Source organism: Mesorhizobium sp. CC13 (assembly GCF_039907765.1).
GTDB lineage: Bacteria > Pseudomonadota > Alphaproteobacteria > Rhizobiales > Rhizobiaceae > Aminobacter.
Genome location: NZ_JARDJI010000009.1, coordinates 57,672 through 115,342 on the forward strand (window position 1 = coordinate 57,672; position 57,671 = coordinate 115,342).

General features: G+C 63.9%; 50 protein-coding genes (2 of these 50 cut by a window edge). 27 read left to right on the forward strand and 23 right to left on the reverse strand.

Annotated elements, in window-relative coordinates; translation table 11 throughout:
* The 3 genes in view from PV773_RS14080 to PV773_RS14090 are tightly spaced (at most 5 nt apart) and all read right to left on the reverse strand, a layout consistent with a single transcriptional unit that may run on beyond the window.
* Positions 1–949 carry the 5' portion of an ABC transporter ATP-binding protein gene (locus PV773_RS14080; protein WP_347966944.1) on the reverse strand. 650 nt of this gene lie to the left of the window's left edge, so the window shows 949 of its 1,599 coding nt (coding positions 1–949); its start codon is at positions 947–949; its stop codon lies beyond the left edge, outside the window.
* 5 nt (positions 950–954) lie between these two features.
* Complete coding sequence (locus PV773_RS14085) at positions 955–1,836, reverse strand: ABC transporter permease (protein ID WP_347966945.1); 882 nt, start codon at positions 1,834–1,836, stop codon at positions 955–957.
* On the reverse strand, positions 1,836–2,777 hold the full coding sequence (locus tag PV773_RS14090) for an ABC transporter permease (protein ID WP_347966946.1): 942 nt from the start codon (positions 2,775–2,777) through the stop codon (positions 1,836–1,838). Before PV773_RS14090 ends, PV773_RS14085 begins: the two co-directional genes overlap by 1 nt.
* A 217-nt stretch (positions 2,778–2,994) precedes the next feature.
* Here PV773_RS14090 and PV773_RS14095 point away from each other — a divergent pair, with 217 nt between their 5' ends.
* The gene (locus PV773_RS14095) at positions 2,995–3,702 is read left to right on the forward strand and encodes a GntR family transcriptional regulator (protein ID WP_347966947.1); all 708 of its coding nucleotides are present in this window, start codon (positions 2,995–2,997) and stop codon (positions 3,700–3,702) included.
* Positions 3,703–3,808: 106 nt separating this feature from the next.
* On the opposite strand, the gene PV773_RS14100 is transcribed toward PV773_RS14095, so the two are convergent.
* Genes PV773_RS14100 through PV773_RS14110 form a run of 3 tightly spaced genes read right to left on the reverse strand, consistent with a single transcriptional unit; the run spans position 3,809 to position 6,685 of the window.
* The gene (locus tag PV773_RS14100) at positions 3,809–5,038 is read right to left on the reverse strand and encodes a cyanate transporter (protein ID WP_347966948.1); all 1,230 of its coding nucleotides are present in this window, start codon (positions 5,036–5,038) and stop codon (positions 3,809–3,811) included.
* On the reverse strand, positions 5,035–5,181 hold the full coding sequence (locus PV773_RS14105; RefSeq protein ID WP_347966949.1) for a hypothetical protein: 147 nt from the start codon (positions 5,179–5,181) through the stop codon (positions 5,035–5,037). The genes PV773_RS14100 and PV773_RS14105 overlap by 4 nt, the downstream gene beginning before the upstream one ends.
* Before the next feature lie 10 nt (positions 5,182–5,191).
* Positions 5,192–6,685, reverse strand: coding sequence for an MFS transporter (locus tag PV773_RS14110; protein WP_347966950.1), 1,494 nt, complete (start codon positions 6,683–6,685; stop codon positions 5,192–5,194).
* Positions 6,686–6,842: 157 nt separating this feature from the next.
* Between PV773_RS14110 and PV773_RS14115 the strand changes: the two genes are divergently transcribed.
* The 3 genes from PV773_RS14115 (at position 6,843) to PV773_RS14125 (ending at position 10,080) form a co-directional block, all read left to right on the forward strand.
* Positions 6,843–7,691, forward strand: a complete 849-nt coding sequence (locus PV773_RS14115; protein ID WP_347966951.1) for a LysR family transcriptional regulator — start codon at positions 6,843–6,845, stop codon at positions 7,689–7,691.
* 394 nt (positions 7,692–8,085) lie between these two features.
* Entirely contained in the window at positions 8,086–8,649 is a 564-nt protein-coding gene (locus tag PV773_RS14120; protein ID WP_347966952.1) for an outer membrane beta-barrel protein, read from the forward strand.
* A 60-nt stretch (positions 8,650–8,709) separates the two neighbouring features.
* Positions 8,710–10,080, forward strand: a complete 1,371-nt coding sequence (locus PV773_RS14125) for a pyridoxal phosphate-dependent aminotransferase family protein (protein ID WP_347966953.1) — start codon at positions 8,710–8,712, stop codon at positions 10,078–10,080.
* A gap of 121 nt (positions 10,081–10,201) precedes the next feature.
* Here PV773_RS14125 and PV773_RS14130 read toward each other — a convergent pair whose 3' ends face one another.
* From PV773_RS14130 to PV773_RS14175, 10 genes are all read right to left on the reverse strand, one after another.
* Positions 10,202–11,089, reverse strand: a complete 888-nt coding sequence (locus tag PV773_RS14130) for a UTP--glucose-1-phosphate uridylyltransferase (protein WP_347966954.1) — start codon at positions 11,087–11,089, stop codon at positions 10,202–10,204.
* A gap of 58 nt (positions 11,090–11,147) precedes the next feature.
* Positions 11,148–12,470 carry a glycosyltransferase family 4 protein gene (locus PV773_RS14135; RefSeq protein ID WP_347966955.1) on the reverse strand — a complete coding sequence of 441 codons (1,323 nt, stop codon included), beginning with the start codon at positions 12,468–12,470 and terminating at the stop codon, positions 11,148–11,150.
* Positions 12,467–14,539: a hypothetical protein gene (locus PV773_RS14140; protein ID WP_347966956.1), complete on the reverse strand. Its 2,073-nt coding sequence runs from the start codon at positions 14,537–14,539 to the stop codon at positions 12,467–12,469. The genes PV773_RS14135 and PV773_RS14140 overlap by 4 nt, the downstream gene beginning before the upstream one ends.
* Positions 14,540–14,677: 138 nt before the next feature.
* A complete protein-coding gene (locus tag PV773_RS14145) occupies positions 14,678–15,382 on the reverse strand; it encodes a hypothetical protein (protein ID WP_347966957.1) in 705 nt (234 codons plus the stop codon).
* A 19-nt stretch (positions 15,383–15,401) separates the two neighbouring features.
* Positions 15,402–16,682 carry a glycosyltransferase family 4 protein gene (locus PV773_RS14150; protein WP_347966958.1) on the reverse strand — a complete coding sequence of 427 codons (1,281 nt, stop codon included), beginning with the start codon at positions 16,680–16,682 and terminating at the stop codon, positions 15,402–15,404.
* A gap of 2 nt (positions 16,683–16,684) precedes the next feature.
* The gene (locus PV773_RS14155; protein ID WP_347966959.1) at positions 16,685–17,527 is read right to left on the reverse strand and encodes a class I SAM-dependent methyltransferase; all 843 of its coding nucleotides are present in this window, start codon (positions 17,525–17,527) and stop codon (positions 16,685–16,687) included.
* Positions 17,524–19,782, reverse strand: coding sequence for a glycosyltransferase (locus PV773_RS14160; protein WP_347966960.1), 2,259 nt, complete (start codon positions 19,780–19,782; stop codon positions 17,524–17,526). Before PV773_RS14160 ends, PV773_RS14155 begins: the two co-directional genes overlap by 4 nt.
* A gap of 76 nt (positions 19,783–19,858) precedes the next feature.
* Positions 19,859–20,518, reverse strand: coding sequence for a calcium-binding protein (locus tag PV773_RS14165; RefSeq protein ID WP_340036975.1), 660 nt, complete (start codon positions 20,516–20,518; stop codon positions 19,859–19,861).
* A 342-nt stretch (positions 20,519–20,860) separates the two neighbouring features.
* Positions 20,861–22,171, reverse strand: coding sequence for an HlyD family type I secretion periplasmic adaptor subunit (locus PV773_RS14170; RefSeq protein ID WP_347967051.1), 1,311 nt, complete (start codon positions 22,169–22,171; stop codon positions 20,861–20,863).
* A 113-nt stretch (positions 22,172–22,284) separates the two neighbouring features.
* Complete coding sequence (locus tag PV773_RS14175) at positions 22,285–24,054, reverse strand: type I secretion system permease/ATPase (protein WP_347966961.1); 1,770 nt, start codon at positions 24,052–24,054, stop codon at positions 22,285–22,287.
* A 193-nt stretch (positions 24,055–24,247) separates the two neighbouring features.
* On the opposite strand from PV773_RS14175, the gene PV773_RS14180 reads away from it, so the two are divergent.
* From PV773_RS14180 to PV773_RS14215, 8 genes are all read left to right on the forward strand, one after another.
* The gene (locus tag PV773_RS14180; protein ID WP_347966962.1) at positions 24,248–24,817 is read left to right on the forward strand and encodes a MarR family transcriptional regulator; all 570 of its coding nucleotides are present in this window, start codon (positions 24,248–24,250) and stop codon (positions 24,815–24,817) included.
* Between the two features lie 45 nt (positions 24,818–24,862).
* Positions 24,863–26,113 carry a glycosyltransferase family 4 protein gene (locus PV773_RS14185; protein WP_347967052.1) on the forward strand — a complete coding sequence of 417 codons (1,251 nt, stop codon included), beginning with the start codon at positions 24,863–24,865 and terminating at the stop codon, positions 26,111–26,113.
* A 181-nt stretch (positions 26,114–26,294) separates the two neighbouring features.
* Positions 26,295–27,767, forward strand: a complete 1,473-nt coding sequence (locus PV773_RS14190) for a DUF6212 domain-containing protein (protein ID WP_347967053.1) — start codon at positions 26,295–26,297, stop codon at positions 27,765–27,767.
* The gene (locus tag PV773_RS14195; RefSeq protein ID WP_347966963.1) at positions 27,754–30,429 is read left to right on the forward strand and encodes a glycosyltransferase; all 2,676 of its coding nucleotides are present in this window, start codon (positions 27,754–27,756) and stop codon (positions 30,427–30,429) included. Before PV773_RS14190 ends, PV773_RS14195 begins: the two co-directional genes overlap by 14 nt.
* 40 nt (positions 30,430–30,469) lie before the next feature.
* Positions 30,470–31,648: a polysaccharide pyruvyl transferase family protein gene (locus PV773_RS14200; RefSeq protein ID WP_347966964.1), complete on the forward strand. Its 1,179-nt coding sequence runs from the start codon at positions 30,470–30,472 to the stop codon at positions 31,646–31,648.
* Positions 31,649–31,693: 45 nt separating this feature from the next.
* The gene (locus PV773_RS14205; RefSeq protein WP_347966965.1) at positions 31,694–32,866 is read left to right on the forward strand and encodes a polysaccharide pyruvyl transferase family protein; all 1,173 of its coding nucleotides are present in this window, start codon (positions 31,694–31,696) and stop codon (positions 32,864–32,866) included.
* 151 nt (positions 32,867–33,017) lie between these two features.
* A complete protein-coding gene (locus PV773_RS14210; protein ID WP_347966966.1) occupies positions 33,018–34,160 on the forward strand; it encodes a glycoside hydrolase in 1,143 nt (380 codons plus the stop codon).
* A gap of 84 nt (positions 34,161–34,244) precedes the next feature.
* Positions 34,245–35,183, forward strand: a complete 939-nt coding sequence (locus PV773_RS14215; RefSeq protein WP_347967054.1) for a hypothetical protein — start codon at positions 34,245–34,247, stop codon at positions 35,181–35,183.
* A gap of 71 nt (positions 35,184–35,254) precedes the next feature.
* On the opposite strand, the gene PV773_RS14220 is transcribed toward PV773_RS14215, so the two are convergent.
* A complete protein-coding gene (locus PV773_RS14220) occupies positions 35,255–35,890 on the reverse strand; it encodes an ankyrin repeat domain-containing protein (protein ID WP_347966967.1) in 636 nt (211 codons plus the stop codon).
* Between the two features lie 383 nt (positions 35,891–36,273).
* Here PV773_RS14220 and PV773_RS14225 point away from each other — a divergent pair, with 383 nt between their 5' ends.
* The 7 genes from PV773_RS14225 (at position 36,274) to PV773_RS14255 (ending at position 43,499) form a co-directional block, all read left to right on the forward strand.
* Positions 36,274–37,287, forward strand: coding sequence for an ABC transporter substrate-binding protein (locus tag PV773_RS14225; protein ID WP_347966968.1), 1,014 nt, complete (start codon positions 36,274–36,276; stop codon positions 37,285–37,287).
* Positions 37,288–37,379: 92 nt separating this feature from the next.
* The gene (locus tag PV773_RS14230; protein WP_347966969.1) at positions 37,380–38,216 is read left to right on the forward strand and encodes an ABC transporter permease; all 837 of its coding nucleotides are present in this window, start codon (positions 37,380–37,382) and stop codon (positions 38,214–38,216) included.
* Positions 38,217–38,233: 17 nt separating this feature from the next.
* The gene (locus PV773_RS14235) at positions 38,234–39,115 is read left to right on the forward strand and encodes an ABC transporter ATP-binding protein (RefSeq protein ID WP_347966970.1); all 882 of its coding nucleotides are present in this window, start codon (positions 38,234–38,236) and stop codon (positions 39,113–39,115) included.
* A 387-nt stretch (positions 39,116–39,502) separates the two neighbouring features.
* Positions 39,503–40,429, forward strand: a complete 927-nt coding sequence (locus PV773_RS14240) for an amidohydrolase family protein (protein WP_347966971.1) — start codon at positions 39,503–39,505, stop codon at positions 40,427–40,429.
* 40 nt (positions 40,430–40,469) lie between these two features.
* Positions 40,470–41,411: an amidohydrolase family protein gene (locus tag PV773_RS14245; protein WP_347966972.1), complete on the forward strand. Its 942-nt coding sequence runs from the start codon at positions 40,470–40,472 to the stop codon at positions 41,409–41,411.
* 86 nt (positions 41,412–41,497) lie between these two features.
* Positions 41,498–42,868, forward strand: a complete 1,371-nt coding sequence (locus tag PV773_RS14250; RefSeq protein ID WP_347966973.1) for a UbiD family decarboxylase — start codon at positions 41,498–41,500, stop codon at positions 42,866–42,868.
* Positions 42,869–42,878: 10 nt separating this feature from the next.
* Positions 42,879–43,499 (forward strand): UbiX family flavin prenyltransferase, encoded by a 621-nt coding sequence (locus PV773_RS14255; protein WP_347966974.1) that lies wholly within the window; start codon positions 42,879–42,881, stop codon positions 43,497–43,499.
* A 69-nt stretch (positions 43,500–43,568) separates the two neighbouring features.
* Here the strand turns inward: PV773_RS14255 and PV773_RS14260 are convergent, their stop codons facing one another.
* From PV773_RS14260 to PV773_RS14280, 5 genes are read right to left on the reverse strand one after another with little or no spacing between them, the layout of a single operon-like run.
* Positions 43,569–44,585 carry a GTP-binding protein gene (locus PV773_RS14260; RefSeq protein ID WP_347966975.1) on the reverse strand — a complete coding sequence of 339 codons (1,017 nt, stop codon included), beginning with the start codon at positions 44,583–44,585 and terminating at the stop codon, positions 43,569–43,571.
* Complete coding sequence (locus PV773_RS14265) at positions 44,585–46,903, reverse strand: xanthine dehydrogenase family protein molybdopterin-binding subunit (RefSeq protein ID WP_347966976.1); 2,319 nt, start codon at positions 46,901–46,903, stop codon at positions 44,585–44,587. Before PV773_RS14265 ends, PV773_RS14260 begins: the two co-directional genes overlap by 1 nt.
* Entirely contained in the window at positions 46,900–47,385 is a 486-nt protein-coding gene (locus PV773_RS14270; protein ID WP_347966977.1) for a (2Fe-2S)-binding protein, read from the reverse strand. Before PV773_RS14270 ends, PV773_RS14265 begins: the two co-directional genes overlap by 4 nt.
* A complete protein-coding gene (locus tag PV773_RS14275; protein WP_347966978.1) occupies positions 47,382–48,245 on the reverse strand; it encodes a xanthine dehydrogenase family protein subunit M in 864 nt (287 codons plus the stop codon). Before PV773_RS14275 ends, PV773_RS14270 begins: the two co-directional genes overlap by 4 nt.
* 52 nt (positions 48,246–48,297) lie before the next feature.
* Positions 48,298–49,077 carry a GntR family transcriptional regulator gene (locus PV773_RS14280; RefSeq protein ID WP_347966979.1) on the reverse strand — a complete coding sequence of 260 codons (780 nt, stop codon included), beginning with the start codon at positions 49,075–49,077 and terminating at the stop codon, positions 48,298–48,300.
* A 68-nt stretch (positions 49,078–49,145) separates the two neighbouring features.
* Between PV773_RS14280 and PV773_RS14285 the strand changes: the two genes are divergently transcribed.
* From PV773_RS14285 to PV773_RS14320, 8 genes are all read left to right on the forward strand, one after another.
* Entirely contained in the window at positions 49,146–49,472 is a 327-nt protein-coding gene (locus PV773_RS14285; protein ID WP_347966980.1) for a hypothetical protein, read from the forward strand.
* A gap of 41 nt (positions 49,473–49,513) precedes the next feature.
* Complete coding sequence (locus PV773_RS14290) at positions 49,514–50,812, forward strand: amidohydrolase family protein (RefSeq protein ID WP_347966981.1); 1,299 nt, start codon at positions 49,514–49,516, stop codon at positions 50,810–50,812.
* 50 nt (positions 50,813–50,862) lie between these two features.
* Positions 50,863–51,843: a BMP family protein gene (locus PV773_RS14295; RefSeq protein ID WP_347966982.1), complete on the forward strand. Its 981-nt coding sequence runs from the start codon at positions 50,863–50,865 to the stop codon at positions 51,841–51,843.
* 50 nt (positions 51,844–51,893) lie between these two features.
* Positions 51,894–52,877, forward strand: a complete 984-nt coding sequence (locus PV773_RS14300) for a BMP family protein (protein WP_347966983.1) — start codon at positions 51,894–51,896, stop codon at positions 52,875–52,877.
* Positions 52,878–52,945: 68 nt separating this feature from the next.
* Positions 52,946–54,043, forward strand: a complete 1,098-nt coding sequence (locus PV773_RS14305) for an ABC transporter permease (protein ID WP_347966984.1) — start codon at positions 52,946–52,948, stop codon at positions 54,041–54,043.
* 8 nt (positions 54,044–54,051) lie between these two features.
* Entirely contained in the window at positions 54,052–54,984 is a 933-nt protein-coding gene (locus PV773_RS14310) for an ABC transporter permease (protein ID WP_347966985.1), read from the forward strand.
* Between the two features lie 10 nt (positions 54,985–54,994).
* On the forward strand, positions 54,995–56,554 hold the full coding sequence (locus PV773_RS14315; RefSeq protein WP_347966986.1) for an ABC transporter ATP-binding protein: 1,560 nt from the start codon (positions 54,995–54,997) through the stop codon (positions 56,552–56,554).
* A gap of 107 nt (positions 56,555–56,661) precedes the next feature.
* Complete coding sequence (locus PV773_RS14320) at positions 56,662–57,573, forward strand: LysR substrate-binding domain-containing protein (RefSeq protein WP_347966987.1); 912 nt, start codon at positions 56,662–56,664, stop codon at positions 57,571–57,573.
* 62 nt (positions 57,574–57,635) lie between these two features.
* Here PV773_RS14320 and PV773_RS14325 read toward each other — a convergent pair whose 3' ends face one another.
* A protein-coding gene (locus PV773_RS14325) for an intradiol ring-cleavage dioxygenase (RefSeq protein ID WP_347966988.1) crosses the window boundary here: on the reverse strand, positions 57,636–57,671 show its 3' portion. 846 nt of this gene lie beyond the right edge of the window; the window shows 36 of its 882 coding nt (coding positions 847–882); the start codon falls outside the window, past its right edge — the gene reads right to left on this strand; the stop codon is at positions 57,636–57,638.

The window sequence follows — 57,671 nt, forward strand, 5'->3', positions numbered from 1 at the left end:
TTTCGCCGCGGCGCAAGGTGAGAGAGGTCGGCTTGAGCGCCACAACCTCGCGCGTGCCGCCGATACCAGAGCGGACATTGTAGGTCTTGGCGATGTCCTTGACGGTGAGGGCGAGCGGGCCAAGCGCCGGTTCCGGCGGCCGGGCGGCCTCGAGGGTGGGCACGGCAGCGATCAGCATGCGCGTGTAGTCAGCCTCGGGAGCCGTGAGAATGCTGCTCGCAATGCCGCTTTCGACGACCTTGCCGGACTTCATCACGACCACACGGTCGGCGATCTCGGCAACCACCCCGATGTCATGGGTGATGAACAGCACGCCCATGCCGCGACTGCGCTGGAGATCACGGATCTGTTTGAGGATCTGCGCCTGCGTGGTGACGTCCAGCGCGGTCGTCGGCTCGTCGGCAATGAGCAGGCGGGGCTGCAGGATCAGGGCGGCCGCGATCAGCACGCGCTGGCGCTGACCGCCCGAAAGCTGGTGGGGATAGGTATGATAGAGCCGCTGCGGATCGGGCAGGCCGACCTCTTCCATGGCCTTGACGACACGGGCGAACCGTTCGGCGGGGGACAGCGAAAGATGCGTGCGGAGGACCTCGTCGATCTGGGCGCCTATGGTATGGACGGGATTGAGCGCGGTCATGGGCTCCTGGAAGATCATGCCGATCTCGGCCCCGCGAAGCGCGCGCATCCGCCGCAGCGACGCCTGAAGCAGGTCCTCGCCGTTGAACATGATCGCGCCCTGCGGCCTGACGAAGGTTTTGGGCATAAGCCCCATGATCGTCTGCGCCGTGACCGACTTGCCTGAACCGGATTCGCCCACGACGCAGACGATCTCGCCTTGGGAGACGGAGAAGGAGACATCCTCGACCGCGTTGCGGCGGTCGCCACCGAGCGGCAGCGGCACGGTGAGGTTTCGGATGTCGATGACTGGAGGAAGTGCGTTCATGTACATCTCGCTCACATCCGTTTGGCAAGGCGTGGGTCGAGCGTGTCGCGCAGGCCATCACCGAGCAGGTTGATGCCCAGCACCGTCAGCGCCAGAAACAGGCTTGGGAGGAAGACGAGCCGCGGCGCCACCTGAAAAAAGGTGCGCCCTTCCGAGATCATGTTGCCCCAACTCGGGATCTCGGGCGGCAGCCCAGTGCCGAGGAAGCTCAGCGCCGCCTCGACCAATATGGCCGACGCGCAGATATAGGTTCCAAGCACCAGCAGCGGAGCGATGGTCGAGGGCAAGATGTGGCGCACCAGGATGAGAGGCGTTGGCGTGCCGATGGAGATCGCCGCCTCCACATAAGGCTCTTCGCGCACGGTGAGCACCACGCTTCGAACAAGCCGCACCACCCGCGGAATTTCCGGGATCGTCAGGGCAACGATGACGGTTCCGACGCTTGCGCGGGTGAGTGAGACCAGCGCGATTGCCAGAAGGAAGGTCGGGATCGCCATCAGCCCGTCCATGACGCGCATGACGATGATGTCCACGGAACGGAAATAGCCCGCAACAAGCCCTATCAGGACACCAAAGGTGATGGCCGTGACTGCAACGGTGAGCCCTACGATCAGCGAACTGCGCGCGCCGTAGACAACGCGGCTGTAGACGTCGCGGCCAAACAGGTCGGTGCCGAACCAGGCGAGGTCCGACGGCGGCTTCAGGCGCATCCCTGGATCGATCCGAACGGGGTCGACCGTTCCGAGCAAAGGTGCCGCAAGCGCCATGATCACAATGGCTGCAACGATTGCGCCGCCGATCATGACGGAGGGATTGCGTGCCGCCTGAGCGATCAGGTCGAAAATCGGGTTGCGCGGCGCGTCGCCGGCAAGTTGTGGTGAAAGCAGTGTCATCAGTAGCGCACCCTTGGGTCGAGCAGCGCGTAGCCAATATCGATGGCCAGGTTGATCAGGACGTAGACCGCAGAAAACAGCAGGATCACGCCCTGGATGACCGGATAGTCGCGCTTCAGGATGGCATCGACGACCAGGCGGCCGATGCCGGGGATGTTGAATACCGTTTCGATGACCACGACGCCGCTGATCAGCAGTGCCACGCCTATGCCAATGACCGTGAGGATCGGTATTGCGGCGTTGCGCAAGGCGTGATGGGTGATCACCAGTCGCTCGGCGACGCCTTTGGCGCGGGCCGTGCGAATGAAATCCTCGCCCATCATTTCAAGCACGCTGGCGCGCGTGATGCGGGCGATCAGCACCATGTAGGCAAGGCCGAGTGTCACCGTCGGCAGCGTGATGCTGCGCAGGAAGGGCAGCACGCCTTCGGAAATGCTGGTGAAGCCCTGGACGGGAAGCCAGCCAAATTTCAAGGAGAACAGGTAGATCATGCAGTAGCCGAGCACAAAGGCGGGCACCGAAAAGCCGACCACCGAGACGGCCATGAGCGTCCGGTCGAGCCAACTTCCCGCGGTCGCACCCGCCACGGTGCCGAGCGGAACGGCAACGCTGATGGCAAACAACATGGTCGTCAGAGCGAGCGACAATGTCGGCTCGACACGCTGCAGTATCAGTTCGGTGACCGGCAGGTTCGTGAAGATCGAGGTCCCGAGATCGCCGGACAGCGTGTTGCCCATCCAGATGATGAATTGCGTCGCCAGCGGTTGGTCGAGGCCGAGGGCCGTGCGGATACGCTGAAGTGTCTCGGCATCAGCGTTGTCACCGGCAATGACCAGGGCAGGGTCGCCCGGGCTGAGCCGCAGCAGCAGGAACACCACCACGGAGACGACGACCATCACCGGGATCACGGCGAGCGTTCGCTTGGCCACAAAAGCAAGCATCAATCCGCCTCCTCCAGCGTGAATACAAGCTCGTATGCGATTGGATACAATTAGAGCATACATATATGCCGACGACAAGCGAAAATGTCGGCAGCCATGGCTTTTCGATGCGGCCACTTACCGTCAATGCGGCATTGCGTTACCTATCTGAGGACAGATATTGTGTGATTGTGTAGACTGTTTCGTATGCAATCCGAAGATTGGGAGGCCTCGCAGGATGCGAAGCGAGAAAATCAAGTCGAACGGTGGGCGCGCCCAGGCAGTGCATCGCGCCATCAAGAGGGCAATCCTGGACAAAGCACTGGGGCCCGGCGTGAAGCTGCCGGAGGACTCGATTGGCGAACAGCTGGGCGTCAGCAGGACCCTCGTGCGCGAAGCTCTGGTACGCTTGAGCGAGGAGGGATTAGTAGAACTGCGGCCGCATCGCGGCGCGGCCGTAGCTACGCCGAGCCTCGAGGAGGGACACCATCTGTTCATCACCCGTTTTGCGCTCGAGCGCTTGGTCGCCGAGACCTTGTCGGGGCGGCTGAGCAAAGAGCAGGCGCATGAACTGGCAGAACACATCGCCGCGGAAGAAGCGGCGAGGCATGGCCAGGATGCCGCCTCAATCCGCCTGGCAGGCGAGTTCCATACGCTGCTGGCCTCGATGACCGGCAACGCGACCCTGATCCGCTACGTCAATGAATTGGTCTCGCGCAGCTCGCTTATCCTGGCGCTGTATGGTCGACCACATTCATCGGAGTGCGCGGTGTCTGAACATCGTGAGATTCTCGATGCACTGGTTGCGGGGGAAACGTCACGCGCAGCCCATCTGATGGTGCAGCACCTGGAGTCCATCACCACCAGGGCGGTTCTGCCCCGGGATGGTCAAAACGACATCCGCAACGTGTTGGCCCGCTACGCGACTGCCGAAGGATTGGGGTAGAATGTTCCATTCGATCTGCATTCAACTGCCCCCATGGCGTCTATGGACATCGTCACAGTCATGCTGCCGCCAGCTTCCTCGACACTCGGATCCTGTGTGCGCTGCTTCAGCTGGGACAGCCTGAGAGGCCGCTTCTGTCCGCTCCACCGGACCTCATGGCTTGGTGGTACCGGGTGGGATCGAGGCGCAGATAAATCAAGGACGTCATCCCCACGCATACCGCATGCATGAGCCACCCGGCCGAGAAATTGCCGGTCCAAACCTGCATGACGGTCATTGCATATGGACCCAGCGCTGCGATCAGAAACCCGCCTCCTTGCATGAGCGCTGCCAAAGCTCCGGCCTGTTCTGGCCGCGGCAGATGATCGAGAGCTGTTACGATCGAAAGCGAAAAACTTCCGCCGAGCCCGGCGCCACAGAGCCCGGCCCACCACCAGGCGCCCTGGGTGGGAAAAAGGGCGAGGCCGGAAAAGCCGACAACCTGCATAGCTGCAGCAAGCACGAGCCAGGGACGTCGATCGCTGCTGCCACGTGCCAGGAGCGGAAGGCCGAGGGCCGAGACTGCCTGGCACAATGCCATGATGGCCACGAGGTTGCTGCTTTCAGCGCCGGTCCAGCCCTGAGCCTGGTAGTAGGGCGCAAGCCACGCCACCAGTGAAGAATAGCCGCTATTGATCAGACCGAACGCGGCCACGAGGGCCCATGAGCGCGGGCGCCGCAGCAGCGATCCCGTTACGGTCTTGTCCGGCCTGACTGCCTTCGCGTCCGGTAGAACCCGGCAGGCGGCTATCAGTGCAACCAAGACGGGGGCCGCGAGCCATGCGAGAGCGGCTCTCCAACCATAGCCGGCGCTTGCCAGAGCCGGCATCAGGCGTGCTCCGAGCGCACCGCCGCCCATGATCATAGCCGAATAGAGGCCGGTTATGGCCGGCACCCTGGTTGGAAACCGGGTCTTGATGATCCCCGGAAAAGCTGCCTGTATGAAAGCAACCCCTGCGCCGCACATCATGGCCGTCAAGATCAGAACAAGCCCGTCCGTCGCGAATAGCCGCAACAGCGAACCCGACATCAGCAAGGCCAGTGCGGCAATCAAGCCGCGTCGCACCCCGACCGCCGTCTCGATGGTCGGCGCGACGAAGGCTCCAACACCCATAAGAAGCATGGGCAGCAAGGTAAGCATTGCGACGCCAGCGTATCTTAGGCCCGTGTCTGCCACGATGCTCGCAAGCATCGGCCCGGGCGCCGTCAGAAATGGCCGCAGGTTGATGCCAATCAGGACCACCAGCCCGACCATGGCCCATTGGCGGCTCGCGCCCGCGTTCCTCGCTTGCGTCATGGGGCGAGCACCCTGCGCACGCGCAAGGCGCGTCGACCATCAGCATGCTCGATGGCTGCGATTTCGCCGTCGGTGGCGGCCAAACGAAGAACAATCCAAAGGCGGGTGAGTATCGAAACGTGGGCGCAGCGGCTGGCGTTCATGAACTGCTTCTCATTCGGTTGCCTCAAGTTCCCGATCGTCAGCCTGGCGCTGCCGGGCACCTTCGCCCGCAGCAACGGCGCCCGGTCGAGTATCCGTGGGGGTTGGCCTTTGCTCGGTTGGGCTGCTTGTCATCACCCCCAGCCGCGACAGACTCGCCATGCTGCCCAGAAGCGCAGCGGCCGCAGCAACCCACATCGCGACCGCGGCGCCGGGGGAGCCAAGGGACGTGAACAGAGCGGCCACCAGGCCGGCGCCGAAGGACTGACCCATGACGCCGCAGACGCTGGACATGCCGCCCGCGCTGCCGCTTCGCTCGCGTGGCGCAGCGGTCATGATCGCCCGCATGTTGGGCGACTGGAAAAGCCCATAGCCAAAGCCGCAGAACGCCATGCGCCAGGCAATATCGAGAGCGGTCGGCGCGCTCGGCAGCGTGGCGAGCAAGACCAGCCCGAGGCTCAGCACAACCAGCCCGACGCCGCCCAGCGCACCGGCCGGCACCCGGTCGGACAGGCGGCCCGCCAGGGGTGCCGCCAATGCGACGGCCGCAGGCCAGGGCGTGATCAGAAAGCCCGTCTCCACCTGCGAATAGCCGTAGAGAGCCTGGAGCATGAAGGGCATCGACACGAAGGCCACCGTCTGCGCGAGGAAGGCCAGGAAGGACGTCAGCACCGACAGCCCGAACATCGGCCGGCGCAGCAGGTCGACCGCCAGGATCGGCGCCGGGCTACCGGCCTGGCGCCTCATCAGCAGGGCCAGGCTGCTTGCGGCGGCAAGTGCCGCCAGCGCCGGTGTCGTCCATGGGGCGCCCTGGGTCGCCGTTCCCAGGGCAAAGACGGTCGAGGCAAGGAACGTTGCGCAGAGCCCCGCGGCCAGGCCGTCGAACCGGCGGGTGCTGCGTGGTGTGGCAGGAAGGGCGTAGAGCCCCATTGCGATGCCGACGATGCCGATGGGTACGTTGATCAGGAACAGCCAGTGCCAGCTCGTCATGCTGAGGATGGCAGAAGCGGCCGACGGTCCTGCCGCGAAGGAGATCGCGACGACGAAGGCGTTCAGCCCCATGCCGCGTCCGAGCATGGACTGCGGGAAGATGAACCGGGTCATCGCCAGGCCGATGCCCAGGATTCCGGATGCGCTCATGCCTTGAAGGATGCGCCCCGCAACCAGCCACTCCAGCGACGGCGCAAGCCCGCACATCAGCGAGGCAAGCGTGAACAGGATGAGACCGCACATCGAGATGCGGCGCAGGCCGATGATTTCACCGAGGGCTGCCGCCGGCAGCAGCGAGGCGGCCATCGCCAGCTGATAGGCACTGACGACCCAGATCGACTGGGCATCGGTGGCGCCGATGTCCCGCGCGATCGTCGGGAGGGCGGTGTTTGCGATGGCCACGTCGAGATTGGCCATGCACACGTTCATCATCACGGCCACGGCTGCGATCGTCCGGTCCGGCAGGGGCAGGCCCTCGCCGGGGGTCGGAACATGCTTGAGCCGGAATGCGAACACGTGTCTGCCCTCGGGCGACGCCAATCTGGCGCCACATCATCTCGATGGAGGAATCCTGGAGGCCGCCATGGCGGTCACAGACGGTTAGTTCTTGCGTTCTGCATGCGCAAATTAGATGTTTTGATAAAGTTCATGCAGAAACCAGATGGAGAGCGGCATGTTCGATCCGCGGCTGCTGCGAGCCTTCGTGATGATCGTCGATTGCGGCAGCTTCACCACGGCTGCCGAACGTCTTCACATGACCCAGTCGACGATCAGCCAGCAACTGGGACGGCTGGAGGACGCCGTCGGGCGGGAGCTGATCGACAGGGCGGCCAGACCGGTTCGCGTGACCGCGACGGGTGAGCGGCTGCTCGGCCATGCGCGCCGTATCCTTGCCTTGCAGACCGAGGCGCTGAGCCTGTTGGCGGACACGTCCGGCACGACTTCGATGCGGGTCGCAATGCCCGACGATATCGCCACGCCCGAGATGGTGCGGGTCTTTGCGGCCTTCGCAAACCGCCACAGGCAGGTGCGCATAGACGTCACGACCGGGCTGAGCCTCGACCTGACCAGGCGCTATCGCGGCGGCGAGTTCGACATCGTCGTGGTCAAGGAAGCAGCGGCCAGCTCCGACCACTTCGCCACGTTTCCCGAGCCCATCGCCTGGTTTGCATCCGCCGATCCCGGCATCCTGTTTTCGGATCCGTTGCCGCTGGTGGCATTTCCGCCGGGAGGGCTTTACCGCGACGCGATGTTCGAGCGCATCGAGCGCGAACGCAGGCGCTGGTACGTAGCCTTCACGAGCAGCAGCCTTCAAAGCGTGCTTTCAGCCGTCGAGGCGGGGCTCGGCCTTTCGCTGCTCCCCGTCGGAACCACGAAGGGCCGAAAGGTCAGGCAATCGCCAGACTTCGGCATGGAACCTCCGATGGTGGTCTCGATCTACTCCTGGGAGCGAGGCGGACTGGTCGGCGAACTCACCAACGAGATGAGCGGGATTTTGAGTGCACGATTCTTGGACCCCTGACGCCGGGCAGACTGGCCCGTCATCCCGCTGAAACGAGGCCAACGCGCTCATCGCCGGTGCGCTCGGAACGGTTTTCGCAAGGTGTCGGGACCGTGCGGAATTTGGTGAACAAGTCTCGAAAGAAACGCGATACCGCCCATCTTTCATTGTGCGTAAATCCAATCACGATATATAGTATTATGCCTGGTGGATTTATTGTTGGTTAATTGTTGGCGTATGCAAAGTATTCTAGCATATACTTGCAACAACATCGATGTAAATCTTTACCTTCATTGGAAGGTTGTGCCCGGAAATACTTAAACGAAAATTAATGATCCTTTCAATTGACGCTTGAATGGGGTCTGGCAAGCTGCTTACTGCGTTCTCATCTTAGTTGATTCGACCAAGGAAGCTGATGAGCGCGCGAATTCCTGCCATTTTGATTCTGGTACTCTCAAGCGGCGCCGGCGAGGCTGCCGACTTTGGTCCGCGAGGGGAGGTCGATTGGAGCGCTCCCTATATCGGCATTTCGGCGGGCTATGGCTGGCTGCGGGACATCGACCGCTCGTTCACGCCGCCACTCCGTTCATCGGGCGATGACGTCGTCTTCGGCGCCCACGCAGGCTACCTCCACCAATTCGGTTCCTTCGTCCTTGGGGGCGAAGCCGAGTACATGCGGCTCGGCATCAATTTCGAAGGCTTCCCGATCGACGTCGAGGACGCCTATGCCGCGAAGGCGCGCATCGGCTTCGCCTTCGATCGCCTGCTGCTTTCCGGCCATGCCGGCGCCACCTACATCACCACCAACATCGGGCTGGAGGACTGGGGCTGGGTGGCAGGAGCCGGTGCCGACTACCTGCTCAGCGACAACCTTACCGCCGGCGTGAGCTGGGATCACATGCAGTTCGATCGGTTCGACGGAACGCAGATCGACGGCCAGATCGATCTCGTGAAGGCGCGGGTGGACTTCAGATTCTAAGGGCTTGGCCAAGACGCTCGACCCGTGAGCTTCGTACCGAACGAGAAAGACGCTTTTCCAATGAAAGCAATACCCAAGGCTGCACTGTCCGGCAGTCTGAAGGACTATCGCGCCTTGAAGAACAGCGGTCTCATGTCGCGCGCCGAAAGCTTCTTCGATTGGCAGGATCTTCGGCGTCGGCATGGCCTGTGGCCCTATGCACGATCGACGTCTTCCGCACCCCGGCCGCGATCGGAGATCAGGACCGACGCCGGAGAAGCCAGCTCCGGCGTCAATTTCGCCTCGCAGGACTATCTCAGCCTGTCCTCCCACCCGAGGATCAAGGCCGCTGCAACGGAGGCGATCGACAAATATGGCGTCCATAGCGCCGGATCGGCCGCCCTGCTCGGCAACACCGCCTATTCGCTGCAATTGTCAGCAGCCCTTTCGGACTTCCTTGGCGGTCGCGAGGTCGTGCTTTATCCGACCGGCTGGGCTGCCGGATATGGCGCTATCCAGGGCTTTGTCCGATCGGACGACCATGTCGTGATCGACATGCTGGCGCATTCCTGCCTCCAGGCGGGAGCCGCCGCCGCGACGCAAAAGGTGCATTACTTCCGGCATCTCGACCTCGATGCAGTGGCCCGCAGGCTGGCCAACATTCGGGCAGTGGACGCGAAGAACGGCATCCTGGTGGTGACGGAAAGCCTCTTTTCAATGCACTCCGATGCTCCCGATCTCAGGGCGCTTCGAAGCGTCTGTGACGCCTACGGAGCCAGTCTGCTGGTCGACTGCGCCCACGATTTCGGCTGTATGGGCGAGGACGGCCTAGGCCGCATCGGCCAGCAGGAAATGCTCGGCGACATCGACATCGTCATCGGGAGCTTCTCGAAGAGCTTTGCCTCCAACGGCGGCTTCGTGGCAGTCAAGACGCGGGCGGCCGGCGAATATCTGAGATATTACAGCGCGCCGCACACATTCTCGAACGCCCTGTCGCCGGTTCAGGCGGCGACGGTCCTGGAGGCACTTTCGATCATCCGCTCGGGCGAAGGCAAAGAGCTGCGGCACAGGCTGCGCGACAATGTGAATTATCTACGCGAGGCCATGGCGCACTTCGGCCGCGAAGTGCTGGGCGAGCCTTCCCCCATCGTGCCGGTTCGCGTCGGCGGCGAAGCCCTGGGGCGGCTTGCCTCGAAATATCTCTCCATCTTCGCTGGCATAGCCAATCTGGTGGAATTTCCGGCCGTCCCATTGGGACAATCCCGGTTCCGCTTCCAGGTCATGGCTGCTCACACGGTCGAGGACGTCGATGCCATGGTTGCCGCCTTCAACGGTGCGATGGACTGCGCCGAGGCGGAACTGGAGCAGATACAAGGTGGAGCCGGCGCTCACGTGCCGGCCGCGCTTGATACCGACCAAGTGTCGCTGGACGGCACCTTGGCCGGGACTTGACAACCGGTCGGCGTTTCGCACGCTCGATCAGCCTAGGCCGGGTCATCTGGCTGCTCGACTTCGATGTCGCGAACTCGTCCCGTAGCCCATGGACGGAAGTCCATGGGCCAAGGGCGTCATTTCACGCAACGGCACGCTGCGCCAGGGAGAGGGCTTCGATCTCGATCCCAACATAAGGCGCGAGGTCGGCACGCGCTGCCGCCATGTGCAGGTTGGCAGCCACGAAGCCGGCCGGCATGCCGCAATCGAAGGTGCGGCCGCAGAACTCGAAAGACCGGATCGCCTGCTTCTCCATGAGGGTGAGCATGGCGTCGGTGAGTTGGATTTCGCCGCCCGCTCCCGGTGCCTGCCGCTCGAGGACGTCGAAGATTTCCGGCTGCAGGACGTATCGCCCGGAGATGAAGAGATTGCTGGGGGCCGTGCCGGGTGCAGGTTTTTCCACGAGGCCGGTCACGACCGGGCCTTCCGCCGTCGGCTTGAGCGAGACGATGCCGAACTTGTGGGCGTCCTCGGGGGCACATCTCTCCACAGCGATCACGTTGCCGCCATGGCGCTCATGGAGCTCGACCATGGATTTCAGGCATGGCCTGTCGGCGACCATCAGCATGTCGGGCAGGAGCACGGCGAAGGGCTCGTTGCCGACGATGTGCCGGGCCGTCCATACCGCGTGGCCGAGGCCTCGCGCCTGTTGCTGGCGTACGAAGGAGATCGTTCCGGCACCTGGAGTGTTCTGCGCGATCCGATCGGCGAGGGGATGCTTGCCGGCGTTGCGCAGGCAGGTATCGAGTTCGAAGGCGTGATCGAAATGGTCCTCGATAGCGCCCTTCATGCGCCCGGTGACGATGATCACGTGCTCGATGCCCGAGGCGAAGGCCTCCGCCACGATGTAGTCCAAGACGGGCCTGTCGACGATGGTCAGCAGTTCCTTGGGGATGCTCTTGGTTGCCGGAAGCATGCGCGTTCCGAAACCGGCGGCGGGGATGATTGCCTTGCGAATCTTCGGTTGCATGGTGGTTGCCCTCCTGGTCATGCGACTATTGCGGTGTTCTGGGATTTGCCGGCGTCAATCATCTCTCAACCGCCTGAGCGGGGGATGCCCGGGAGGCTACGGCGTCGCCATGCTTCTGGCGCAGCAGCCGGCGGTAGAGATCGACATGCTCGCGGGCGCAGCCGACGTGGCTCGTTGGCTGTCGCATCGACGCCTGCAGCCGATCCCAGGCATCGGGATCGCCCAGCGCCTCGGCGATGCGGTCGGCGAGATCCTGCGCGCTACCGGCGCGGAAATGCAGTCCGTCCTTTCCGTCGCGCACCTTTTCGGCCATGCCGCCGATGTCGGAGCAGATGACCGGCCTGCGGTGGTGAAGTGCTTCCTGGATAACCAACGGCGAGTTTTCCCACCAGGTGGACGGCAGCACCACCCAATCCACCGAGCGCATCAGGCGCGGCATGTCGGCGTTCTCATAGGCGCCGTAGAAGCGCACGCGCTGGCCGGCGTCCTCGATGAGCTTCTTCAGGCGGTCCTGGAATTCGGTCGGCTGCCGCTCGAGATTGCCGCCGAAGATCATCAGGCTGGCGTCGTCGCCCCAGATGTCCTGCGGCACCCGCGAGACCGCGTCGATCAGCACGTCGACACCCTTGAAAGGCGTCAACTGTCCGAAATAGGCGAAGCGATTCCGGCGGGGGGCACGCGTTGGCAACTCGCGTGCGGTCGCGGCCTCCCCCATCACGATCCCGTTCTCGATCACCGACAGCCTGTCCGGATCGATCCCCCATTGCGCATATCGGTCGGCCAGAAACTTGCTCGGGCTGACGAAGGCATCGGCCAGATTGATCATCCCGCGCACGAACCGCTCGCGCTTCAGGAAGTGCGACACCGGAATTTCGGGAAAGCAGCCATGGCATGCGATTGGGGATGCCTCCCGGCAGAGTTGGCCGTTCGACCGCTTAACCATCTGGCCGTGGTTGTGGCAGATCGACAGATATTCGTGGAACGTCACGATGATGATCGACCACGGCTGGGCCTCGCGAACGGCATAGAGCGCTTCCATCCCGACACCCAGAACATGATGGAAGTGGATGACGTGGGGCCTGGCGTCGCGCACGAACCGCACGAGGTCGCGTTGAAGCGCTTCGGTGTCCCTGTTCGACAGGAAGAAGTGGTCGTAGTCGTCGGCGTGGAACAAAAGCTCGTCCTCGGTCGGACGCAGGCTCATGAGCGCCGAAGCGCCATGCCGCGGGAAGGGTTGGCCGACGCGCGCCAGATAGACCGATTCCACATCGGGCAGCGCATTCAGGCCCTGATGGAGGCTGTGGGAGGCGATCTCGGCACCGCCGAGCGAGATCGCCGGATGCCCGTGCGAGACGACGAGGACACGAAGTTGCTCGTTCATCTGCGCGACCTCTCCAGAGGTTTCTCGTTGCGGACGAGTTCGGCGGTCCCGCGGGCACCGAGGATCTTGCGATCGATGCCTTCCAGAAGAGCCCCCATCGCCAAAGGGTCCGTGCTCGATGCCTCGTCGGACCCGAGCATCTGCACGGATGGTAGCCAGTAGGAGGAAAGGCCGGCACAGCTGAGCCGAAGGCCAAGGTCAAGACCCTTGTCCCGGGAGCCGAGATATCCTGCCGCGAAGCCGCCGGCCTGGAGGAGGGCCTCGCGCGGCATGATGCAGCATTCGAGCGATGCCGCAGCGGCCGGCGTCAGCTTCAGCCCGGTCACCGCGCTGATGGGATAACCCTCGTACCGGCCTGCCGGCCAGGTTCCGGCCCAGCGCACGGAATGGTCCTCATAGGCGAGGGTGGGGGAGATGATGCTTCTCTTCAGCGCCGCCTGGGTGGTGACAAGCTTGCGATACCAGCCTGACTGGCTTGGCAGCAGCGAGCCCGCAAGCAGCACGACCGTTTCGGACGAGAGCGCCCGAGCCCCGGCTTCGAGGAGGTCGTAGGTGTCGCTCGTCTCCCCGGCCGAGACCAGCCTGAGGGCAAGTCCGTAGAACCCGGCGAGCTTGCCTATCCTGGCTGCCTGACGGTGAAAGCGCTCGCAGGGCATTACGAGGGCGATGGGAGCCCGCTTCGTTTCGGGATCGATCGCCAGCAGAGCGAGAAGGGGGGCGATGCCGCCTTCATCGCTTTCTCCGACGCTGATGACGATCGGCGGACCGGCGGCCTGCTCGAACGGGGCTGCATCAAGGACGGCCTTGACTGCCGGCGATACCCTTTCGGAGGCAGCGAGAAGCGGGACGATCTGGCGATCTATGAGTTCCGGCAGTGCCCAATCCGTGGGGTCGATGGCGCGGAGCTGGCGCATCACCGCGACACGCGCAGCGGCCCGCAAGGGTGCGAGCGGCATGAAGGCGCGGCGGGTGTCCCGCAACGTGAGTTCCATGTAGAGCGCCGATGACGGGTCGCCGTCCGCCAGCCTTGCATGGGCAACGAAGCCATGCCTGTGGAAGCCGCGGTCATATGCGCGCGAAAAAGCGGGCTCGTCGGCATGGGCCTTGGTCACGTCGGGCCGATCGAGCCGGCTCCAGTGGTCGTCGAGCCTAGCCTCGCAGCCGTGGCGGCGCAGCTTCACGCATTGGACGTGGTTGTTGGGATCGAGTAGCCATCCGGAGACGAGAAGGCCGGCATCATCGACCTGGAAAACGTCGTCTATCCCCATCCGCACCGGAAAGGGCAGGCTCGACACCGTCTCGGTACCGTCGAAGCTGTTTGCGGCTGCGCGCAGGCGCAGCAAGACCTGCGGCGAGGCGTGCGTCCGCATAAGCAGGGAGCGGATATGGCCAGGCGTTTCCAGCGGCCCGGAAATCAGCTTGCGCTCATGGACAGCCGCGTAGCGCCATCCGTGGCGGCCGCGGTAGACCACACCCTCGATGCCGCCCGGCATGAACGGCCTGTCGGCATCTAGGAGGCCGATGAATCCGGAAGCACCCTGTGGGACGTCCTGGCGGGCGTAGATGGCAATCGCGCATTCGGCAGTCGACGGCCTTTCGCCGTCGGCCACCGTTCGGGAAACGCCCGGCTGGATGTCATGCGCCCAGCCCTGCAGGAAGATCTCCCCATCCTGGCCTTCGCCGAGAAGCTCGAGGAAGCCGGTGCTGCCGTGCGCAGCCTTGACAAGTGCGGCGATGGCTGACGGCTCGCGGCAGCCCGATGGCGCCTTCATGAGAAGATCCACCAGAGCTTCGACCGTGGCGGCCAATTGGTTCCCGGCAAGCTCGGCCAGCACAGCGGCTGCTTCGCTCACAGAGGCGGCGCGCGGCGTGAAGACATAGCGCTTGCGGGCGTCTACCTGCCCGAACTGCAGGGTCGTTAAGACGCGATCGGCCGTGCCGGTCGACAGCAGTGCCGCGAAGCCGTGCGTCGCTGTCGGCAACGACACCGGCAATCGCCAGCTGACGATTTCCGCTGAACAAGCGTCGGACGGATCGTCGTTGAGTTCTGCCTGCGCCTTGGCTGGCATGGCCCCGCCGCTGCCGATGACCAGCAGGGTGTCATCACCGATCGGGCATCCGACTATCCTTCCCGCCCTGGGAGCCTTGCCGGAGCGCCGGGAAGCGACGGGCGGCGAGGGGGCATTTTGCACGGCCAGCATGGTGCTTCAGGTCCGGGAAAGGAGCGTTATGGCAGCGCCGGCTGCAAAGCCCACGAGCACGAACAGCAGCAGCAGCAGGGGCTTCAGCTCCCCGTTGGAGCGCTTCTGCAGGCCGCTCAGGTTCTTCTCCATCGCGGCCACCACGCCGTCGAGCCGCATCAGATGGACGTCCAGATCGCTCAGCCGCTGCGTGATATCAGTCCGCAAGCCTGCGACGGCAGTGCCGATGTCGTTGAGACCCACCGTCTCGGCCTCGCCCGCCTCGTCGATCTGCTGCGTGCGCAAGTAGGAGCGCTGGGAAACCTGCAGCTGCCGTTGCGCGGCCATGAGCACGTCCAGCCTGTCGAGGACCTTGGCGAGCGGCGCGGCTATCAGGGCTTCGGCGGCCTGCTCGTCGGGGCGCGGAACGCGCAGCGTCTGTTCGTTGTCCTGCCCGTTGACGGCCACCACGACGAGTTCTGCCGCGCGCTTGACGGCCGGTTCGGGCAGCGCGATCTCGAAGGCGTGCTTGCCGTCTCCGATGCCATTGCGCTTGAGATCCGGACGATCGCGGTCGGCGGCCGCCTCGGCGATCGTCTTGCCGTCCAGGACGACGCGGATTGCCAGCCGCTTGTTCGGCTCGGTGGGGTCGAAAGCCCAACCGAAGACACGGCCCTGGTCGATAGCGTCGACGCGGCCACTCACCGGCCTGGCGTTGTTCTGCTCTGCCACTATGGCCGCTCCTTCGACTTCAACCGGCATTCGCTTGTCCCTCAGGCTGCTTGGAGACGCGTGCGGGCTCGATCGCCTCGATCAATTCGAGATAGCGCCGGGCGGTTGTGTCGATGTCGTCGGGCCGGCGCGCGTTTCTGGAAAGCTGTCGCCGCAGTTCCGGCTCTTCCGCGATGCGGCGCATGGCCGAAGCGAGCGCGCGCGGATCGCCGGGCGAGACTGTCAGGCCGTTGACGCCGTCTTCGACCAGCTCGGCCATGCCCCCGATGTTGCTGGCAATGACGGGCCGCCCCTGGGCCTGTGCTTCCTGGATGACCAGCGGCGCATTCTCCCACCAGATGGAGGGCACGACCGTGCAGTCGACTGCGGCGACAAGTTCGGCGACGTCCTCGCGCCGATAGGGTCCGCGCCGTTGCACGGTGGGGGCGGTCTCGCCGAAGCGGCGGTCGATTTCCTCGACGAAGGCTTCGCTCTGGAACGGCGCGCCGCCATGGACCCGCAATTCGAAATCGAGCCCTTCGGCGATGAGCTGGCGGGCCGCGTCGAGCAGGACCGTCGTGCCTTTCCAGGGGTTGAGATTGCCGAAATATCCGAAGACGGTCGGGCGGGTGCCATGACTTTGAGCTGTCGTCGGCGTGTGCCGGGGCGGGATACCGTTGGGGATCACGCTTATGCTGTCCCCGGCAAGCTCCCACTCGACAAATCGCTGCCGCAAGAAGTGGCTCGGTGCGACGAAGCGGTCGACCGCGCGCAGCAACGCCTTTAGATGACGCTCGCGTAGGGCGAACCGGTCGAGGGGGATGTCCTTGTAGCAGGCATGGCAGCGGTCGGGGCTTGCGGCGTGGCAAAGCTCATTGCCGATGGTGCGCACCATCAGGCCGTCATGGTGGCAGATCGGATAGTAGTCATGCAGCGTCATGACGATCCGGCAGTCCGGCAGCGTCCGGCGGACGATATGCGGGAACTCTGCACCGATGAGCAGCAGGTGGTGGATATGGACCACATCCGGGCGGAAGTCGGACAAGAGCTCCATAATGTCAGGAACGATTCCGTAGAGGTCGACCTGGCTCATGTTGAACCGGTCGAAGTAGCCGGACCACAAAAGGATTTCGTCTTCCGCCCCGCCAAGGCCCTGAAAGCTCGTGCCGGGCCGGGCCTGGCGATGGATCTGGTTGGTGGCGCCCAGGAAAAGCGCCTGATGGCCAGCGCGCTGATAGGCGCGGAAGAGATCGTGCGCGAAAATCTCGGTGCCGCCTGGATGGAGGGCCGGATGGTTGTGCGCCGCAACGAGGATGCGCATGCTTACCGCTGGGCTCCGCGGGACTCGGCTACGTAGACATCCTGGTAGTGATCCGCGTCCTGGCCCCGCCAGTGGCCGAGGGATTTGAAGGTCACAGAAAGCCCGGCCTTTTCCAGCGCCTGGTCAAGAAAGCCGTCATCGAACCCGACAGCCGCAAGCGGCGGCATGTCGGGGACGAACCAGCAGGGTCCGGTGCCGTCGCGCGCGAAGGCAAGTCTGGGATCGCGCCTGCCGGAAGTGTTCTCGGCGGCAAGTCGGTCGATGACGAAAGCGGTCATGAACAGTCGCCCGCCTGGCTTGAGCAGCCTGGCGACCTCGCTCAGATGAACGAGGACCTCGTCCGGCGGCAGGTGGGTGACGACGGACGTCATGATGACGAAATCGAACTGCCGATCGGCATAAGGCAGCTTCAGTGCCTCGCCGCTGATCTTGCCTTGCGGATTGTAGAGATTGTGCGCGATGTCGAGCCGCTGGAACGTGAAATTGGGATAGACCGGGGTGACGAAACGCCGGCACCAGGCGATGCCGCCCTCGACGGGATCCAGCCCGCTGTAGCGGCCCGTCTCCGCATCCAGATACTGGGTGAGCGGAACGGCCATGCGGCCTATCCCGCAACCAATGTCGAGTACGCGATGCTCCGGCCTGAGGCCGCCCAGCCGGATGAAATGGCCGAGAAATTCCGCGCCGACCGCCCGGAAGTCGCCGTCGCCGACGAAGACGCTGCCCGCATCGGGTTGCGGCAGGAAGCGATTGTGCAAAACCGCATCCTGCAGCCAGCGGACACGGTCGTCACCAGCCGGCGCTATCGCCGGTGTGGCTTCATGACGGATGGCGGCTTCGCTCATGCGGCGCTCCTTTCCGCGGCGGCCTTGCCGATACCAACGACAGTTTTACCCGCGCCGTCGGCCACCGAGGCGGCCATCAGCTCGGCAATATCGTCGTTCCAGCGTTGGGTGTGCAGCCACGCATTGTATTGGCTGGCGACGCCGCGCATGTAGTCGCTGCTGCGCCGGATCGAGCGGCGCTCGAAGTGGTAGAGGCAGGCTGCCGGCTCATAGGCGATCTGGAGGCCCATGTGCCGGATCTTCAGGCACAGGTCGCTGTCTTCGTAGTCGCCGATGACATAGTCTTCCGTGAAGCCGCCGACGCGCTCATAGATCTCCCTGCGCATCACGAGGCAGGCGCCGGTGACGCCGGGAACGTCGCGGGCAATTTGTGCCGGTGGGTAGCGTCCGGGCATGCCCTTGTAGAAATGATGGTTGAGCCAAATGCCGCGCTGATCGCGGGCGAAATAGAGGCCCGCATGCTGCAGCGAACCGTCCTCGAAGATCAGCTTCGGGCCGATGGCACCGAGTTCATCCCGTTCGAGAAGCGGTCGTGTGAGCAGCTGGAGCCAGCCCGGCTCGCGCGGCACCACGTCGGAGTTGAGCATCACGAGAACCGAGCCGTTCGCGAAGCGCGCACCGGCGTTGCAGGCCCGGGCATAGCCGCCGTTGCGGTTCATCACCACGAGCTTCATCGGCAGGTCGTGCAGGATATGCAGCCCGCCCAAAAGGTGCTTCGTCTCGTCCTCGATCTCGGGCGAATCCAGCACGTAAATGATCTCAGCGTTCTCCGCGAGCCAGGGATCGGTCGCCATCCCGGACAGCTGAAAGCGCAGGAAGTCGAGAACGCGGTAGAGGGGCACCACGATCGAGACCAGAGGCGCCTTTCGCGCCTGGCCGTAGTCCTTGGTGTGATCGACCCCGATGGTCTTGCCGAGGGTCCGTTCGACATCTTGCAGGGCGGGGGCAAGTATGGTGCGGAACGCTTCGTCCACCGCATGTTGCGGGGAAACGGCGCGCAGGATTCGGTTGCGCTGGGCGACCGGTTCCAAGGGCTGTGGTTTCGGTCCGAGCGGTTTCACCGCACCCGAGGCGTGCCGCAACTGAAACCGCGGCTGAAGCAATGGACCCAACGGCTCGTCCAGGGGAAGCCAGGCGACGAAGCCGGTCACGTCGGTCTTGGCGTTTGACTTCGCTTCGCGTCCCCAGGCCGGGAATTCGTACCAGTTGCCGTCAAGCGGCAAGGCCGTACCATCCTCCTTCAAGTAGTCGATACCGGCGAGCGTGGAAGCCGGATCGTCGGTCCAGCCGCCGGCAAGCAGGCCGCCCGGCAGTGACAGCGCAAGATCGATCTCGGCGGCAGCGTGCGTCGCCGACTTTGCGACGTGCCTGGCCGGCAGAGGCGATCGCAGCTGAAGGTCGATCGCGGTCGCCGCGCCACTGCGCGACAGGTTTGATAGTTGCCGCACGACGAACTCGCGCAGGCCCGCACGACCCTGGTGCTCGACCCACCATTTCCGGAGAGCTGGATGGCGCGGATTGCAGTTCGGCATATGCCGGACCGCGATGCCCTTCTTGCCCAGGAAGATGAGGTGCAGCGGCTGGGCCGGCTGCCGCTGTTCGAGAATGAAATGGCAGGATTGCCAGCCACGCTCCGACCTGCCGCCGACGACAAATTGCGTAGTCAGCGGCACAACGGAGTTGGCGCCGACTGCATAGAGGTTGCCGATCTCGCCCATTTCGGGACTGACGTCGGTCTGGACAAGGTGCCGTCCGGGGGCGATCTGGCAGACGGAACTCGCAAGCCGCGGCGTTGGCACCAAGGCCTGGATCGCGTCTTCGACGACGCCGGCGAAGAGCTCGTCGCGGGACAGGCGGAACGCGCTTCTCCAGACGGTCAGGAGCGTGTTCAGGAACTTGATGCTGCCCTCGGGCGAGAGGTTCTCCAGGAGGGCTTCCACATCGAGGAGCGGAAGCTTGGCGGCTGGCTGGAGCGCAAGGGACTGCAACGTGTTTCCGTCCGCAGCGCAAATCAGCACGCGTTCCGCTTCGTTGCCGGGCCTCATCGCCCAAAGGATGCACTGCCTCCCGTCGGCCAGCGGCAGCATCATGCTGACAAGCGGGACCGGCTGCCGCTGCATGGACAGGACGAACTTGCCTATGACTGGCAGTTGCAGGGGGATGTCCCAGATCACGACGGCCACGTCCGAACAAAGCCGGAAGGCCCGTGCAACGCTGGAACCGCCGCCGGCGTCCCTCGAACGGTCGGACGTCACGCGCTAGCCTTTTGGATGTGTTGAAGGGAATTTGGCGCGCCCCGCGGGAGGAGGGGCGGGGCACGCCGTCTCAGCCTCAGTGAACCGTGAAGTAGTTTTCCGGGTTGGCCTGGATGTCCTGGGCGTCGGCGTTCACCAGCGTAAGCGTGTCGCCATGGCCGAGATCGATCACGACATTGCCGCCCACCTGGGTGATGCGCGAAGCCAGGTCTTCCGGCGAAGAGACATCGAGACCGTTGATGTCCTTCGAAATCTGCAGCAGATCCTCGCCGGGCGTGAAGTCGAGGATGACGTCGTTTCCGCCGCCGCCGTCGAAGACAAACAGGTCGCTGCCTTGGCCGCCGACCAGGGTATCGCTGCCGGCGCCACCGTCGATGACGTCGTTGCCGGCACCACCCAGAAGGATGTCGCTGCCCCGGCCGCCCATCAGGAAGTCGCTGCCGTCGCCGCCCCGAAGCACGTCGTTGCCGTTCTCGCCGAACAGCAAGTCGTCGCCGGGGCCGCCGCTCAGGACATCACTGCCGTTGCCGCCATAGACGGCATCCTGGCCGTCGCCGCCGAACAGAGTGTCGTCTCCATTGTCGCCGAACAGCAGATCATCGCCGCCGTTCCCTGTGATGATGTCGTCCCCGTTGCCTCCGCTGACGAAGTCATCACCCCCAAGGGCGCGAATGACGTCGTCAAAGCGAGAGCCAAACAAGACGTCGTCATACGCGCCGCCTTCCAATGTGGCCATCTGCTTAACCTCTTCCTCGTTTGAACGCGCCTCTCATCGGCAGAGGCCGAGGATTACGCGGCGCCATTGTGTAGTGAAATGGAAGAGTTGTGCAATATACCTTAGAGCGCAAATTCTATTTTATTAGGTGAAATATTTGTTACATATTTATTATATCAACAAATCAAAAGAATAGTAGAAAGAATTTTCGAGTATGTTCATTTTATACTGCATTGAAAGCGCTTCAAATTTTGAAATATTTTCTCGCGGGCGATCGATCAGCCGAGCCGCAAAATCGAGGTGCGGCAGCCCTGCGAACAAGGCCCGGGCTGGCCGGCTCCTCGGACTGAACGAGCGTTGCGACTAGTCCTCTCTCATCGCGCGATTGAAGCTGTCTGCGACCGGAGAAACCAGGTAGTCGATTGCCCGGCGTGCCTTGTGCACGATCATCACTTCCGCCGGCATGCCGGGATAGAGGCGCATATCCGGATTTGCGGCGAGCGACTCGGGATCGATCTGAGCCCGCGCGACGAAATAGGCCGTGCTCGATTTTTCATCCACCGACTGGTCGGCTGCGACGTAGGTGACCGTCCCCGACAAGGGCAGGTGCGAGCGCTGGTTATATGCCGTCAGCCGGATCTGCGTCCGGGAGCCGACCGCGATGCTGTCGATGTCGCGCGTGCTCACGTTCATCTCGATCAGCAGCGGTTCGCTTTCCGGCACGATGTCGAGCAGCGGCTGGCCGGGAGTCACGGCGCTTCCCGGCGTGCGTACGCCGATATTGGTCACGATTCCCGCCTGCGGGGAGCGGATCTCGAGGCGGCGCAGCACGTCCTTCGCACCAATGATCTTCTCCTCGACATCTGCGAGTTCGAGGCGGGCCGTGGTGATTTCGCCGGCGATTTCCGACTGGAAGTCGCGTTCGATGCCCGTGAGCGCGAGTTCGGCACCTGCCTCGGCCTTCTCCGCTTGTGCCCTTTGACCACCTAGCTCGCCGCGCGAGGCTGCGAGTTCGCTGAGCCTGGCCTCGATCTCTATGAGCTTGGAGCGCTGGGCAAACCCCTTGTCCACCAAGGTCGCGATAGCCGACCTCTGTCCGGCGATAAGGTCGATCTGCCGGTCGGTGGCCTCGATCTGGATGGTCAGGAACTTCGACCGCTCGGAATATTCCTCGATCGTCGTCCGCTGGATCGCGTTTCGGCCCGCCTTGGACTCCCGCCGCTTTTCGAAGAATGCCCTTTCAGCCGTCATGGCGTCCTGGGCTGCAGCTTCGCCGGTTCCGCCAAGATCTGCGGGAAAGCCAATCGCCTCGGTGCCGGCCTGCTCCGCCTTGAGGCGTGCAAGCTTTGCGATCAGGCCGGTGCGCCGGCTTTCCAGTGCCTGCAGGTCGGCACGGGCGCGCGTGTCCTCGAGCTTGATCAAGGGCTGTCCGGCGGCAACCTTGTCGCCCTCCTGCACCAAGAGGCGGCTCAGGATGCCGCCCTCGAAATGGCTGACCGTCTTGCGCTTGGTGTCGACGATGACGGTGCCGCTGGCCACCGAGGCGCTGTTGAGCTCCGTCAGAAATCCCCAGCCGAGAAAGCCGCCGAACGACAGGAGGATTGTCGTGAAGCCGGCGATGACGAGGCGCCGGAGCGGCGAACGGGCGCGGCCTTCCGCCAGTTCCAGCTCCATGGCGGTGACGGGCAGCGATGCTCGTCCCTCCGCTCGCATGCGATGGTCCGGGGGGCTGGGCCTGCGGACCGGCTGAACCTCGGTGGGCTCTGACGATGGCTTCGACTTCTGCATCATGATGCCACGACCTCGCGCGACGACTGGCCGGACGTCATCGAAGCGACCACGTCGGTGCGTTGCCCGAACTGCGTGATGCGGCCGTTTTCCAGGACGAGCAGCTTGTCGGCGACCTCCATGATCGTCGGCCGGTGGGCGATCATCACCACGATGGCGCCGTCGTCGCGAGCCTTTTCGATGGCGCGGATGAGCGCGCGCTCGCCGACCGCATCGAGATTGGCGTTCGGCTCGTCCAGCACGATCAGCCGGGGGCGGTCGTACAGGCAGCGGGCAAGCGCGATCCGCTGCCTCTGCCCTCCCGACAGCGTCAGGTGCCCGTCGCCGACCGGCGTGTCGTAGCCCAGGGGGAGGCGCCCGATCATTTCGTGGACTTCGGCCTGCCGCGCGGCCTCGAGCACCCTGTGCGGGTCGCTGTCCTCCATCCGCGCGATGTTGTCCCGGATCGTTCCTTCGAGCAGCGAAACCGATTGCGGAAGATAGCCGGCCACGCGGCCGAAGGAGGCGCGCTCCCAGAGATAGACATTGTTGCCGTCCAGGAAGACGCCGCCCGACGTGGGCTTCAGGATGCCGACGAGCAGCCGCGCCAATGTGGACTTGCCGGCGGCGGAGGGGCCGACCAGCCCCAGAACCTCGCCGGGGGCAAGGGAGAAGGAGATGCCCTTGATGATCGGCACGTCCACGCCCGGCGCGGCGTAGACCAGCCTGTCGATGACCAGGTCGCCGTCCGAGTGCGGCGTCGGCATGGCCTGGCGCACCGCAAGATCCTCGTTGAGGGCTGTCTCTATCCGTCGCCAGCCGGCGACCGCCAGGACCCATTGCCGCCAGTTCTCGATGACGGAATCGAACGGCTGGAGCAGGCGACCGATAAGCACGCTCGACGCCATCATCGCGCCTGGGGTGACCTCCTGCTTGAGCACGAGCAGGGCGCCCGCGGCCAGCGTTGCGACCTGGATGGTGTAGCGGATCACGCGGGTGATGGACGACATCGCCCGGCTTCGGCTTCCGCTGGTTTCCAGGAGGTCCAGCGCGTGCATCTGCGCTGCCCGCCATCGCTTTGCCAGCGCCGGCAGCATGCCCATGGCCTCGATCGCCTCGGCGTGACGAAGTGATGCGCCGATTTTCGACACCGACTCGATGTTGGCCTGGTTCGCCTCTTTCATGAGCTGGCGCGTGAGCAGGTCCGTGACGACGCCGCAACACAGCAGCAGCGCCACCGAGATCGTGCCGACCACGCCGAAGAGGGGGTGCAGCAGATAGAGTGCGCCAAGAAAGATGGGCGACCAGGCGGCATCGAGCGGAGCGCTGACCGCGGGCGAGGTGAGGAATCCGCGCAGCTCGGTCAGGTCCCTCAGCGATTGCGTCGCGCGCGACACGCCTTGATCGACGGAAGCTTGGACTGCCGCCGTGAGCAGCGGCAGGTTCAGCCGCCGCGTGACGGCGCTGCCCATGGCCTGGAATGAGAGGGTGCGGATAAATTCGAGCACGCCATAGACCAGCAGGGCGGCGACCGCCAGGACGGTGAGCGCGGTGAGAGAATCGATGCTTTGGCTATTGAGCACCCGGTCATACACCTGCAGCATGTACAGGGGCATCGTAAGTTGCAGCAGGCTTATGCATGCACTCAGCAGGGCTGCATAAAGCAGCGTCACGACAAAAACACGGCGAGCCTGCAGGACGAGCAACCTCGGATTGAGCGTGCCATTCTGGGCGACAACTGACCCATTTTGGCCCTTGCCAACGGGGTTTTTTCGAACAGTATCAAGCATGGCGATTTGGCCTGGGGGGTACCGTGTTTGGCGGATTGAGGATGTTGCCTGCACCGCATGCAGAGCATATAGCAATATCTCTGTCGTCAGTGTGACACGAAAATGATAACATTCTCAAGTTCGGGAATCTGGGGTGGGGCTTTGTTGTGATTTACTTCAAATTTTGAAGTAAAATTCTGAAATGGAGCGAGGGATGACTCAAGAACTTCTCTACCCATCCATGGGTCTGGAAGATGCATTGTTGCTACGGAGCGTGGGCGACAGGCGGCATGTTGCCCCTGAGCAGCCTCGTCGCGATCAAGTTGGCGATGCTCCGCAGGTGTCGTGTTTCGATCTGGCACGACTCCTGGAGCGTTCCAGCCGGCGCTTTTCCGGGTTGGTCGCCGCGGAGCTGACCAGGCTCGGCGTCGACGATATCGGGCCCGCCCAGGTGATGGTTCTGCTGGCTATCGGCGATACGGAGGTCTCGGTCGGCGAGTTGCTGGATCGCGGAAACTACGTGGGCTCGAACATTTCCTACTACCTGAAACAGCTCACCGATGGCGACTACATCGACCGCGTCACCTCCCAGCGCGACAAGCGCTCGGCCCGCATTAGGTTGACGGAGAGGGGCAGGCAGCTCTGCGCCGACTTGCGGGATGCCGCAAAGCTCTTTGAACGTTCCTTTTGCGGGGAGCAGGACCTGCGGGACCTCGCTACCGCCTTTCAAGCGCTGCACCGGCTCGAACTGGTTTGGGCCAATGCCGCACGTTACGGCGTTTGACCTGAGTTTGAAGGGCAGGTCCTTGTCGGGGGCTTGCTGGACATCATGCATATAGCATTCGTGCATCGGCGCGGCTTCGGCCAGTTCGCCGCGCTGGCCGCGCATTTGGCGCAGGCCGGCAATGAAGTGAGCCTCGTGACCGAGGCAATCGACCAGCGCATCCCGTCGGTTCGTGTGGTGCGGCATCGAACGGAGCCCGGGCCGCGGGCCGATCCGCTCGCGGCGCGGCATCTTGGCGTACCCGACCACCATGTTCGGATCGGCCACCGTGTTGCCGAGACTTTCGATGCGATGGCGCGCCAGGGCCAGAGCCCGGACATCATCATCGGCCACATTGGCTGGGGAAGCATGATGTTCGTCAAGGATGTGCTCCCGCGCGTGCCGGCGCTCGGCTATTGCGAGTTCTTCTATCGGGCCGAAGGGGCGGATGTCGGATTTGCCCCGGAAGATCAGCCTGATCTCGAGACGCGCAAGCGGCTCAGGCTTCGCAATATGGCGCAGCTCATTTCGCTGGAGGCTCTGGAGGGTGGCATCAGCCCGACCCAGTGGCAGAGGAGCCTTTATCCGGCCGACGCGCGAGCGCGCATCACCGTGTGCCACGAAGGGATAGACACGCGACGCTTCCGCCCGGATCCGGCGGCATCCCTGAAGCTTCCGGACGGGCGTGTGCTCAGGGCCGGCAGCCCTCCCATCGTTACCTTCGTCGCACGCGACCTCGAGCCCTATCGCGGCTTCCCGCAGGCGCTGCAGGCTGCGGCCAAGGTCATCCGCAAGCACCCCGACGCCCTGTTCGTCTTTGTCGGCGGCGACGGTGTGAGCTATGGCGTGCCGCCGCCGGGCGGCGGGTCGTGGAGGGAGCACCTGGTCGCGTCTCTCGATCTCCCGAGAGAAAGGGTGCTATTCCCCGGCGTGGTGCCGCATTCGGTACTACGCCAACTCTTCCAGATTTCCGCGGCCCACCTCTATCTGACCTACCCGTTCGTCCTGTCCTGGTCGGTCCTGGAGGCGATGGCCTGCGGGGCGCTGGTCATCGGCTCCGATACCGCATGTGTCCAGGAAGTCATCCGCTCGGGCCGCAACGGCATGCTGGTGCCGTTCTTCGATACGGATGCGCTCGCCGAGGTCATTCTGGAGGCCCTCAAGATCCCCGACGGCTTTGCCGGACTGCGGGCTGCTGCGCGCAGGACGGTCGAGCAACGCTTCCGGTTGGACGACTGCATTGCAGGCCAGACTGCTCTGATTGAAAAAATGACCGGATTTAATTGTAACCCGGCAAAAGAAATGCAGATTGCATGAACATTACTTCAAGTTTTGAAGTATAATCTATTGCTAAGTGCCTGAAATTTATCGTTGTCGCCAGCGATAATTATTGATACGGGTTTCATTGACTGGTTGTCGCGGAGCTATTCCGATCAAATGGCAATCAAAATCATCAATGAGATTTCGTTATTATTGAGGGCGCTGCGTGCACGGGGTGATGTCTTCTCGCGAGAGGCAATCGGCAGCGAAGGTAAGGTTGATTGCGGCGTCCGATCGGGACCGTGCCGCTATCGAAAAGGCCGGCATTGAAGATCTGGCCGTCTTCCTTGACGGCGACGCTCACGCTCAGCCGATCCTGCGCAACGCCTTTCCTCTCATCGCCGTCGCCTTTTCCGAGGCATCCGAAGCAGATCTGAGGCATGCCCTCATTGCGCTCCGCCGGCTCGGTACGGTGCCCGAGATCCCCGTTCAGCGGCTCGATGCGAAGAATGGGGCAGAGATGTGCGCCCTTATCCGTTCGCTTGCCGAAGGCGGGGTGGGGCGGCTTTCCCGGTTTTCCGCCTCGGTCGCCTCGGAACTCGCCATGCTGCGGCGAGAGCGGGAGGTGATGCTCGAAAACTACCGTGCGCTCGAAGATGCGTTCCAGGCACGGAACTGGGAGCCGGTCGCGGAGACCTTCGGGCATGATCCCCATGTCGATCCGAAGGACGAGGGCATCGGCCAGCTCCTGTCGAGCGCCCATGTCGAGCAGCTCCTGCCGGTTTCCAGCCAGGGCGTGGCCGGCGTCGCCCTCCATCTCCACTCGGTGCCGAAGGATGGCGCTGAGCTGGTCGTCACGCTGAGCTACGTCGAGAGCCGCGAAGGCGTGGCCGAGTGGAGCGTTCCCGCTTCAAAGCTCGTCGCGGACTGGAATTTCTTCTCGCTGCCGCGGGCGTGTGGAGGCGGGCAGAAGACGTTGCGGCTGCGGGTGTCCTCCACGGGGCCCGAGGTGGTGGGGCTGTCGCTCGGCTTCCCCATCGCCAGCGAGCGCTATACGGCGCGCTCGGAAGTCGCGCACCCCGACCTTGATCTGCGGCCTCTGGCATTCCGCGTGTTCACCGGACTGCCGGGCGTCAGGCCCACCCGGATGCCGAACATGATCGCACCGACCGACCTGCTCGACGGCCAGTTCATCGAAGACTATCGCCTGGCGCCCGATCTCCTGAGCCGAATCGTCGACGTGTCGGTCACGCCCGTCGTGCCCGAATTCCAGACCGTCCGCTTCCTCGAGCACGAGCATGCGGTGGTGTGCCACCCGCTCAAGAGCGGGATTTCCGCCGGCGCCGTCAGTCGCGCGGTCGAGCCGGGGACCATTTCCTTCTCGGCAAGCGCCGTGATCGATCATCCCCAGGGAGCTCCGGCGGCGGTCAGTTTTCTGCTCGCTCCGGCCAATTCCAATGCACGGTCCGAGGTGGCAGAGCTGGTGCGCAAGGGCACGGCGAAGCCGACGGCCTTCTTCAGCGGCTGGCGCGAGGTCGGTCCCGACAGGTCGGTCAGTATCAATATCCACATGGACGAGCCGGTGCGCGCGCCGATGGATCTCATGATCCTGAGCCGTGCGGTCACCGACTCGGTCGATTTCTCCTGGCTCAAGGTGTCCGGCTTCCGGCTCGTCAAGCAGTCGGGGGAGGCGCTCAATGCCCGCCGGTAAGGACGACCTGATTGCCGTGGCGATGCCGCTTTACGGCCATGCCGCGCTGGCGCTCGAAGCGCTCGAGTCCGTTCTGGCGTCGACGACCTCCAACTGCAGGATAGCCATCGTCGTGTCCGTCGACGGCGACCCGCGGCACGAGGCGTTCGACCTGCTGCTGCTCTATGCTGCCGCCCATCCTTCGGTGCATGTGGTGTTCGGCCCGAATGCCGGGCCGGGCGGGGCTCGCAACCGCGCGATCGACTACGTGCTCGAAAACCTGCCCGAGGCTCGGGCGGTCTATTTTGTCGATGCCGACAACAGAGTTTTGCCGGGTACCATCGAGACGCTGTACCAACAGCTGCTCTCCAGCGGTTGCGGCTGGGTCTATACAAACATCGATACCTTCTCGGTGAACTGGCGCGCGCACTACGGCAATCGCTATTCACGGCTGGTTCACTGCATCACCGACAACATCTGCGACACCGGCTCGATGATCTCCATCGATGTCTTCCAGGCGGGCGTGCGCTTCAACGATGACAGGCAGAACGGTTTCGAGGATTGGGAATTCTGGCTTTCCTGCATTGAACAGGGTTTCGTCGGCAGCCCATCCCACGACACCACCTTCGAGTACCGGCTGCGGGCTGAAAGCCGCTTCAAGGAAGCTAATCGCGACCGGGCCACGTCGGTAAGTTTCCTCAGGAAGCGCCACAAGGCGCTGTTCCAGCGCCCGATGCTCGTCGATTTCGAGCATGAGGAGTGTCCGCGCTATCTCTTCGTGCGGACGGAAGATGCCGCCATCTCGTTCTTCACCGATCCGACCAAGTCACCGCGGATGCTTCGCCTCGACGACATCATCCCGGATTTCTGGGCCAGCATCGGTGAGCCCGACAACGTTCATTTCCCGCCTTTCCTGATGGCCGGCAGCGGCGCGACGCTCGATCTGCTAAGGCGGTCGCGCATGCTGCCCAATGTGCTTTGCCATCTCGAGCGTCTGAGCGAGAAGGCCAACATCGTCTTCGTCCAGCTCGGCAATGATTCCACGCAGCGCAAGGTCGAGCCGATCGTCCTGGCGTCGGGCGCGCCGCAAGTCGCGCCGGCCGATCTCATCTTCATTCCGACATCGCTTGTTCGCGACGTGATCCAGAACAACGCGATGGACTGGTTCGCCTCAATCGGCAACCAGCAGATATGGCCCACTTCGGCCATTCTGAAGGTGCGCTTCCCGTTCCCGAGAACCTTGCCGCGTCGGTCCCTGATCACGCCCCAGCAGGTGATGATCAACAGCATCAACGCCATCGCGACGAGCCCGCTGCGCCGGACTGCGGGCGGGCGCTGGACCTGGCGGCCGGCGCGGCTCGTGCCATTTGCGGATCTGCACAAGTCGCTGCGGAAGGAGATCGGCGGCTCGCCCGTCCTGCCGCTTGGCCACAGCGAGGCCGGCAAGCGGACGGCCGCGCTGCTGGTGCCAAATGCTTCGTTCGGCGGCGCCGAGAAGGTGATCTACGCGGCCGCGCGCGAATTGAAGAGGGCGGGATATGAGACCCACCTTTTCGTGCTTGGCACGCTGCGCATGGATGTTATCGACGAGTTCGACGCGACCTTCGACCATATCCATTTCTGGAGCGAGGGAATTCCGGCCTGGGGCGGCTCAGGCCTATTCCTTGGCCAGGACTTCATCGCCGAGCACCATGAGGTCGACTGGGGCGGGCTGAAGGGCCAGCTCTCGGGCTTCGACCTGATCGTCAACAACCACGTGATGTCGGTCCATCCCGTGATCGCGCGGCTGCGATCGGAAGGAACGCGCACGGCCTGCTATCTGCACGTCGTCGACAACACTTCGTTCATGAGGCCCGCCGGCCAGCCCTTCGCGGCAATCGCCCACGAACACTGCTACGACGCCTTCCTGACCTGCTCGGAGCAGCTCAAGATCTATCTGCACAGTTTCGGTGTCCCCCATGAGAAGGTCTTCGCCGTCCCCAACGGCGCGAGCTTCTCGGTGCCGCCCAAGGCGCTAGCCGAAGTGCTGTCGGTCAGGCGGATAGAGCGGAAGGACGACCGGCTGCGGCTCCTCTATATGGGCCGGTTCGATCAGCAGAAGGGTATCGACCGCCTGGCCGCGACAATTGCGGAACTGCACGCCTCGCGCGTTCCCGTCGACATCAGGGCGATCGGCGGGGAGATTCTCGCCGATTCCCGCGTCTCCTGGACGGAGCAGCTCAAAAGCCTCGGCGTCGACGTGCATCCGCCGGTCTTTGCCAGCAAGGACCTGATCAAGGCGCTGGGCTGGGCGGACGTACTGGTCATGCCCTCGCGCTGGGAAGGCGCCCCGTTGATGATCGCCGAAGCGCAGCAGCTCGGCTGCGTTCCCATCGCCACCGGGGTCGGCGCGGTGGACGAGCTCATCGCGCATGGCGAAGACGGCATCCTCATCAATGCCGATGTCGACTCCCAGGTGGTGCGGCAGATGGCCAGGGTCATCGAAGAGGTCGCCCACGATCGCGGCAAGCTCGCTCCGCTCATGGAAGGCTGTCTCCGGTCGGCGGCGCGCCGGTCATGGGCAGGTTCCTTCTCGGAGTTCCTCGGCTGGTGCGACGGAGCGGTGAACAATTCATCGCTGTCGCGCGCAACGGTCATGCATCGGCGCGAGACGCCGAATCCGGAGGTCGCGGCCGTAGGCTGAACGATCCCGCCTGATCCAGCAAATAGAAAGGTCTAGTTGTATGCGCCCAAGGATCCTCGTGACGGGCATTCCTGGTCACTACTCGCGCCTTGCGAACGGCGCCCACGGATTGTCCGTCTCCTATTCGGAGCGGCAGAAACAGCCGGAGACAAAGGACGAGTTTCTTCAGGAACTGCGCAACATCAGCAATACCGGCAACTATCTGATCGGCGAGGGCGCCCTGCGTGCGCTCGCGCCCCATGCGAAGCAGGTCCCCTTCTGGCACCTCTACAATTGCAGCCGCAACGGGGAGGGGCTCGACGAGTTCAATGCCAATTTCGACATCTGCGTCTTCACCTGCGCAAATCTCCTGCGCAAGGGGCTTTCGGCGGACGCGGAAGCGGAAGTGCTGGGCAAGCTCAAGATGCCGATCGTCATGCTTGGCATCGGCCTCCAGAACCGGAGGGATCTCGAAAATGCGCTGCCGGAGGGGACGAAGCGGCTCCTGAGCGTCCTCAAGGAACGGGAGCACTATTTCCTGACGCGCGGTTTTGAGACCACGGGCTTCCTGAAGGACCAGGGTTTCTCCTTCGTGCGGCCGACCGGCTGCCCGTCCGTCTACTTCATGCCGGACAACATGCGCCGGGCGCTGAAGAAGCTCCCCAGCGTGCAGGTTGGCAAGGCGCGGACTATCTTCTCAGGCTATGTCGGCGGCAATCACGATGCGATCCTCGACGCCAATGCGCTGAACCCGGAGGGTTCAACGCCCCAATATGTCGTGCAGGACGAATTCCTTCATTTCGACATGCGGGTGGAGCCGGACAGCGGTGGACGCATCTACGATTCGGCCTCGGGAGCGATGATCGGCGACCTTGCCTACCCGGGCGCCGAGCGGCTGAAGACGCCGTTCGAGGTGCGCACCTTCTTCGACACGAACCAGTGGCGGGCCTGGGCGTCCTCGATGGACTTCAATTTTGGCCGCCGTTTCCACGGCTCGATCATCGCCATGCAGGCGGCGGTGCCGAGTCTCATGGTGGCAGTGGACGACCGCATGCGCGAGATGCTGGGGTTCACCGGCCTTCCGGCCGTCGATGCGACCGATCTCGACAAGGCCGAAAACCGGGCCGAATTCGTTGCGGGTCATCTTGCCGGCCTCAACACGTCCGAACTGGTCGATCGCTATTCCGATCGCGAGCGGAATTTCCGCACGACGCTGCGCGAGATCGGCATCGGTCAGTAGCGCACCGCGAGAATCCAGGCCTCAGCCACAATTTCAGGGAACATCATGCGCATCCTGCTAACGGGAATCCCATCATATCTGCAGCGAACCGTGTCGAGCGTATCTGGGGCGGAGGTTCGTCACAGGCCCTATTTCGACGACATCAGAACCAAGTCGGAGCTGATTGAGCAGGTCAGGAAGATTGCCAATACCGGCAACTACCTGATCGGCGAGGGCGCGGGCTACAGCCTGAAGGCGCATGACGTCACCTACGTGCCGTTCTGGCACCTTGCCCGCAGCTGCGGGTCGGAAGACGTCTACGATCGCCTCAACCAGGAGTTCGACATTTGCGTCTTCGCCTCGGCCAATCTCCTGCGGCCCGGATACTCCGCGGATCTCGAGGCGGAAGTGTTCGAGAAGCTGAAGATGCCGGTCGTGGTCATGGGCATCGGCATCCAGCGCAAGGAAGGCCTCAAGGACAGCCTGCCTGCCGGCACCCAGAAATTCCTCGATGTCCTCAAACGCAAGGAAAGCTTCTTCCTCACGCGCGGCTACTTCACCGCCGAGTTCCTGAGGGAGCAGGGCATGAAGTTCGTGAAGCCGACGGGCTGTCCGTCGCTCTATTTCTCCCCGGCGGGGATGGAGCGCTCCCTCGCCGCCCTCGCCAACCCCGACCTCGCGCAGGCGCAGAAGATCGCCTTCGGCGGGTATCTCGGCAGCGTGGCCGACACGATCGTCGACGCCCATGCGCTGCTGAAGCCCACGAGCGTCGCAAGCTATGTCGTGCAGGACGAGGTGGTTGCCTACAATCTGTCCTTGCCCGTCGACGATGACACCCATGTCTATGACCGGGCCAGCGGTCGGATCACCGGCGCGACCTCCTACAAGCATTCCGAAAAGTGGCAGCGGCAGCATGAACTCATGGTGTTTTTCGACACCAATCAGTGGCGTAGCTGGATCGCCTCGCGCGACCTCTGTTTTGGCCGCCGTTTCCATGGCTGCATCATCGGCATGCAGGCCGGCGTGCCGGCCCTGATGATCGCCGTCGATGACCGCATGCGCGAGATGCTGGAATTCATCGGCTTCCCCTACATCGAGGCGGCTACGTGGAATCGCGAGGCCGACAAGAAGAGCTATCTCGCCAACTTCCTCGCCAAGATCGACACTCAGGCCGTCATCGACCGATATCGGGCTTGCGAAGCCAATTTCCGCGGCGCTCTCGCCCATGTCGGCCTCTAGAGCATTTTGCAGCCCGACGGGATCGTCTGGCGTTGCACAAATGCGACTACGAAAACCCGTAGAGCGGTGGAATTGCATTCGTCAGAATGCCCCCCGCTCTAGCTTTGCAATCGGCAGGGCAAGGCCAGGCCGGCTTTTGACAGGCATCTTGTTGCTGGCGTCCTTGGCCGTTGCCCAGGTGCCGGTTGCCGATGCCGGCCAGGCGGAGGATGTCCGCATAGGCGTCAACCGACTGAACCTCGCCTGGCTCTCCCGCAGCGATCAGGAAAGGGTTCTGGGCGAGATCGCGGCGAACGGCGTCACCCACGCCCGGCTTTCGCTGTCGCGACCGGTCGACAGGAGCATCGACGCGCTCGAGATCGCAAACCGCCTGGGCATTCGAATCCTTCTCGAAGTCCAACTCACGAACAAGAGCTATTTTCCCGAGACGGCTCGCCCCCGAACCGGTTTCGGCCGCATCTGGGACATCCATCGGCTCTCGGCTCTCGATCTCGACCTCTACCGCACGGGACTGCGCGGGGCGCTTCGGCGCATCGACGCCCTGGGCATCCGCTTGGAGGCGATCGAGCCCGGGAACGAGATCAACCTCGGCGCCTACAACGGGGACCTTCTTGTCTATCCACGAGCCGGCGACCGGACCCCGCGCGGCATCGCCGACCTTGCAGACAGGGCGGCCTTCGAGCGCGGGCTCGACAACTATCTGGAGGCCGTCAGGATCACCGGCGAGGAAGTGCGGGGCACCGTTCACAGCCGCGACGCGATCATCGTTTCGGCCGGCCTTTCCGACCTCACTGCCGGCGAGGCGGACAAGAGGGGCATGGAGCGGCTCGACCCGGGCGAGGTCATTGCCCTGCTGCGCGAAAGGGGCATCGACAGCTTCGTCGATGCCTACGGCATTCATGTCTACCCAGGGCAGAAATCGGCGTCGGTCCTCGCCGATCGGGTGAAGGGCCTGCTCGATTTCTGCCAGCCGTCCGATGCCGGCAAGCCGTGCTGGGTGACCGAATGGGGGATCGCCAACACGGCGCGCGCCTGCCCCGTCGACGATCGAAGACGGGAAGGCGCGGTGCGCGCCATGCGTGCAGTCTTCGAACAGCTGGTCGATGCTGGGCGGCTGACTGCGGCCTTCTACTACGACTGGGACACCGAGCCGTCATACAGCCTTTGGCGTTGCGGGCGATTGAGCCCCGCCGGCGCGATCGCCATCGAGCCAACCGGAACCGATGCGGCGCCGGCCAACGATGCGATGCTCCATCCAGCGCCTGCGGCGGGAGCTGTTCCAATGTCGCCCTGAGCGAAGTTCCGGAATTGTAGCGCGCAATATGGTCGAGCGGCGAACTATATTGTCATGATCCTGCCGTTTCATGGAAAATTCGGCGTGCTTGTTTATTCAGACGATTACCTGGAGGTAATTCATCGCCCGGCATCGTCGTCTTGCATTCTCGTGACTTTCAACGAGATGGAAATGCAGGCAAACGGCAGCCGCTTCTGGGGGCAGCGGTTCTGCGAGAAGGCCGATTTTGCTGCGCTCGGCTTCATCAGCCGGCGCCCCAACTGGTTTCCGGCGGCGAGCATTGAGAAGGCCGCCGCCGCGACCGCCGCGATCCTGCGCCAAGCTTCCGAGCGTATCCTCTATGGTCACTCCCAGGGTGGCTACGCGGCGCTCCGCTACCGCCTGCTCCTCAACGCCGATGTTGCCATCGCCTTTTGCCCGCAATTGTCCATCGACCCTGCGGCAGTCCCCTTCGACGGCCGATTCACTCGTCATTTTGCTCCCGCCCTGCATGCCGACATGGAGATCATGCCCGAGCATGCGGCCGGCCGCGCCTATGTCTTCTATGACCCGTTCCATGCCGTCGATCGCATGCATGCGGAATGGATTGCGGAAAAGCAGAGGGAAACGCGTCTCCTTCCCGTCCACATGACTGGACACGGCACGGTCCGCGCCTTCGCCGGTACCGCTCGCGGACTGGCGCTTATCGAATCCTGCCGCGCCGATGATGTGCCCGGACTGCGTGCGCTTGCCCGTTCGGTCCGGACCGGGGCGGCGATGCGACCCTACCAGGTCGCACTCACCGCAATCGCGCGCCATCCCGCCTGGGCCGACCGGCTCAGCGCGCGCTTTGGCAATGGCTTTTCGTCAGTCGAACGGGTCAACTTCCTCTACCACCGGGCCAACCGCCACATTCGCGATGGCGAACTCGCGACCGCGCGCGACCTGCTTGTCGAAGCGATGGCCCTTCAGCCGAACAATTTGGGTCCTGCCCGGCGCCTGCAGGAACTTGACGCGCGTATCGTCCGCACGAGCCGGACATAAGTCCTGATCCGGCGGCGGTAGCCGACAGGTGCGAGCGGGGTTTGGGCACCCGAGCGATAACTGGCCGTCCCTTACTTGCCTTCGAAGAAGTTGGTAATCACGGCTTCCAGCTTTTCGATGAGTTGATGGTTGTGGCTGCTTCCGGCCCAAATCAGTGCATTTATTCTCATTTCCTTGTTGAGGAAATTGAGTTTCCCGGAATCCAGAAGGAAGTCTGCGATCTCGTGGTGCTGCCCTTTGATGGCCTCGATGAGGGCGTTGTTTCTACCCGTCTTATCCATCAAATTTGCGTCGGCACCTCGGGCTAGAAGCATCTCGACGACATCCAAATGTCCGTTTTTTGCGGCTTCGATAAGTGCCGTCCTTCCGTAATATTCGGCTCGCGCATTTATATCTATGTCCCTATGCTTCAAGAGGGCAGAGATACACGCGCTGTGTCCCTTGGCCGAAGCAAGGCTTAGCGGCGTACTCTTCCATCTATTTCTAGAATTCACGTCGATTTCCGGATGTCCGAGCAGCGTTTCGACCACTGCCGTGCGGGCATTGAGGGCTGCAAGGTGAAGTGCGCACCAGCCGTCGCCATCGGTCTCGTTGACGTGCGCGCCAGCCGCCACTTCCGTCCGAACGGCTTCCACGTCGCCTTTCTCTGCAGCGGCCAGCAGGTTCGACCAACCCCTGTCCGCTTCGGCTCCCAAGCTGTTGGCCAAGGCAGTTGCCTCCCAGACACGCTCAGCCACAGTAGCATGATTTCTTCCGGTCGGCGCGAAGGCGATCGTTGGTATTGGAAGACCTGTCGCGCAAGGCTCGTTGACAACGAGCCTGGTTCACGCCTTTAATGGCCACGTGAGTATAAGCGCACCAATCTCTGCACGGGGAACAGCGGGGAGATAATTGCTCACTCATTGGGCGTGCCAATGAGTGGAGCCGCGCTAGAAAACCCAGCAAGTCTCAGCTCTCGGTAGGCCTGTCGTGGTTCCGTGGTCGATCGTTCGGCCTCCGCGAAGCGCGTTTTCGCGGTCTGCCAGAAATCGGTCGTCTCCGGAGATCGAAGTCCCATGCGCAGCGCGCAAAGCGGACGAGGGAGGAGACTATGCAGAGATTCTTTTGCGGGCTTGCCGCCGCCATACTGGCAGTTCTGACAATTCCAGCTGCAGCACAGGAACTCACCAAGGTGCGCTTCCTGCATGAGTGGCGTTTCGAGGGGCATGTGTCGCCCTTCCTCGTCGCACTCGACAAGGGCTTCTACAAGGAGGAGGGGCTCGACGTTACCATCGACCCCGGCACCGGCAGCCTCGACGGGATCAACCGCATCGCCGCGGGTGCCTACGACCTGGGCCAGATGGACCTCAATGCGTTGATCAAGTACCGCGACGCCACCGATGCGGTGCCGATCAAGGCGGTGCTCATCACCTACAACAAGCCGCCCTTCGCCATCCTGACGCTCAAGAAGAACAACATCACCACGCCCAAGGATCTCGAGGGTCGTATCCTCGGTGCGCCGGCAGCTGACGCCGCCTATTCGCACTGGCCGATCCTCGCCAAGCTCAACGACGTCGACAGCTCCAAGATCAAGATCGAGAATGTCGGCTTCCCGGTGCGCGAGGCACTGCTGGCCCAGGGCCAGGTCGACGCCGTTACCGCCTTCAGCAGCAACAAGCTGGGCGTGAAGGCGGCGGGCGTGGCCGACGGGGACATCGGCATGCTGTTGATGAGCGACTTCGGTCTCGACCTCTATGGCAGTGCCGTCATGACCAACCCGGCCTTCATGCGCGACAACCCCGATGCCGTTCGCAAATTCGTCAAGGCGACAATCAAGGGCTTCTTCTCGGCCTTCGCCGATCCCGAAGGTGCGATTGCGAGCCTGCGCAAGTACAACCCGGTAGCCAAGGCCGACATCGAGCTGGAACGGCTCAAGCTGGTGACCCAACTCAGCTACCTGACCGACGATGTCCGCCAGAACGGTTTCGGCGACGCCGACATGGGTCGCCTCGGCCGCTCGATCGAGCAACTCGCCATCGCTTTCCAATTCAAGAACAAACCCAAGCCCGAGGATGTCTACACGGCGGAATTCTTGCCGCCCAAGGACGAGCGCCTGGTCGAGTGACGCCGTTGCGCCGGCTTCCTGCCGGCGGCCCCGAGGTTGCTGCGCCGTGGCCGCGAGAGCCAGGTGCGGTTCAAGCTGGACTGGATGATGACATGACCAACACGAGCTTTGTCGAGGCCAGCCCGTCGAATGGCGGGCCCGACACGGTCAAGAAGAACCTTGACATCTGGTGGTACGGCGAGAAGGTCGGCGCCCCCTTGCTCTTCGCGCTGGCTCTGATCGTCTTGTGGGAGGTGACCTGCAGGGTATTCAACGTACCCGAAGTCATCCTGCCGACGGCATCGGCGACCTTTTCGGCGCTGTGGGAGTTCCGCGAGGTGATCTGGCAGAATGCTCTGGTTACCTTGTGGACGACGCTGGTCGGCTTCCTGCTCGCCATCGCCGTCGGACTGCTCATCGGCGTTGCCGTCGGCTGGCACCGCGCGGTCTACTCGGCCGTCTACCCGATCCTGATCGCCTTCAACTCGATCCCCAAGGTGGCCGTCGTGCCGGTGCTGATCCTCTGGTTCGGCCTGGGCACCGTTCCGGCGATCCTGACGGCGTTCCTGATCTCGTTCTTCCCGATCGTCGTCAACGTGGCGACGGGCCTGGCGACGGTGGAACCCGAACTGGAGGACGTGCTCAGGGCGCTCGGCGCCAGCAAGCTGACAGTTATGACCAAGGTCGGCATCCCGCGCTCGCTGCCGCATTTCTTCGGCTCGCTCAAGGTGGCGATCACGCTCGCCTTCATCGGCGCCGTCGTGGCCGAGACCTCAGGTGCCAGCAGCGGGCTCGGCAAGCTGATGCTCGATGCCCAGGCCGCGTTCCAGGTGCCGATCGTCTTTGCCGCGCTGATCGTGCTCTCGGTGCTCGGCATCCTGCTCTATGCCGTCACCGCGCTGATCGAGCAGCGCTACACCGGCTGGGCACATCGCTCGAGCAATCGCTGAGCAAGGGGGAGAAGGACATGTATACGGAACAAGATACACGGCCCCTGCAATCCCTCGGCGAGTCGGGTGGTGCAAGCGGCAGCGGGCGTTCCGCGCCCGGTTTCGTCGACGTTTCGGGCGTCACCCTGTCCTATGGCGGGCCGGGCGGTCTGAAGGCCGTCGACGACCTGACGCTGTCGGTCCGCGAGGGTGAGTTCGCCGCCGTGGTAGGCCCGTCGGGCTGCGGGAAGTCAACGCTGATGAAGCTCGCCACCGGCCTGGTCATCCCGCAGAAAGGCAATATCGCCGTTGACGGCAAGCGGGTCACACAGCCGCTGTCGATCGTCGGCATGGCGTTCCAGAACCCGTCGCTCCTGCCCTGGCGGACGACGCTCGACAACATCATGCTGCCGCTGGAGATCGTGTCGCCGCATCGTGAGCGGCTCAAGGCGCACAAGGCCGAATATGTGGCCCGCGCCGAGGCGATGCTGTCGCTGGTCGGTCTCAAGGGCTTCGGCTCGAAGTTCCCCTGGCAGCTTTCCGGCGGCATGCAGCAGCGCGCCAATCTGTGCCGGGCGCTGATCCACGAGCCGGGCCTGTTGATGCTCGACGAACCCTTCGGCGCACTCGATGCCTTCACCCGCGAGGAGCTGTGGGGCGTCATCCGCGACCTGCACCAGGCCAAGGGGTTCACCGTGATCCTGGTGACGCACGATTTGCGCGAGGCGGTCTATCTCGCCGACCGGGTGTTCGTGATGAGTGCGCGGCCGGGACGGGTGCTGCTCGAACGCGAGGTCGACCTCGAACGGCCGCGGCCGATCGAGCTGACCTACACCGCCGAGTTCAACGCCATCGTCCACGAACTGCGCGAGATGATCGCGCAGGCGCGTGCCGACACGCCGCGCATCGGCGCTGCCTGACGTCATTTTCCGGTGCCGGTGGCGGCGGCGCCGGAGTTGATGTGGTTCTGTAAGCCTGGGGCATCGAAGCCAATATTCGATGTCGATATACTTTGTTGTTTTCAAATCATTGTTTCGATATTCGAATATATCTCGCTAATCATTGAAAAAAGACTTTGAATTTTCCTTCCGGCAAGATAGAAACATTCTTGTCAGTAGAAGCAGAAAGCCGCGTTTCGGTCGCTGATACGCGAAGAATTCGGTCGGGAATTGCTGGCAAGCGATCGCGTAGACCGCAGCCCGACGGAGCTTTCTGATCTTGCCTTCAGCAAAGTTGTCGCCGGACTCCGGCAACGTCGCTCACGGCCGCGCCGTGATGCGGAACGACGTCAACTTTGGAGACGACTGATGATTATCGACATTAGCTGCTATCCCACCAAGCTGGTGGATCTGGCGTGGCGGCACGATGGCGAGCCGTTCACGGGCGAACGCCTCATCAAGATGATGGACGGGCCCTATTATGTGAACGGCAAGCCGCGCCGCATCGACAAGGCCTTCATCCAGCCGCCGCAAGGCAACACCATCTACACCCACGGCTACGGCGACCTGACCGGCAAGGCGGCCATTCGCGACTACATGTCCTACACGGTCGAGATGGTGCGGCAATACCCCGACCGCTTCCTCGGCTGCTTCGTCTACAACCCGCGCTATGGCACCCAGAACGGCGCCGAGGAGATCGAACGCCACGCCAAGGAATATGGCTTCAAGATGGTGCAGCTGCAGGCGAACATGCACGCCTACCGGCCGGACCGTGCGCTCGACTGGCTGCGGCCGGCGATGAAGAAATGCGCGGACCTCGGCCTGATCGTGAAGGTCCACACCGGCGACGGGCCCTACAGCATCCCGACGGAGTTCTACCCGATCATCCGGGAATTCCCGTCGGTCAACTTCATCCTCGGCCATTTCGGCGTGCAGACGGGAGGTGTCTACGTCTTCGAGCCATTCCAGATGGCAATGGATGCGCCCAACGTCTATGCCGAATCCGGCTGGTGCCTGCAGTCGCGCATCGTCGAATTTGCCAAGGAGCTGCCCAAGCACAAGCTCCTGTTCGGCACTGATACCCCGCCCAACGAGCCGGGCATGTGGCTGCGCCTGCTCGAGGTGCTGTGCCACGAGCCGCCGCAGGGACTGAATCTCGATGAGGACACGCTCGAGGACTATTTCGGCAACAACATCGCCCGGATGATCGGCATCGAGCCGACGCCGCCGCCGCGCACCATGGAAGATGCCCAGGCCCGCCTGAAGGACAGCTATGCCAGCTTCCAGCCGGCATGAGACGGCCGCACGCCCGCTTTCGTGAATTCGGAGACCACTAATGATTATCGACACCCACCTCCATCCGACCAACCTGGTCGACGAGGCCTGGCGCCACACCGGCACGCCTTTCAACGGCGAGCGCATGCTCAAGCTGATGGACGGACCCTACATGATCAACGGCAAGCCGCGCCGCATCGACATGGGCTTCATCCAGCCGCCGCCCGGCAACACCGGCTATCGCGACGGCAACCGCATGGGCCGCGAAGGCATCCGCGACTACATGGCCTACATCGCCGAACTGTGCCAGAAATACCCCGACCGCTTCATCGGCAACTTCAACTACAACCCGCGCTGGGGCCCCGAAAACGGCGCGGCGGAGCTGGAATTCCACGTCAAGGAATACGGCTTCAAGATGTTGAAGCTGCACGCCAACATGCATGGCTACCGGCCCGACCGCGCGCTCGACTGGCTGCGGCCGGCGATGAAGAAATGCGCCGAACTCGGCGTCGTCGTGCTGATCCACACCGGCGACGGCCCCTACACCATCCCGACGATGTTCTATCCGATCATCCGCGAGTTCCCGATGGTCAACTTCATCATCGGTCATTTCGGCATCCAGACGGGCGGCAACTATTCGTTTGAGTCCTTCTGGATGGCGATGGACACGCCCAACGTCTATTGCGAATCCGGCTGGTGCTTCCAGTCGCGCATCGTCGAGTTCGCCAAGGAACTGCCCAAGAACAAGATCGTGTTCGGCACCGATTCGCCGCCCAACGAACCGGGCATGTGGCTGCGCGAGCTCGAGGTGCTGTGCCATGAGCCGCCGCACGGGCTCGGCCTCTCCGAGGACGACCTCGAGGGCTATCTCGGCAACAACATCGCCAAGCTCGTCGGCATCGAACCCACTCCTCCGCCGCGTACCATGGACGAGGCGAAGGCGCGCCTGACCGACACTTATGCCGGTCTCAGGCGCAACGAGGGTCAGGTAGTTCCCGCCTGACACCCCGGGGCGGCGGCTCGTGTCCAAGGGCCGCTGCCCACCCCTTTTGAAGCCAGGTGAAGACGACAGCCACGATGGGAAAGCCCATGCAGTTCAGCAGCCAGGACGTTCGCCACTTCCTCAGCGACTACAAGAGGATCCATCCGGAGGACGTGCTGACCGTCGAGGATCGAGTTTCCGACGACCAGGACGTGTCGGCTTTCGTCTGGAAGCTCAAGGAGCAGGGCAGGGCACCGCTGCTGCATTTCCGCAATGTCGATGGCCTGGGCGTCGAGGTGGTCGCCAACATCTTCGGTTCGCGCGAGCGCATCGCGCGCATGTTCGGAACCACGCCGGACCGGCTGCACGAGGCCTATCAGGCCCGTTCGCGCCGCGCCGCGCCCCCGAAGGTTCTGGACAGCGGACCCGTCACCGAACTGGTGCAGCAGCGTGACATCGACCTTGCAGCACTGCCGATGCTCAGGCACTTCGCCACCGACAGGGCGAAGTACATCACCAGCGGCATCATCATCGCCGAACATCCAGAAACGGGCGCCGGCAACCTCAGCTACCACCGCGCCATGATCCATTCGAAGAACGAGCTGGCGACGAGCCTGCATTCGCGCGGCCATCTCTGGCGTCTGCTCAACATGGCCAAGGACCGGGGCGAGCCGCTGAAGGTGGCAATGGTCATCGGCGCCCACCCGCTGTTCATGATCGCAGCCTCCGCGCGCCTCGCCTTCGGCGAGGACGAGCGCGACGTCGCCGGTGGCCTGCTGGGCCAACCGCTTGAGGTGGTGCGCACGCCGCGCTACGGCATCCGCGTGCCGGCCCATGCCGAATTCGTCCTGGAGGGCGTCATCGAGCCGGAGGCGCACGTGGCCGAGGGGCCGTTCGGCGAGTTCACCGGCTATTCGTCCGACAGGTCGACCAACAACCTTTTCCGGGTCGAGACGCTGATGCGCCGCAGGGACGCGATGCTGGTCAGCGTAGCCGGCGGCAACTCGGACGAGCACCTCAACCTGGGCCGCGTGCCGCGCGAGGCGGAGATGGTCGAGAAGCTGAAGCAGCGCTTCCCCAGTGTTACTGCCGTGCACTATCCGGCCTCGGGCACCCATTTCCACGCCTATGTGGCGCTCAACCAGATGCGGCCGGGCGAGGCGCGCCAGGTGATGCTGGGGCTGCTCGGCTGGGACGCCTATCTGAAGACAGTGGTCGCCGTAGACGCCGATGTCGACGTCACCCGCGATTCCGAGGTGCTGTGGGCACTTTCGGCGCACTTCCAGCCGCATCGCGACGTCGTCATCATCGAAGGCCTGCCCGGCAATGCGCTGGACCCGTCGGCGTCCGGCATCGGCACCACCTCGCGCATGGGGCTGGACGCGACGCGCGGTCCCGACTTCCACGGCGTGCTCGCCAAGATCGGCGACGACGCCTTTGCGCGGGCATCGGAAATTCTCGGCAGACTGGCTCGCTAGGAGAGGCAAGATGCAACCGGACAGCGCCGGCAGGAAACGAATGATCGTCGGGATCAGCGGTGCGTCCGGGGTAATCTACGGCGTCCGGTTGCTGGAGATCCTGCGCGAACTCGACATAGAGACGCATCTGGTGGTCTCGCAGGCTGCCCGGATCACGTTGGCGATGGAGACCGACCTCAAGCTCGCCGACATCGAGAAACTGGCGACCGTCGTGCATTCCAACAAGGACGTGGGCGCGGCCTGCTCCAGCGGTTCGTTCCGCACCATGGGCATGATCGTCGCGCCATGTTCGGTGAAGACGCTGTCCGAGATCGCCAGCGGCATCACCTCGTCGCTTCTGTCGCGCGCAGCCGATGTGACGTTGAAGGAACGGCGCCGGCTGGTTCTGATGCTGCGCGAGACACCGCTGCATCTCGGCCATATCCGCGCCATGGCCCAGGCGACCGAGGCCGGAGCCATCATCTGCCCGCCGGTGCCGGCCTTCTACACGCGGCCGGCAAGCCTCGACGACATGGTCAACCACACCGTCGGACGCGTGCTCGACCTGTTCGACATCGACGCTGGCCTGGCGCATCGCTGGACCGGCCGTCGCGCCGAAGACGCCCGCGACGGCTCCATCTTGCCGCAGTAGCTTCAACAATCCTGGCGACAAAAAGGAGGCCGGCGCGAAGCCGGCCTCGAAACGGCGCGCTCGCGTGGATCAGGCGAGGCAGCCGCGCAGATCGGCCTCGAGTTCGCCGCGGTCGAGCCTGCGGCCGATGAACACCAGCTTGCTGTAGGGCGTATCCTTGCCCCAGACGTGGTCGGCGCGGAAATCCATCAGCCTGTGCACCGCCTGCAGGACGAAGAAGCGCGGATCGCCTGATATCGAGATGATGCCCTTGGTGCGGAACATGTCGTCACCGCGTTCTTCGAGCAGTGCCGAGAGGTAGGCCGTCAGACGATCATGGTGGAATGGCTTGTCGAAGACGAAGGACTCCGAGCCGACCGTCGCGTCGTGGGCGTGTCCGTGGTGATGGTGATGGTGATGATGACGATCGAGATCGAGCAGCTTGGCCCGCTCCGCCACATAGGAGGGGGCAAAGCCGGAGATCCCGAGGATGCTCGACAGTTCGACCTTGCCGTAGCTCGAGCGCACGATTTCGGCCGTCTGGTTGAGCTTGCGCATGTTGCGCTCCAGTGGGTCGATTTCGTCTTTCGACACGAGGTCGATCTTGTTGATGACGATGCGGTCGGCGGCGACGATCTGGTCGACCGCCTGGTTGTCCCGTCCGTCGAGAACGGGATCGTCGACATGCTGTCCGATATGCTTGGCGTCGACCAGGGTCACGATGCCGTCGAGAGTCACCTGCTTGCCGATCTCGTCGTCGATGAAGAAGGCGGTTGCCACCGGAGTCGGGTCGGCGAGCCCGCTGGTCTCGACCAGGATATGGTCGAATTTGTCTTTTCGCGCGAGCAGCTTCTGCAGCACCTCGATCAGGTCGTTGCGCACGTCCACGAAGCAGCAGATGCAGCCGTTCTTCATCTGGTAGATTTCCTCCTCCGAGGCGAGCACCAGGTCGGAATCGACGTCGACCTCGCCGAACTCGTTCTCGATCACCGCGATGCGGTGACCGTGTCGTTCGGTGAGGATGTGGTTGAGCAGCGTCGTCTTTCCCGCGCCGAGGAAGCCGGTCAGGATGGTGACGGGGATTTTGCTGTCTTGGCTGGCCTGCATCACTGCCTCGTTTCGCTGTTCTTGGCCCTGAGTGCGTTCAGCACGTTCTCGGGCGTGATCGGATAGTGGCGGAAGCGGACGCCGATGGCGTCGTAGATGGCGTTGGCGATCGCCGGGCCGATGGCGATGATCGGGTCCTCGCCGACGCCCTTGGCGCCATAGGGACCGCCGGGATCAGGCGCCGTCTCCAGGATGATCGTTCGGATCGGCGGCATGTCCATCGACAGCGGCATCTTGTAGTCGACGAAGCTCGGGTTGAGCGAGCGGCCGTTGGTGAGGTCGATGACATAGTCCTCGCTCAGCGTGTGGCCGATGCCCTGCTGGATGCCGCCCTCGATCTGGCCGGCGGCGGCGATCGGGTGGATCACCTTGCCGATCTCGTGCACCGGCACGACCTGCAGCACGGCGACCTCGCCGGTCTCGGTGTCGACCTCGACCTCGGCGAAATGCGCGGCGAAGGAATAGGACTTGGTCGGCATGTAGGTGCCGACGCCGACCAGTTGCACTGCCGGCATGCCGCGCTGCGGGCCGACCGCCTCCGCCAAGCCGATGCTGCGGTTCGAGCCGCCGGTCGAAACCACAAGCCCTTCGCGGATGGTAAGTTCCTCGGCTCTGGCTTCGAGCATCGGGGCCGTGTGCTCCAGGATCTGGCGGCGCACGTCGGCCGCGGCAAGCTGTGCCGCCCGACCGCCGAGATAGGTCGTGTGGCTGGCGAAGGCGCCGATGTCCCAGGGCACGATGTCGGTGTCGCCTTGGACGACCGAGACGGTTTCGAACGGCACGCCGAGCTCTTCGGCGACGATCTGCGAGAGTGCCGTGTGCGCGCCGGTGCCGAGGCCGGCAGTTCCGGTGATCAGCGTCACCGTTCCATCCTCGTTCATCTTCACGATGGCGTTGCCCTGCTCCTTGATGCCGGGGTAGGCACTGGAGCCGTGCATCTCGCAGCCGATGCCTATGCCGCGGCGCTTGATGCCTTCAGGCTTGTCGCCCTTGCGCGTCTCGTGCCAGTCGGTCTCCTCCATGGCGCGGCGGATGCAGTCCTCCAGCCCGTGGCCGACGATGGGGTGGCCGGAGGGCGCGATGTCGCCGTCGCGCACGGCGTTCATCAGCTTGAATTCGGCCGGATCGAAACCGAGCTTCTCGGCCGCCTCGTCCATCATCAGGTCGAGTGCGTAGTAGGTCTGGACGACGCCATAGCCGCGGAAGGCGCCCGCGATGGGCGAGTTGGTGTAGATGCAGCGGCCTTCCAGCCGGACGTTTTCGCAGCGATAGAGAGAAGTCAGCGCCGCGGTCCCGACATTGGTGACGCCCGGACCGTGCGAACCGTAGGCGCCCGAGTTGAAGGTAACCCTCGCCTCGCGGGCGGTGATGCGGCCGCCCTTTGTGAAGCCCTGCTTCAGCCAGATCTTGCCGGGATGGCGCGAACGGCCGCCGAGGAAAGTCTCCTTGCGGCTGAATTCCATCTTCACCGGACGGCCCGTCTGGCGGGCGAGCAGCGCGCAGAGGAATTCGTGCTGGAACAGGTCCTGCTTGGCGCCGAAGCCGCCGCCCATGTGGTCGACCACCACGCGCACCTTGTTGAGCGGCACGCCCAGCACCTCGGCCAGCGTGCCGCGCACCATGAAGGCGCTCTGCGTCGAGGTCCACATGGTGAGCTTGCCGTTGCCGTCCCACAGGCTCACGCAGACATTGGGCTCCATGTAGGCCGGCGTCGGGCGGCCGAGATCGTATTCGCGCTCGAGGATCAGGTCGGCCTCGGCGAAACCCTTGTCGACGTCGCCGCGCATGACCAGGACCGGCGGCAGCACGTTGTTCTGGTCGAGCCCGTTGTCATGGATCGACGGAGCGCCGGGCTTCAGCGCGTCCTCGAGGGTGAAGACGCCGGGCAGCGGCTCGTACTCGATTTCGATGAGCGCGATGGCGCGTTCGGCGATCTCTTCGCTGGTCGCGGCGACGGCGGCGACGCCTTCGCCCCAGTAGCGAACCCTGTCGTCGAGGATGTACTGGTCCTTGGTCACCGAGGCCGAGCGTGGATGCGGCGAGCCCGAATGGAGGATGCGCGGTACGTTCTGGTGCGTCAGCACCGCCTTGACGCCCTTGAGCGCGAGCGCCTTGCTGGTGTCGATGCTCTTGATCCGGGCGTGGGCGATGTTGCTGCGTTTCATCTTGGCGTGCAGCATTCCCGGCAGGGCGATGTCCCCGGCATATTTGGCCGTGCCCGTCACCTTTTCCAGCGTGTCGGAGCGCTTGACGCTCTTGCCCACCACAGTGAAGTCGCGGTCGCCGAAATCGGCGTCGATGCGTTCATGCGTGTTCATAGCGTCTTCGCTTTCCTGAGCTCTTCGGCCGTGGCCCGGACCGCATCGATGATCTTGGTGTATCCGGTGCAGCGGCAGATGTTGCCGGCGAGCGCGAAGCGGATCTCTTCCTCGCTCGGGTCGGGGTTCTCGTCGAGCAGCGCCTTGGACATCATGATGATACCGGGCGTGCAGAAGTCGCATTGCGAGCCGCCGAACTCCATGAATTTCTGCTGCAGCGGGTGCGGCCGGTCGTAGGCGAGCTGCAGGCCCTCGATGGTCTCGATGTTTGCGCCTTCGGCCTCGATGCCAAGCACCAGGCAGGCGTTTACCGGCTTGCCATCCATCACGATCGTGCAGGCGCCGCAGTCGCCGACGTCGCAGCCCTTCTTGGTGCCGGTGAGTCCGCCTTCGCTGCGCAGCGCGTCGAGCAGGGTCAGGTTCGGGGTGACTGCAAGCTCCCGAACTTCGCCGTTGATCGTCATCGATACGAGCCGGTTCATTGTGCACCTCCCATGGCATGGCCGATCGCCCGGCGCGTCAGCACGCCGACCATCTCGCGACGGTAGGCTGCGCTGGCACGCACGTTGCCGATGGGCGCGGATTCCTGCATCGCGCTTTCGGCGGCCTCGGCCAGCAACGCAGGGTCGATGCGGCGGCCGCGCAGCAGCGCCTCGGTCCTGCGGGCGCGGATCACCGTCGGGGCGACGGCCCCGAGCGCAATGCGGATCTCCGAACATGTGCCGGCCTCATGCTCGAGACTGACGGCGACGCCGACGGTGGCGAGTTCCATGGCCTTGCGGCGGCCGTGCTTGATGTAGGCCTTACCGCTCGTTGCCCGCGGCGCCGGCAACGCGATGCCGGTGACGATGTCGCCGGGCACCAGCACCGTCCGGCCGGGACCGGTGAAGAGCTCATCGAGAAGGATGCGGCGCTCGCCGCCGCCGTTGAAGACGGTCAGGCTGGCGCAGTCGGCGATCAGCGGGGGGATGGTGTCGGCCGAGGGCGAGGCGCGGCAGATGTTGCCCATGACGGTCGCCCGGTTGCGCACCTGCACCGAGCCAAGCAGGCTCGCCGCCTTGGCCAGGTTCGGATAGTTGCGGATGACTACGGGCGAGGTCTCGATCTCGCGGACGGTGACAAGTGCGCCGAAGCGAAGCCCGTTCTCAGGGTCGTAGGCGAAATCCCCGAGGCCCGGGATCTTCTTGATGTTGACGACGTGGAGGGCGCTGCGCAGCTCCTCCTTCAGTTCGACGAGAAGGTCGGTGCCTCCCGCGATGATGCTGGCATCCTTGCCGAGCTCGGCCAGCAGCGCGCTGGCCTCGGCCAGGCTCGCCGGCTCGTGGTAGTCGAAGCTCTTCATTCCGTTCCTCCCTTTGTCGGCCGATCTCCCCTCCGCCAACGGCGAAATGGGGTCAGTCGAAATCTTGCCTGGCATCCTCCCCGCCAGCGGGGCCGGTTTCGCTCCCGGCTTCCTGCGCTTCTTCCAGCCCCCGCATCGCTGCCTTGCGGTCGGCGCCGAGCTCGCGCTCCAATGCACGCAGATGTTCGGTGTTGAGGCGGGCGGCGTCTTCGCCGTCGCCCGCCGCGATCGCCGCGACGATCTCGGCATGGGCGTGGTTGCCGCAGAAGCGGCGCTTGGTGTCGGGCCGCGACCACGACAGGAGCGGCTGACGGTTGATCAGGTCGCGAATGACCGAGGTCAGGACGTCGTTGCCGGCGAGCTCGGCCATCAGCAGATGGAAGCGCCGCGACAGGTGCCGGGCGTCCTCCATACGGCCGTCCTCATAGGCCTTGCGCTCGTCGCCGACGAAGGCACGCAGTCTTGCCAGGCCGTCCTGGGTGACCATCCCGGCCAAGGTCCTGACGGTCGAGTTCTCTATGACGATGCGCGCGTCGAAGATCTGGCGCGCCTCGTCGGGCGAACACATGGCGATGGTGGCGCCCTTGTTGGGGCTGAGCTCGACAAGACCGGCATGGGCCAGGTGCACGAGGCCGTTGCGGATCGCCGATCTGCTCGCTCCCGAGGCAATGCCCAGCTCGCGCTCGATCAGCCGCGTGCCGGGCGCGATCCTGTGGCCGAGGATCGCCTCGACGATCACCTGGACGACCCGCTGCTCCGCCTCCGGGCCGCTCATCGCGGCGCCGGCCGGTGGGCGGACGCCATTTGCGGGATGGAAGGGGGAAGGGGCCATGTGCGAACTCCTGCCAGCGATTGTTGACAATCTATACTTTGAGAATTGATTGTCAACAATTCAGAAAATTGTCGAAACTATCAGTAAACATCAAGTCAAGTAAAATATTTGGCGGCGCAAAATGCGCAAATTTAAGAAAACATCACGATGAATTGGAATTTATAGGAAACAATATTCGCCAATTTATAATTGCAAAACCCAAGATAAATCCCGAATTCGAGGAAGAATTTTGGAATATTGGCCGCGCATACGGCACGCGTATTTCGCGCTCGTCGCTTCTGATCTTCAGATGCGATCCGTCCGGGGAGGCATTTGGCGCGCTTCTCGCAATCCATGAAAAAGCAGCAACAATATATATTGATAATGAAATTGTTTCATCAATTCGCCGTTCGTAGGGTTACCTGCAGCGGACCGCCGAACAGCACGGAGCGAGTTGATGCGTACACTTTCCTGGGAGCGTATCAAGGAGAGCGGCCGCCCGTTCCTGCTCCATGGCGGACGTGTCGTCCGCGGCACCGACGGTCCGGCGCGGGCGGACATCCTGGTCTCCGAGGGCGGGCGCATCGCCCGCATCGCAGAGCGGATCGAGACCGGTCCCGAGGCTTTCCAGGTCGATGTGACCGGTGCGCTGGTGTCGCCCGGTTTCGTCGACATGCACCAGCACCTCGACAAGACCGGCGTGCTGAAGTTCACGCCCAATCCCTCCGGAACGCTGCAGGGGGCGCGCGACGCCTTCGCCAAATACGCCCGCACCGCGCCGCCTGAGGACGTAAGCCGGCGCGCGGCGCGCACCATGGCGCGCTGCCTGGCGCGCGGCACCACGGCGATACGCAGCCACGTGAACGTCGACAAGGACGCCGGCTTCAACGGCATCGAGGCGCTTGCGCAGCTGAGGTCCGACTGGGCTGACCGTATGACGTTGCAGCTCGTCGCCTTCATGACGCCGCACCCAAACCAGGACCTCGCCTGGCTTGCGAGCAACATCGATGCGGCCGTGGACCAGGCGGATGCGGTGGGGGGAACGCCGGCGGTGGCCGAAGATCCGATGCGCTACATGGACATTCTCTTCGAGGCCGCCGTCCGCCACGAGCGCCCGATCGACCTGCATCTCGACGAACACCTCAACCCCGAACGGCCACTGTTCGGCGCAGTGTTCGAGCGTGTCCGCAAATATGGCATGCAGGGGCGCACCGTGCTCGGCCATGCCTCGGTGCTGAGCGCGCTCACCCGCTCGGAGTTCGAGCATATCCGCGACCAGTTGCTCGAGCTGGACATAGGCGTCGTCACGCTGCCGGCGGCCAATCTCTACCTGCAGGGGCGTAGCCACGACATGCTGCCGCCGCGCGGATTGACCCGCGTCGCCGAACTGGCGCGCGCCGGAGTCTGGATCGCCACGGCGTCGGACAACATAGGCGATCCGTTCGTGCCGACGGGCTCGGGCGACATGCTGGAGATCGCGCGCTGGACGCTGCTTGCCGGCCACCTGCGTGGCGACGAACTGGCGACCGTATACGAGATGACCACCAGCATCCCGGCCCGGCTGACCGGGCTCGGAAGAGACCATGGCCTGCGCGAAGGCGCCTGGGCCGATCTCGTCATCAGCGATTGCGACGACGTCAGCGCACTGGTGGCACAGGGGCCGGACCGGATGCAGGTCCTGGCCAGGGGAAAGCCGGTTCTGGGAGGGACCGAGCTGCCATGCACGGAGGTTCGTGCGATGGCCGAGACGAGCTGACCGGCGGACATGACCGTCGGGATGGCATGATGAAAAAAGGGAGGAACATCATGACGATCACGAGAAGGATTTTTCTGGCAGGAATGACCACCGCCGCGATCCTGGTGCTGGGGCCGGCGGTCGCGCAGAACAAGCCGTTCAAGATGGGACTTCTGGTCCCGGGCAGCGTTTCCGAGGAGGGCTGGAACCGCATCGGCTACAACGCGCTCAAAGGCGTCGAGAAGGAACTCGGTGCGCAGGTCAGCTATGTCGAACTGCAGCAGAACCCGGCGTCGTTCGAAAAGGCGTTTCGCGACTTCGCCAGCCAGGGTTATGACGTCATTCTCGGCCATGGTTTCGAACTGCAGGACGCCGCGCTCGCGGTAGCCCCCGAATATCCCGGCACCATGTTCCTGGTGTCTTCCAGCTACGTCTCGGAAGGCAATGTCATCGGGCTCAACACCGACACCAGCCAGCCCTTCTACCTGATGGGCGTGATCGCGGCCAAGACCGGCAAGAAGGCCGGGCTGGTGGGCGGCATGGAAATCCCGCCGATCAAGGAAGCCTTCGAAGGCTTCACCAACGGCGCCCGCAGCGTCTCGCCCGACTTCCCGATCAGCGAAGTCTATATCGGCAACTTCACTGACACGACTGCCGCCAAGGAAGCCAGCCTGAGCATGATCGCGCAGGGCGCCGACTTCATCGTGCCCAACGCCTCGGGCGCGACGGTCGGCGGCTACCAGGCGGTGGCCGAATCCGGCGGCGACGTGAAGACCTTCAGCATCTTCAGCGACTTCACGGAGGTGGCGCCGAAGAACATCCTCGGCCTCTACGTCGCCGACTATGCCCGGGGCGTGGTCCGCGTCGTCGGCGACATCAAGAACGGCAAGAAGCCGACGTCGAATGTCGACTTCGGGCTCAAGGACGCCGACGTGATGAAGTTCGCCTACAACGACAAGGCCGCCACGCCCGTCTCCGGGGAGACGCGGAAACTCATCGACGAGATCCGGGCCAAGATAATCGCCGGCGAGCTCAAGACCCGCAGCAAATAGCTGCCGCGGGCATGCCTCGTCTCATGATGATTGGAGGAATGGAGGGCATCATGACGATTACAAGAAGGACATGTATCGCCGGCATGGCGGCGATGGCGACAAGCCTGGCCGCCGGCCGGGCTTCAGCCCAGGCCGCGTTCAAGATGGGCCTGCTCGTGCCCGGCAGCGTGGCGGAGGAGGGCTGGAACCGCATCGCCTACGACGCGCTGAAGCGGGTCGAGAAGGAACTCGGGGCAGAGGTCAGCTACGTCGAGCTGCACGACAATCCCACGGCGTTCGAAGGCGCGTTCCGCAACTATGCCAGCCAGGGCTACGACGTGGTGCTGGGGCACGGCTTCCAGTTCCAGGACGCAGCACTGAACGTCGCGCCCGAGTTCCCCGACACCGTATTCCTGATCTCGTCCAGCTACATCTACGAAGGCAATGTCATCGGCCTGAACACGGACTCGAGCGAGCCCTTCTATCTGATGGGCGTGATCGCCGCGAAAACCGGCAAGTCGGCGGGCTTGATCGGCGGCATGGAAATTCCGCCGATCAAGCAATCCTTCGAAGGCTTCATCAACGGCGCAAAGAGCGTCGATCCGAACTTCGAGGTGCCGCAGGTCTATCTCAACAGCTTCACCGATGCGACGGCAGGCAAGGAAGCCGCGCTCAGCATGATCGCGAGGGGCGTGGGGATCGTCGTGCCCAATGCCAATGCCGCGGGGCTGGGCGTGATACAGGCCGCGCGCGAATCCGGGCCCAAGGTGCGGACCTTCAGCGTCTACAGCGACTACACCGAGATCGCTCCGCAGAACATCCTGGGCACGTATCTCGCCGACTACGGGCAGGGCATCGTCCGGATCGTGTCCGAAGTGAAGGGCGGAAACTTCAAGCCGGAGTCGAACATCGTGTTCGGCCTGAAGGACCCGGACGTGATGAAGTTCAGCTACAACGACGGGGCCACCGACGCCGTCCCCGCCGACGTCCGGAGCTACGTCGACGAGATCAAGACGAAGATAGTCGCCGGCGAGATCGTGACGCGCCAGAAGTGAGCGGCATTGCCTCCGGGCCGCCCATGCTCGCGGCCCGGACCCTTCCCCTACCAGAAGCGATTTGATCGATGGCAAACATAGAGAGCGGACCGCCCGTGGCGGTAGCCGCGGAACAATTCAAGCAAGGCGGGCGCCTTGCCTCGCGGATGGTCGCGTCGGTCGCCCTGCCGGCGGCTGCGGTCCTGGTCGCGCTGATCTGCGGCGCCGTCCTGCTGGCCGCGAGCGGCTTCAATCCTTGGGATGTCTTCACCGTCATGCTGGCTGGCGTGTTCCAGGACATGCGATCCATCGCCGAGGTGCTGCTCAAGGCGACCCCGCTCATCCTGATCGGCGTCGGCCTGTGCGTCGCCTTCCGCTGCAGTATCTGGAACATCGGCGCCGAGGGCCAGTTGTATGCCGGGGCAGTCGCGGCCACCGCCGTGGGCGTCGCCTTCGACGGGCTCACGGCCTGGGTCTACGTGCCGCTGGTGATCGTCGCCGGCGCCCTGGCCGGCGCGGCATGGGCGGCGATCGCCGGCCTGCTCAAGATCTATTTCCGGGCGAGCGAGATCGTCACCACGATCATGCTCAACTACATTGCCATCATCTCCACCAGCTACCTCGTGACCGGGCCGCTCCGCGATGCGGCCGCCGCCTATCCGCAGTCCGCGCGACTGGTGAAGGAGGCCTGGATGCCACGCATCCTGCCGCCGACCCGGCTGCATGTCGGCATCCTGATCGCCCTAATGCTGGCGGTGGCGGTCTATGTCTTCCTGTTCCGCAGCAGCAAGGGTTTTGCCGTCCGCGTCGTCGGCATCAGCCCGCATGCAGCCCGCTATGCCGGCATGAGCGTGTCGCGCAACATCATGCTGGCAATCTGCATCAGCGGTGCCATGGCCGGGCTTGCCGGCGCCTTCGAGATCGCCGGCGTCACGCGCCGCCTCTACCAGAACATCTCGCCCGGCTACGGCTTCGAAGGCATCGCGGTGGCGCTGCTCGCCAACAACAACCCGATCGGCGCAATCTTCTCCGGCGTGCTGTTTGCGGTCCTCCGCTCCGGCTCCGAGCTGATGCAGATCACGGCCCAGGTGCCGCAGGTCCTCGTCTCCGTGATCCAGGGCATCGTCATTCTCTCGGTCGTCGGTTTCGGGGTCTACCGCTACCGTGCTGTGCGCCCGTCCGAATAGGTGAAAACATGGAAGACCTCGCGACACTCGGCTTCATCGCCACCACGCTTGGCGCCACCTGGCGGCTGGCAACGCCGCTGATCTTTGCCGCCATAGGCGAGGTCTTTTCCGAGCGCGCCGGCGTTCTCAACATCGGGCTCGAAGGGGTGATGCTGATGGGAGCCTTCTTCGGCTTTGCCGCCGCGTTCACCTCCGGCAGCATCATGCTCGGCCTGCTCGCGGCCATCGCCGCCGGCCTGGCCATGGGACTTCTGTTCGCCGTCTTCACCATCACCGTCAAGGCCGACCAGATCGTCGTCGGGGCGGCGATCAACCTGATCGGCCTCGGCCTCACGGCCTTCCTGTTCCGCACCTACTTCGTCTCGACCGGCAAGGGCGTCGAAATCGCCCGGCCGATAGCGGTTCCCTGGCTGGTCGACCTGCCCCTGGTCGGCGAGGCGCTCTTCCGCCAGAATGCCCTGGTCTACAGCACGGTACTGGTCGCTCTGCTTGCGGTGTTCGTGCTTTACAAAACCTCGTTCGGGCTGACGCTTCGCGCTGTCGGCGAACATCCCAAGGCAGTCGACGTCGCCGGGCGCAGCGTCGCGCTCTACCGCTACGGCGCGGTGTTGATCTGCTGCTCGCTGACGGCATTCGGCGGTGCCTTTCTGACGCTCGGCCATTCCAACCAGTTCGTCGAAGGCATCACTTCGGGCCGTGGCTTCATCGCCCTGGCGGTCGTCGTCTTTGCCCGCTGGTCGCCGACTGGTGCCTTCTTCGTGGCGCTGCTATTCGGGCTGTTCTACTCGCTGCAGCTTCAGCTGCAGGCGCAGCCGGGCCTGCTCGTGCCCTACCAGCTGTTCCAGGCGCTGCCCTACATCATGACCATCCTTGCGCTGATGCTGGTGCGCAACAAGGGCGACACGCCCGCCATGCTTGGCGTGCCCTTCAGGAAGTCGTGAGGAGGCGGCGATGAGCGGCAGACAATTGCTTCTGATGGACAACATCCGCAAGCGCTTCGGCAACGTCATTGCCAGCGCCGGCGTGACGCTGGAGGTGGAAGAGAACGAGATCCATGCGCTGCTCGGCGAGAACGGTGCAGGCAAGAGCGTGCTGATGAACATCCTCTGCGGCGTGCTGTCGCCCGACGAGGGCCGGATCGCCTACAAGGGCCAGCCGCTCAAGCTCGGCTCGCCGCGCGAGGCGATCCGACACCGCATCGGCATGGTGCATCAGCATTTCATGCTGGTTCCCAACCTCACCGTCGCCGAGAACTACGTGCTGGGCCACGGCTCGCCCCTGCGCATGATCAGCGACATGGGGGGCGTGCATGCGCGCATCACCGAGCTCAGCGACCGCTACGGACTCGACGTGCGACCGGACGCGGTGGTGTCGAAGCTGTCGGTCGGCCAGCAGCAGCGCGTCGAGATCTTGAAGGTGCTCTATCACGGCATCGACCTGCTCATCCTCGACGAGCCGACCGCGGTGCTTACGCCGCAGGAGACCGGCAGGCTGCTCGAGTTGTTGCGCGACCTCGTCGCCGACGGCAAGACGGTGATCTTCATCTCGCACAAGCTCGACGAGGTGATGCGCGTCAGCGACCGGGTGAGCGTGATGCGCGACGCCAGGGTGGTTTCCACGATCCGCACCACTGAGACCAGTCCGCGCGAACTGGCCCGCATGATGGTCGGCCGCGACGTGCTGATGGATCTGCCGCGCACGCAGCGGGCATCCGGCCGCGTGGTGCTGTCGGTCGACGATTTGCACTGCGACGGACAGTTCGGACTTGCGGCCGTGCGCGGCGTGTCGTTCGAGGTGCGTGAAGGCGAGATCGTCGGTGTGGCTGGTGTTTCCGGCAACGGCCAGAGCGAACTGGCGCTCGCGCTCACCGGCCTGCTTGCGCCGCGTTCGGGCAGCGTTCGGTTGAACGGGGAGGAGATCGGAGGTCAAACCTCGCAGCAGGTCAGCCGCCTGCCTGTGTCCCACATCCCGGAGGACCGCCACAAGATGGGCATCGTCCTGCCGCTGCCCTTGACCGAAAACGTCATCCTGCAGCGCTACGACCAGAAGCCGTTCAGCGCGCGCGGCCTGCTCGAATTCGGCGAAATCGCCGCCCAGACCCGCGATCTGATGCGGCGCTTCAAGGTCAAGGCCGCCGGTCCGGGCGATCTCATCCAGAACCTTTCCGGCGGCAACCAGCAGAAGCTCGTCGTCGGACGCGAACTGGCGCGGCGCTTCGATTTCCTTCTCATCAACCAGCTGACGCGCGGAATCGACATCGGCGCCACCGAGCTGGTCATGCAGGAGGTTCTCAAGCAGCGCGAGCAAGGCAAGGCCATCCTGCTGATCTCGACCGAACTGGAGGAACTGTTCGCGCTCTGCGACCGCATCCTCGTCATGTATGAAGGGCGCATCCTGGGCGAATTGCCGCCCGATCGCGCTCGGCTCGAGGAAATGGGTATGCTCATGGCCGGCAAGGCCGACGAGGCGGGCGGAAATCGGAAGCGGCGTGAAGCCGCGATTGTTGAATAGGTCGCAACAATCGGGCCGTTCATGGATGATTGAAAATCAATGGGTGGCGATGTCTATTGGGCCGTGACCTCTTCCGTCTTTCGAGCCCTCCCGGCAGGTGATCGCGCGTGAACGTAACCATCCGGCAGCTGCAGGCTTTCATCGCCGTAGCCGACCTCGGCCGCTTCAACCTCGCGGCCGGCGAACTCAACCTCACGCAGTCGGCGATCAGCATCCTGATCAAGGAACTCGAGACGAGCCTCAACCACCGCCTGTTCGATCGCCACACCCGCATGGTCAGCCTGACGACGGCGGGGCGCGAATTCCTGCCGCAGGCGCGCAAGGTCATCGCCGATCTGGAGATCGCTGTCGGCAACATCCACGATCTGGCGACGCTGCAGCGAGGGCGGGTCACGGTGGCCGCGGCCATTGTTCTCGCCGCAACCTTCCTGCCGCCGGTCATAGCGCGCTTCGTCAAGCGCTATCCCGATATCGCGGTGCAGGTGCGCGACATGCCGGAGGAAGAGATCCGGCCGGCGCTGAAACGCAATGAGGCCGATCTGGGCCTCGGCACGATCTCCGGCGACGACGCGGAGATCCAGGCGAGTGTGCTGATGCGCGACCGGCTGATGCTGATCTGCCGGTCGGACCACAGGCTGGCGCGCGCGCCGCGGGTGCGCTGGTCGGACCTCACCGGCGAGCCGCTGATCGGGCTCGCCAAGGACAATCCCCTGCGCGACCTCGTCGATCGCGCGCTGATCGCCTCGGGTACCGAAATGAAGACCAGATACGAGGTCCGCTTCTCGACGACGGCGATCAGCATGGTGGCCGAAGGGCTCGGCGTCGCCGTGCTGCCGGAGAATTCGCGCCAGCTGACCACCAATGTCGACGTTCGCGTCGTCGAATTGGTCGGGCCGGTGATCGGCCGCGACATCTCGCTCCTCCAGCACCGCCAACCGATGCTGTCGCCGGCGGCAGCCAAGATGAAGGAATTCCTGCTGGAAGCGGCACGCCAGTCCACCAAGCGCGGTACCTCGTAGATTTCGTTGCCCGGCGAAGGCGTGGCGGACATTGCCCCATCCCACCGCGCCCCAGATGCCATCTATTTGGCTGCAGCCAGCACGAAGTCGTAGTCGAC

What these genes read in the sequence shown, in the direction of transcription:
- PV773_RS14195 (WP_347966963.1), top strand. Translation starts at nt 27,754, where the DNA reads ATGCCCGCCGGTAAGGACGACCTGATTGCCGTGGCGATGCCGCTTTAC.
- PV773_RS14140 (WP_347966956.1), bottom strand. Translation starts at nt 14,539, where the DNA reads ATGCCAGCCAAGGCGCAGGCAGAACTCAACGACGATCCGTCCGACGCT.
- PV773_RS14300 (WP_347966983.1), top strand. Translation starts at nt 51,894, where the DNA reads ATGACGATTACAAGAAGGACATGTATCGCCGGCATGGCGGCGATGGCG.
- PV773_RS14125 (WP_347966953.1), top strand. Translation starts at nt 8,710, where the DNA reads ATGAAAGCAATACCCAAGGCTGCACTGTCCGGCAGTCTGAAGGACTAT.
- PV773_RS14190 (WP_347967053.1), top strand. Translation starts at nt 26,295, where the DNA reads ATGTCTTCTCGCGAGAGGCAATCGGCAGCGAAGGTAAGGTTGATTGCG.
- PV773_RS14100 (WP_347966948.1), bottom strand. Translation starts at nt 5,038, where the DNA reads ATGACGCAAGCGAGGAACGCGGGCGCGAGCCGCCAATGGGCCATGGTC.
- PV773_RS14115 (WP_347966951.1), top strand. Translation starts at nt 6,843, where the DNA reads ATGTTCGATCCGCGGCTGCTGCGAGCCTTCGTGATGATCGTCGATTGC.
- PV773_RS14170 (WP_347967051.1), bottom strand. Translation starts at nt 22,171, where the DNA reads ATGGAGCTGGAACTGGCGGAAGGCCGCGCCCGTTCGCCGCTCCGGCGC.
- PV773_RS14270 (WP_347966977.1), bottom strand. Translation starts at nt 47,385, where the DNA reads ATGAACCGGCTCGTATCGATGACGATCAACGGCGAAGTTCGGGAGCTT.
- PV773_RS14175 (WP_347966961.1), bottom strand. Translation starts at nt 24,054, where the DNA reads ATGCTTGATACTGTTCGAAAAAACCCCGTTGGCAAGGGCCAAAATGGG.
- PV773_RS14290 (WP_347966981.1), top strand. Translation starts at nt 49,514, where the DNA reads ATGCGTACACTTTCCTGGGAGCGTATCAAGGAGAGCGGCCGCCCGTTC.
- PV773_RS14280 (WP_347966979.1), bottom strand. Translation starts at nt 49,077, where the DNA reads ATGGCCCCTTCCCCCTTCCATCCCGCAAATGGCGTCCGCCCACCGGCC.
- PV773_RS14180 (WP_347966962.1), top strand. Translation starts at nt 24,248, where the DNA reads ATGACTCAAGAACTTCTCTACCCATCCATGGGTCTGGAAGATGCATTG.
- PV773_RS14230 (WP_347966969.1), top strand. Translation starts at nt 37,380, where the DNA reads ATGACCAACACGAGCTTTGTCGAGGCCAGCCCGTCGAATGGCGGGCCC.
- PV773_RS14085 (WP_347966945.1), bottom strand. Translation starts at nt 1,836, where the DNA reads ATGACACTGCTTTCACCACAACTTGCCGGCGACGCGCCGCGCAACCCG.
- PV773_RS14090 (WP_347966946.1), bottom strand. Translation starts at nt 2,777, where the DNA reads ATGCTTGCTTTTGTGGCCAAGCGAACGCTCGCCGTGATCCCGGTGATG.
- PV773_RS14260 (WP_347966975.1), bottom strand. Translation starts at nt 44,585, where the DNA reads ATGCAGGCCAGCCAAGACAGCAAAATCCCCGTCACCATCCTGACCGGC.
- PV773_RS14095 (WP_347966947.1), top strand. Translation starts at nt 2,995, where the DNA reads ATGCGAAGCGAGAAAATCAAGTCGAACGGTGGGCGCGCCCAGGCAGTG.
- PV773_RS14185 (WP_347967052.1), top strand. Translation starts at nt 24,863, where the DNA reads ATGCATATAGCATTCGTGCATCGGCGCGGCTTCGGCCAGTTCGCCGCG.
- PV773_RS14130 (WP_347966954.1), bottom strand. Translation starts at nt 11,089, where the DNA reads ATGCAACCGAAGATTCGCAAGGCAATCATCCCCGCCGCCGGTTTCGGA.
- PV773_RS14235 (WP_347966970.1), top strand. Translation starts at nt 38,234, where the DNA reads ATGTATACGGAACAAGATACACGGCCCCTGCAATCCCTCGGCGAGTCG.
- PV773_RS14295 (WP_347966982.1), top strand. Translation starts at nt 50,863, where the DNA reads ATGACGATCACGAGAAGGATTTTTCTGGCAGGAATGACCACCGCCGCG.
- PV773_RS14240 (WP_347966971.1), top strand. Translation starts at nt 39,503, where the DNA reads ATGATTATCGACATTAGCTGCTATCCCACCAAGCTGGTGGATCTGGCG.
- PV773_RS14135 (WP_347966955.1), bottom strand. Translation starts at nt 12,470, where the DNA reads ATGAACGAGCAACTTCGTGTCCTCGTCGTCTCGCACGGGCATCCGGCG.
- PV773_RS14120 (WP_347966952.1), top strand. Translation starts at nt 8,086, where the DNA reads ATGAGCGCGCGAATTCCTGCCATTTTGATTCTGGTACTCTCAAGCGGC.
- PV773_RS14105 (WP_347966949.1), bottom strand. Translation starts at nt 5,181, where the DNA reads ATGAACGCCAGCCGCTGCGCCCACGTTTCGATACTCACCCGCCTTTGG.
- PV773_RS14275 (WP_347966978.1), bottom strand. Translation starts at nt 48,245, where the DNA reads ATGAAGAGCTTCGACTACCACGAGCCGGCGAGCCTGGCCGAGGCCAGC.
- PV773_RS14245 (WP_347966972.1), top strand. Translation starts at nt 40,470, where the DNA reads ATGATTATCGACACCCACCTCCATCCGACCAACCTGGTCGACGAGGCC.
- PV773_RS14205 (WP_347966965.1), top strand. Translation starts at nt 31,694, where the DNA reads ATGCGCATCCTGCTAACGGGAATCCCATCATATCTGCAGCGAACCGTG.
- PV773_RS14150 (WP_347966958.1), bottom strand. Translation starts at nt 16,682, where the DNA reads ATGCGCATCCTCGTTGCGGCGCACAACCATCCGGCCCTCCATCCAGGC.
- PV773_RS14200 (WP_347966964.1), top strand. Translation starts at nt 30,470, where the DNA reads ATGCGCCCAAGGATCCTCGTGACGGGCATTCCTGGTCACTACTCGCGC.
- PV773_RS14155 (WP_347966959.1), bottom strand. Translation starts at nt 17,527, where the DNA reads ATGAGCGAAGCCGCCATCCGTCATGAAGCCACACCGGCGATAGCGCCG.
- PV773_RS14305 (WP_347966984.1), top strand. Translation starts at nt 52,946, where the DNA reads ATGGCAAACATAGAGAGCGGACCGCCCGTGGCGGTAGCCGCGGAACAA.
- PV773_RS14250 (WP_347966973.1), top strand. Translation starts at nt 41,498, where the DNA reads ATGCAGTTCAGCAGCCAGGACGTTCGCCACTTCCTCAGCGACTACAAG.
- PV773_RS14165 (WP_340036975.1), bottom strand. Translation starts at nt 20,518, where the DNA reads ATGGCCACATTGGAAGGCGGCGCGTATGACGACGTCTTGTTTGGCTCT.
- PV773_RS14255 (WP_347966974.1), top strand. Translation starts at nt 42,879, where the DNA reads ATGCAACCGGACAGCGCCGGCAGGAAACGAATGATCGTCGGGATCAGC.
- PV773_RS14315 (WP_347966986.1), top strand. Translation starts at nt 54,995, where the DNA reads ATGAGCGGCAGACAATTGCTTCTGATGGACAACATCCGCAAGCGCTTC.
- PV773_RS14265 (WP_347966976.1), bottom strand. Translation starts at nt 46,903, where the DNA reads ATGAACACGCATGAACGCATCGACGCCGATTTCGGCGACCGCGACTTC.
- PV773_RS14310 (WP_347966985.1), top strand. Translation starts at nt 54,052, where the DNA reads ATGGAAGACCTCGCGACACTCGGCTTCATCGCCACCACGCTTGGCGCC.
- PV773_RS14225 (WP_347966968.1), top strand. Translation starts at nt 36,274, where the DNA reads ATGCAGAGATTCTTTTGCGGGCTTGCCGCCGCCATACTGGCAGTTCTG.